48 protein-coding genes and 1 tRNA gene (1 of these 49 running past the window's edge) are annotated in these 57671 nt (G+C 62.9%); 33 read left to right on the forward strand and 16 right to left on the reverse strand.

Going from position 1 to position 57671, the window contains the following annotated elements; all coding sequences use genetic code 11:
- Positions 1 to 125 precede the first annotated feature (125 nt).
- The gene (locus PQQ51_RS00005; RefSeq protein ID WP_408493794.1) at positions 126 to 1322 is read right to left on the reverse strand and encodes a M20 aminoacylase family protein; all 1197 of its coding nucleotides are present in this window, start codon (positions 1320 to 1322) and stop codon (positions 126 to 128) included.
- Between the two features lie 180 nt (positions 1323 to 1502).
- On the opposite strand from PQQ51_RS00005, the gene PQQ51_RS00010 reads away from it, so the two are divergent.
- On the forward strand, positions 1503 to 3581 hold the full coding sequence (locus tag PQQ51_RS00010) for a molybdopterin-containing oxidoreductase family protein (protein ID WP_408493795.1): 2079 nt from the start codon (positions 1503 to 1505) through the stop codon (positions 3579 to 3581).
- Between the two features lie 147 nt (positions 3582 to 3728).
- Positions 3729 to 5402 (forward strand): long-chain fatty acid--CoA ligase, encoded by a 1674-nt coding sequence (locus PQQ51_RS00015; RefSeq protein ID WP_408493796.1) that lies wholly within the window; start codon positions 3729 to 3731, stop codon positions 5400 to 5402.
- A 232-nt stretch (positions 5403 to 5634) separates the two neighbouring features.
- On the opposite strand, the gene PQQ51_RS00020 is transcribed toward PQQ51_RS00015, so the two are convergent.
- On the reverse strand, positions 5635 to 6819 hold the full coding sequence (locus tag PQQ51_RS00020) for a porin (RefSeq protein WP_408493797.1): 1185 nt from the start codon (positions 6817 to 6819) through the stop codon (positions 5635 to 5637).
- Between the two features lie 302 nt (positions 6820 to 7121).
- On the opposite strand from PQQ51_RS00020, the gene coq7 reads away from it, so the two are divergent.
- From coq7 to lpxC, 18 genes are all read left to right on the forward strand, one after another.
- Complete coding sequence (coq7, locus tag PQQ51_RS00025) at positions 7122 to 7754, forward strand: 2-polyprenyl-3-methyl-6-methoxy-1,4-benzoquinone monooxygenase (protein ID WP_408493798.1); 633 nt, start codon at positions 7122 to 7124, stop codon at positions 7752 to 7754.
- A 440-nt stretch (positions 7755 to 8194) separates the two neighbouring features.
- Complete coding sequence (mraZ, locus tag PQQ51_RS00030; protein WP_025647927.1) at positions 8195 to 8623, forward strand: division/cell wall cluster transcriptional repressor MraZ; 429 nt, start codon at positions 8195 to 8197, stop codon at positions 8621 to 8623.
- A 15-nt stretch (positions 8624 to 8638) separates the two neighbouring features.
- Positions 8639 to 9592, forward strand: coding sequence for a 16S rRNA (cytosine(1402)-N(4))-methyltransferase RsmH (gene rsmH, locus PQQ51_RS00035; protein ID WP_408493799.1), 954 nt, complete (start codon positions 8639 to 8641; stop codon positions 9590 to 9592).
- Positions 9589 to 9939, forward strand: coding sequence for a cell division protein FtsL (ftsL, locus tag PQQ51_RS00040; RefSeq protein ID WP_408493800.1), 351 nt, complete (start codon positions 9589 to 9591; stop codon positions 9937 to 9939). Before rsmH ends, ftsL begins: the two co-directional genes overlap by 4 nt.
- Positions 9936 to 11801, forward strand: coding sequence for a peptidoglycan D,D-transpeptidase FtsI family protein (locus PQQ51_RS00045; RefSeq protein ID WP_408493801.1), 1866 nt, complete (start codon positions 9936 to 9938; stop codon positions 11799 to 11801). The genes ftsL and PQQ51_RS00045 overlap by 4 nt, the downstream gene beginning before the upstream one ends.
- Positions 11798 to 13345 carry a UDP-N-acetylmuramoyl-L-alanyl-D-glutamate--2,6-diaminopimelate ligase gene (locus tag PQQ51_RS00050; protein WP_408493803.1) on the forward strand — a complete coding sequence of 516 codons (1548 nt, stop codon included), beginning with the start codon at positions 11798 to 11800 and terminating at the stop codon, positions 13343 to 13345. The genes PQQ51_RS00045 and PQQ51_RS00050 overlap by 4 nt, the downstream gene beginning before the upstream one ends.
- Positions 13342 to 14754, forward strand: coding sequence for a UDP-N-acetylmuramoyl-tripeptide--D-alanyl-D-alanine ligase (locus tag PQQ51_RS00055; RefSeq protein WP_408493804.1), 1413 nt, complete (start codon positions 13342 to 13344; stop codon positions 14752 to 14754). Before PQQ51_RS00050 ends, PQQ51_RS00055 begins: the two co-directional genes overlap by 4 nt.
- Before the next feature lie 17 nt (positions 14755 to 14771).
- Positions 14772 to 15941, forward strand: a complete 1170-nt coding sequence (mraY, locus tag PQQ51_RS00060; protein ID WP_120289387.1) for a phospho-N-acetylmuramoyl-pentapeptide-transferase — start codon at positions 14772 to 14774, stop codon at positions 15939 to 15941.
- A gap of 23 nt (positions 15942 to 15964) precedes the next feature.
- A complete protein-coding gene (gene murD / locus PQQ51_RS00065) occupies positions 15965 to 17479 on the forward strand; it encodes a UDP-N-acetylmuramoyl-L-alanine--D-glutamate ligase (protein ID WP_408493806.1) in 1515 nt (504 codons plus the stop codon).
- Positions 17476 to 18756 (forward strand): putative lipid II flippase FtsW, encoded by a 1281-nt coding sequence (ftsW, locus tag PQQ51_RS00070; protein WP_408493807.1) that lies wholly within the window; start codon positions 17476 to 17478, stop codon positions 18754 to 18756. Before murD ends, ftsW begins: the two co-directional genes overlap by 4 nt.
- On the forward strand, positions 18753 to 19871 hold the full coding sequence (murG, locus tag PQQ51_RS00075; protein WP_408493809.1) for an undecaprenyldiphospho-muramoylpentapeptide beta-N-acetylglucosaminyltransferase: 1119 nt from the start codon (positions 18753 to 18755) through the stop codon (positions 19869 to 19871). Before ftsW ends, murG begins: the two co-directional genes overlap by 4 nt.
- Entirely contained in the window at positions 19868 to 21271 is a 1404-nt protein-coding gene (gene murC / locus PQQ51_RS00080) for a UDP-N-acetylmuramate--L-alanine ligase (protein ID WP_408493810.1), read from the forward strand. Before murG ends, murC begins: the two co-directional genes overlap by 4 nt.
- 1 nt (position 21272) lies before the next feature.
- Positions 21273 to 22214 carry a D-alanine--D-alanine ligase gene (locus PQQ51_RS00085; RefSeq protein ID WP_408493811.1) on the forward strand — a complete coding sequence of 314 codons (942 nt, stop codon included), beginning with the start codon at positions 21273 to 21275 and terminating at the stop codon, positions 22212 to 22214.
- A gap of 36 nt (positions 22215 to 22250) precedes the next feature.
- On the forward strand, positions 22251 to 23003 hold the full coding sequence (locus tag PQQ51_RS00090; protein ID WP_408493812.1) for a cell division protein FtsQ/DivIB: 753 nt from the start codon (positions 22251 to 22253) through the stop codon (positions 23001 to 23003).
- 27 nt (positions 23004 to 23030) lie between these two features.
- A complete protein-coding gene (ftsA, locus tag PQQ51_RS00095) occupies positions 23031 to 24263 on the forward strand; it encodes a cell division protein FtsA (RefSeq protein ID WP_012434417.1) in 1233 nt (410 codons plus the stop codon).
- 134 nt (positions 24264 to 24397) lie between these two features.
- Positions 24398 to 25594, forward strand: coding sequence for a cell division protein FtsZ (gene ftsZ / locus PQQ51_RS00100; protein ID WP_408493813.1), 1197 nt, complete (start codon positions 24398 to 24400; stop codon positions 25592 to 25594).
- 259 nt (positions 25595 to 25853) lie between these two features.
- Positions 25854 to 26357, forward strand: a complete 504-nt coding sequence (locus tag PQQ51_RS00105; RefSeq protein ID WP_408493814.1) for a peroxiredoxin — start codon at positions 25854 to 25856, stop codon at positions 26355 to 26357.
- A gap of 277 nt (positions 26358 to 26634) precedes the next feature.
- On the forward strand, positions 26635 to 27552 hold the full coding sequence (gene lpxC / locus PQQ51_RS00110) for a UDP-3-O-acyl-N-acetylglucosamine deacetylase (RefSeq protein ID WP_408493815.1): 918 nt from the start codon (positions 26635 to 26637) through the stop codon (positions 27550 to 27552).
- 110 nt (positions 27553 to 27662) lie between these two features.
- Here the strand turns inward: lpxC and PQQ51_RS00115 are convergent, their stop codons facing one another.
- Positions 27663 to 28148, reverse strand: coding sequence for a DciA family protein (locus tag PQQ51_RS00115; RefSeq protein ID WP_408493816.1), 486 nt, complete (start codon positions 28146 to 28148; stop codon positions 27663 to 27665).
- A 291-nt stretch (positions 28149 to 28439) separates the two neighbouring features.
- Between PQQ51_RS00115 and secA the strand changes: the two genes are divergently transcribed.
- The 4 genes from secA (at position 28440) to PQQ51_RS00135 (ending at position 33974) form a co-directional block, all read left to right on the forward strand.
- On the forward strand, positions 28440 to 31253 hold the full coding sequence (gene secA / locus PQQ51_RS00120) for a preprotein translocase subunit SecA (protein ID WP_408493817.1): 2814 nt from the start codon (positions 28440 to 28442) through the stop codon (positions 31251 to 31253).
- 147 nt (positions 31254 to 31400) lie between these two features.
- Positions 31401 to 32642 (forward strand): bifunctional glutamate N-acetyltransferase/amino-acid acetyltransferase ArgJ, encoded by a 1242-nt coding sequence (argJ, locus tag PQQ51_RS00125; RefSeq protein ID WP_408493819.1) that lies wholly within the window; start codon positions 31401 to 31403, stop codon positions 32640 to 32642.
- 43 nt (positions 32643 to 32685) lie between these two features.
- Positions 32686 to 33555 carry an ATP-binding protein gene (locus PQQ51_RS00130; protein WP_408493820.1) on the forward strand — a complete coding sequence of 290 codons (870 nt, stop codon included), beginning with the start codon at positions 32686 to 32688 and terminating at the stop codon, positions 33553 to 33555.
- Complete coding sequence (locus PQQ51_RS00135) at positions 33552 to 33974, forward strand: NUDIX domain-containing protein (RefSeq protein WP_408493821.1); 423 nt, start codon at positions 33552 to 33554, stop codon at positions 33972 to 33974. Before PQQ51_RS00130 ends, PQQ51_RS00135 begins: the two co-directional genes overlap by 4 nt.
- Before the next feature lie 58 nt (positions 33975 to 34032).
- On the opposite strand, the gene PQQ51_RS00140 is transcribed toward PQQ51_RS00135, so the two are convergent.
- From PQQ51_RS00140 to PQQ51_RS00170, 7 genes are all read right to left on the reverse strand, one after another.
- The gene (locus PQQ51_RS00140; protein ID WP_408493822.1) at positions 34033 to 34230 is read right to left on the reverse strand and encodes a DNA gyrase inhibitor YacG; all 198 of its coding nucleotides are present in this window, start codon (positions 34228 to 34230) and stop codon (positions 34033 to 34035) included.
- Positions 34231 to 34344: 114 nt separating this feature from the next.
- Positions 34345 to 35100: a cell division protein ZapD gene (gene zapD / locus PQQ51_RS00145; RefSeq protein WP_030100922.1), complete on the reverse strand. Its 756-nt coding sequence runs from the start codon at positions 35098 to 35100 to the stop codon at positions 34345 to 34347.
- Positions 35101 to 35349: 249 nt separating this feature from the next.
- Positions 35350 to 35952 carry a dephospho-CoA kinase gene (gene coaE / locus PQQ51_RS00150; RefSeq protein WP_408493824.1) on the reverse strand — a complete coding sequence of 201 codons (603 nt, stop codon included), beginning with the start codon at positions 35950 to 35952 and terminating at the stop codon, positions 35350 to 35352.
- 3 nt (positions 35953 to 35955) lie between these two features.
- A complete protein-coding gene (locus PQQ51_RS00155; RefSeq protein WP_408493825.1) occupies positions 35956 to 36909 on the reverse strand; it encodes a prepilin peptidase in 954 nt (317 codons plus the stop codon).
- A gap of 28 nt (positions 36910 to 36937) precedes the next feature.
- Entirely contained in the window at positions 36938 to 38167 is a 1230-nt protein-coding gene (locus PQQ51_RS00160) for a type II secretion system F family protein (RefSeq protein WP_408493827.1), read from the reverse strand.
- Positions 38164 to 39465 carry a GspE/PulE family protein gene (locus PQQ51_RS00165; RefSeq protein ID WP_408493828.1) on the reverse strand — a complete coding sequence of 434 codons (1302 nt, stop codon included), beginning with the start codon at positions 39463 to 39465 and terminating at the stop codon, positions 38164 to 38166. The genes PQQ51_RS00160 and PQQ51_RS00165 overlap by 4 nt, the downstream gene beginning before the upstream one ends.
- A gap of 129 nt (positions 39466 to 39594) precedes the next feature.
- Entirely contained in the window at positions 39595 to 40899 is a 1305-nt protein-coding gene (locus PQQ51_RS00170) for an HlyC/CorC family transporter (protein WP_408493830.1), read from the reverse strand.
- A 181-nt stretch (positions 40900 to 41080) separates the two neighbouring features.
- Between PQQ51_RS00170 and PQQ51_RS00175 the strand changes: the two genes are divergently transcribed.
- The 3 genes from PQQ51_RS00175 to PQQ51_RS00185 all read left to right on the forward strand — a co-directional run bounded on the left by PQQ51_RS00175 (position 41081) and on the right by PQQ51_RS00185 (position 47186).
- Positions 41081 to 42412 (forward strand): TolC family protein, encoded by a 1332-nt coding sequence (locus PQQ51_RS00175; protein WP_408494278.1) that lies wholly within the window; start codon positions 41081 to 41083, stop codon positions 42410 to 42412.
- A gap of 10 nt (positions 42413 to 42422) precedes the next feature.
- Positions 42423 to 43901 (forward strand): efflux RND transporter periplasmic adaptor subunit, encoded by a 1479-nt coding sequence (locus PQQ51_RS00180; RefSeq protein WP_408493831.1) that lies wholly within the window; start codon positions 42423 to 42425, stop codon positions 43899 to 43901.
- Positions 43902 to 43979: 78 nt separating this feature from the next.
- Entirely contained in the window at positions 43980 to 47186 is a 3207-nt protein-coding gene (locus PQQ51_RS00185) for an efflux RND transporter permease subunit (protein WP_408493833.1), read from the forward strand.
- 738 nt (positions 47187 to 47924) lie between these two features.
- On the opposite strand, the gene PQQ51_RS00190 is transcribed toward PQQ51_RS00185, so the two are convergent.
- Both PQQ51_RS00190 and PQQ51_RS00195 read right to left on the reverse strand, forming a co-directional pair.
- Positions 47925 to 48001: transfer RNA gene (locus tag PQQ51_RS00190), tRNA-Pro, on the reverse strand.
- Positions 48002 to 48051: 50 nt separating this feature from the next.
- Positions 48052 to 49044, reverse strand: coding sequence for a polyprenyl synthetase family protein (locus tag PQQ51_RS00195; protein ID WP_408493834.1), 993 nt, complete (start codon positions 49042 to 49044; stop codon positions 48052 to 48054).
- A 238-nt stretch (positions 49045 to 49282) separates the two neighbouring features.
- Here PQQ51_RS00195 and rplU point away from each other — a divergent pair, with 238 nt between their 5' ends.
- From rplU to proB, 4 genes are all read left to right on the forward strand, one after another.
- Complete coding sequence (rplU, locus tag PQQ51_RS00200; RefSeq protein WP_006051835.1) at positions 49283 to 49594, forward strand: 50S ribosomal protein L21; 312 nt, start codon at positions 49283 to 49285, stop codon at positions 49592 to 49594.
- Between the two features lie 25 nt (positions 49595 to 49619).
- Positions 49620 to 49883, forward strand: coding sequence for a 50S ribosomal protein L27 (gene rpmA / locus PQQ51_RS00205; RefSeq protein WP_408493835.1), 264 nt, complete (start codon positions 49620 to 49622; stop codon positions 49881 to 49883).
- A gap of 228 nt (positions 49884 to 50111) precedes the next feature.
- Positions 50112 to 51230 (forward strand): Obg family GTPase CgtA, encoded by a 1119-nt coding sequence (gene cgtA / locus PQQ51_RS00210; RefSeq protein ID WP_408493837.1) that lies wholly within the window; start codon positions 50112 to 50114, stop codon positions 51228 to 51230.
- Positions 51231 to 51304: 74 nt separating this feature from the next.
- Positions 51305 to 52423, forward strand: a complete 1119-nt coding sequence (gene proB / locus PQQ51_RS00215; protein WP_408493839.1) for a glutamate 5-kinase — start codon at positions 51305 to 51307, stop codon at positions 52421 to 52423.
- A gap of 108 nt (positions 52424 to 52531) precedes the next feature.
- Here proB and PQQ51_RS00220 read toward each other — a convergent pair whose 3' ends face one another.
- Both PQQ51_RS00220 and PQQ51_RS00225 read right to left on the reverse strand, forming a co-directional pair.
- The gene (locus PQQ51_RS00220; RefSeq protein ID WP_408493840.1) at positions 52532 to 53089 is read right to left on the reverse strand and encodes a CNP1-like family protein; all 558 of its coding nucleotides are present in this window, start codon (positions 53087 to 53089) and stop codon (positions 52532 to 52534) included.
- 75 nt (positions 53090 to 53164) lie between these two features.
- The gene (locus PQQ51_RS00225) at positions 53165 to 53905 is read right to left on the reverse strand and encodes an RNA pyrophosphohydrolase (protein ID WP_408493841.1); all 741 of its coding nucleotides are present in this window, start codon (positions 53903 to 53905) and stop codon (positions 53165 to 53167) included.
- A gap of 363 nt (positions 53906 to 54268) precedes the next feature.
- Here PQQ51_RS00225 and PQQ51_RS00230 point away from each other — a divergent pair, with 363 nt between their 5' ends.
- Positions 54269 to 56005: a proline--tRNA ligase gene (locus PQQ51_RS00230; protein WP_408493842.1), complete on the forward strand. Its 1737-nt coding sequence runs from the start codon at positions 54269 to 54271 to the stop codon at positions 56003 to 56005.
- 11 nt (positions 56006 to 56016) lie between these two features.
- Entirely contained in the window at positions 56017 to 56616 is a 600-nt protein-coding gene (locus PQQ51_RS00235; protein ID WP_408493844.1) for a MarC family protein, read from the forward strand.
- A gap of 141 nt (positions 56617 to 56757) precedes the next feature.
- Here the strand turns inward: PQQ51_RS00235 and PQQ51_RS00240 are convergent, their stop codons facing one another.
- The gene (locus PQQ51_RS00240; protein ID WP_007180337.1) at positions 56758 to 57309 is read right to left on the reverse strand and encodes a hypoxanthine-guanine phosphoribosyltransferase; all 552 of its coding nucleotides are present in this window, start codon (positions 57307 to 57309) and stop codon (positions 56758 to 56760) included.
- A 73-nt stretch (positions 57310 to 57382) separates the two neighbouring features.
- Positions 57383 to 57671, reverse strand: the 3' end of a protein-coding gene (gene ffh / locus PQQ51_RS00245) for a signal recognition particle protein (protein ID WP_408493845.1). 1079 nt of this gene lie beyond the right edge of the window; the window shows 289 of its 1368 coding nt (coding positions 1080-1368); its start codon lies beyond the right edge, outside the window — the gene reads right to left on this strand; its stop codon occupies positions 57383 to 57385.

Below are 57671 nucleotides of genomic sequence, written 5' to 3' on the forward strand. Positions count from 1 at the left end.
GGGCGCCTTCCCAAAAAGCGACACGAAACCCGCCAGCTCACGAAAGCGGGATTCTGCGTATTGGCGTCCTGATGCGCGGAAGACGCCAGTCTGAAAAAGCAGCAAAAAAACCGCCGCTTCCCCTATCAATTCCCCTTCGACTGCCCGTCCGCCAAAAACCGCTGCGCCAGCCGTACCCAGTAAGTCGAACCAATCGGCAATAGCTCGTCGTTGAAGTCATAGCTTGCGTTATGCAGCATGCAAGGGCCTGCACCGTGGCCGGCATCGCGATGGCCGCCGTCGCCATTACCCAGAAACGCATAGCAACCGGGCTTCGCGAGCAGCATGAACGAAAAGTCCTCCGCGCCCATCGTCGGTTCAACTGCATCGTCGACGTTTTCAGTCCCCACAATCTCCTTCATAACCGACGCGGCAAAACGCGCCTCCTCAGCGCTGTTAACGGTCGGCGGATAGTTGCGATGAAAATGGATATCGACGGAGCAATCGTAAGCCTCGGCAGTGTTTTCGGCGATCTTGCGCAAACGCGCTTCAATCAGATCGAGCGTCTCGGTAGTAAAAGTGCGAACGGTGCCGGCGATCCATGCGTTATTCGGGACGACATTGACTGCATCGCCGGCGTGAATCAACACCGCCGTATCGAGCGGCTTCTTGTTCCGGGTGATGATGCTTTGCAGTCCATTGGCAATCTGCACCGCAGTAAACACGGGATCGCGGCCGTTGTGCGGCAATGCCGCGTGTGATCCTACTCCTTTGATTTCAATGCGGAATTCATTGCTGGAGGCCATGATCGGCCCTTCGGTGACGCCGAAGTGTCCCGCCGGCATTCCCGGCCAGTTGTGAATTCCGAACACCGCGTCGACGGGAAACCGTGTGAACAGGCCGTCGTCGATCATCGCCTGTGCGCCCGCGCCACCTTCTTCAGCCGGCTGAAAAATGAACACGATCGTGCCGTCGAACTCGCCGTGCCTCGCCAGATGTCTGGCTGCGCCAAGCAACATCGCGGTGTGTCCGTCATGGCCGCAGGCGTGCATTTTTCCATCGTTCTGCGAGCGATGGTCGAAGCTATTCAGCTCCTGAATGGGCAGCGCATCCATATCGGCGCGAAGACCGATCGAGCGCGAGCCTTTGCCCCGTTTCAATATGCCAACCACGCCAGTCTTGCCGAGCCCCCGGTGAGTCTCGATACCCCAGGATTCGAGGCTTTGGACAACCAGATCCGCGGTAGCCGTTTCCTCGTAACGCAGTTCTGGGTGTGCATGAATCGTTCGTCGAAGAGTCTGGATTTCTCCGTGTGCAGCCTGAATTTCGGGAATAAGTTTCATGATGGGATGTTTGAGCGCTTGTGTTCTGCTTCGCGTGGGATTGCTCGGGGCAATAACACCGGGCACGGTGACAACCAATTCTACGCCGAAGCCATTTTTGAAGGCACCAAGGGCCGGGTCCCCGCCACCGTATAAAATTCGAAGTTGCCCCGCCCACCGATCCCGCCAGACGGCTCACTAATGAATGCTCCGACAGAATTCGCCCGCGCGGTCTGCCCGCACGACTGCCCCGACACCTGCGCAATGCGCGTCACGGTGCAGGATGGGCGAGCGATCAAGGTAACAGGGGACCCCGATCATCCATCGACACAAGGCGCGCTTTGCGCCAAAGTCAGCCGCTATGCCGACCGCGTGCATCATCCGCGTCGACTGACCACGCCGATGAAGCGCGTCGGCCGCAAAGGCGAGGGTCGTTTCGAACCGATTGGTTGGGACGAGGCGCTCGAATTGGCCGCCGCGCGTTTGTCGGACATTGCCAGCCGCGCGCCGGAAGCCATCGTTCCATACAGCTACGCGGGGACGATGGGCCTCGTCCAGGGCGACAGCATTGCGCAGCGATTCTTCCACAAGATTGGCGCGTCGCAGTTGGACCGCACGATTTGCGCGGCCGCCGGCGCGGCGGGTTTGAAGTACACCTACGGCGCGAGCATCGGCATGCACACGGAGTTTTTTGCCGAGAGCGAGCTCATTCTGATCTGGGGCGCGAATCCTATCGCGTCGAACCTGCATTTCTGGACCCGCGCGCAGGAGGCCAAGCGTCGCGGCGCGCGCTTGATCGCGATCGATCCCTATCGCTCGCTGACGGCGGAGAAGTGTCATCAGCACATCGCGCCGAAGCCGGGCACCGACGGCGCGTTGGCGCTCGGCATGATCAACGTGCTGATCACGGAGAATCTGCTCGATCACGCTTACATCGCGGCTCACACGCTCGGCTTCGACGAACTCAAAGCGCGCGCACTCTGTTATCCGCCGTCTCGCGTGGCTGGAATTTGCGATGTCGACGAGCAGGTCATCGTCGATCTCGCACGGCTTTACGGCACCACGAAGAGAGCCGCGATCCGCCTGAACTACGGTTTGCAGCGAGTGCGCGGCGGCGGCAATGCCGTGCGCGCGATTGCGTGCCTGCCGTCGCTGACTGGCGCGTGGCGCGAGCGTGCGGGCGGCGTTTTGTTGTCGTCGGGCGGATGGGCTCCGGTTAACTCGCACGCGTTGCAGCGGCCGGATCTGATGCCGGGCTGGCCGGCAAAAGCGTCGCGCGTGATCAATATGAATGCGATCGGCGACGCGCTGCTGCATCCAGGCGATCCCACGTTCGGCCCGAAAGTGGAAGCAATCGTTGTCTACAACTCCAACCCCGTGGCCGTCGCGCCGGATTCCGAAAAAGTCGCTGCCGGTTTCGCGCGCGAGGATCTATTCACGATCGTGCTCGAGCATTTTCAAACGGACACCGCGGACTACGCCGACCTGCTGTTGCCCGCAACAACGCAACTCGAACATCTCGACGTCCACAAATCCTACGGTCATACCGACGTGATGGTGAATCTGCCCGCGATCAAACCCGTCGGTGACGCTCGCCCGAACACGGAGATTTTTCGCGGCATCGCGCGGCAGATGGGACTCGATGAGCCGGCACTCTACGACAGCGACGAAGCGGTCGCGCGGGCCGCATTCCGCTGGGAAGACAAGACGCTGGAAGGCACTGACTGGGACACGTTGAAAAACATCGGCTGGGCGAAGCTCAAGTTGCCCGACGCCCCATTCGCGGAAGGCGGCTTTCGAACGCCGTCCGGCAAGTGCGAGTTTTTTAGCGCACGCCTCGAACAGATGGGACTCGACCCGCTGCCCGACTACCTACCGCCGTACGAATCTGCCGAAGGCGCACCCGAACTCGCGGCCCGCTATCCGCTCGCAATGATTTCGCCGCCTGCCCGCAACTTCCTGAACAGTACGTTCGTGAACATCGAGAGCCTGCGCGCGACCGAAGGCGAGCCGCATCTCGACATCCATCCGGCCGACGCGTCGAGGCGAAACATCGTCGACGGCAAGCTGGTTCGCATCTATAACGATCGCGGCTCGATGCAGGCGCGCGCACGTGTCAGCGACAAGGCCCGCAAGGGGCTCGTCGTCGGCCTCTCGATCTGGTGGAAGAAGCTCGCTCCCGACGGTCGCAACGCCAACCAGGTCACCAGCCAGGCGCTCACCGATCTGGGCGGATCGGCTACGTTTTACGACTGTCTCGTTGAAGTCGAAGCCGTTTGACGCCGACCCCGAAAACCTCGCAACCCTCGGCCACTCAAGGTTGGAGGCTGCAGTCTAACCCAGCCGCTTTTAGCGAATAGTCACCAGGTCCGCATGCTACGATGCGTTTTTAGCACGACCATTCGAAAATAAAGGAGGAGACGCTGCATGGACAAAATCTGGCTGAAATCCTATCCGCCCGGCGTTCCCGCTGAGATTGACCCGAGCCGTTACTCGTCAGTCGCCGAACTGCTTGAAGAGGCGTTCCAGGAGCACCGTACGAAGCCCGCTTTTGTCTGCATGGGCAAGCAGATCAGCTACGGCGAACTCGATACACTGTCGCGCAAGCTGGCCGCCTGGTTGCAGTCGAAGGGACTCGCCCGCGGTGCGCGTGTCGCGATCATGATGCCGAACGTGCTGCAGTATCCGGTCGCGATCGCCGCGATTCTGCGCGCGGGTTACGTGGTCGTGAACGTGAATCCGCTCTACACGCCGCGCGAGCTCGAGCATCAACTCAAGGACAGCGGCGCGGAAGCGATCATCCTGCTGGAGAATTTTGCCGTCACGTTGCAGGCAATTGTGCGCAATACGGCGGTGAAGCATGTCGTCGTCGCGGCGATGGGCGATCTGATGGGCGTGAAAGGCGCGCTCGTGAACTTCGTCGTACGGCGCGTGAAGAAGATGGTGCCTGCGTGGAATCTACCAGGGCACGTCAAGTTCAATAGCGCGGTCGCTGAAGGCGGACGGCAGGTTTTCAAGCCCGTCAAGCAGGGCCCGGATGACGTCGCGTTTCTTCAGTACACCGGCGGCACGACCGGTGTGGCCAAGGGCGCCACGCTGTTGCATCGGAACCTGATCGCCAACGTGTTGCAATCGGAGATCTGGCTCGACCCCGTGCGTGCAAACCGCAGCGATATCGACCAATTCATTACCGTTGTCGCGTTGCCGCTGTATCACGTGTTTGCGCTGACTGTTTGCGGTCTGTTGACGATCCGCACCGGTGGTCTCGGCATCCTGATTCCGAACCCGCGCGACATCCCCGGGATGATCAAGGCGCTGGAGGGCTACGCAATCAATACGATTCCGGCCGTCAACACGTTATACAACGCGCTTCTGAATAGCCCAGATTTCCACAAGCTGGATTTTTCGAAGCTGCTCACCGCGAACGCCGGCGGCATGGCGGTGCAGGAGGCCGTAGCCAAACGTTGGTACGAGCTGACTCATACGCCGATTGTTGAAGGGTACGGCTTGTCGGAAACGTCGCCGAGCGCCACATGCAATCCGGTCACGATCACCGAATACAACGGAACGATCGGCTTGCCGTTGCCGTCGACGGAAATCTCGATTCGCGACGACGAAAACAACGAGGTTCCGCTCGGCCAGCCGGGCGAGATCTGCATTCGCGGTCCGCAGGTGATGGCCGGCTACTGGAATCGTCCTGACGAAACCGTGAAGGTCATGACGGCGGACGGTTTCTTCAAATCCGGCGACATCGGGCTGATGAACGAACGGGGCTTCGTCAAGATCGTCGACCGCAAGAAGGACATGATTCTGGTGTCGGGCTTCAACGTCTACCCGAACGAGATCGAGGACGTGGTCGCGAAACTGCCGGGCGTGTTCGAAGTCGCGGCGGTCGGCGTGCCGGATCAGCATTCGGGTGAAGCGGTCAAACTTTTCGTCGTAAAAAAAGACCAGGCACTGACGGACGCGGACATCTTTGCATATTGCAAACAGCAATTGACCGGCTACAAGCGGCCGAAGATCGTCGAGTTCCGCACCGAATTGCCGAAGAGCAACGTCGGCAAGATCTTGCGGCGAGAGCTACGCGACGGCCGCGCCTAAGTGCGGTAAAGAACGCGTGGCAACGGAGCGAATACTTTTCGATCCGATCCACACGGAGCATGCAGAAAGGGCGTAACTCATCAAAGGAAGCAGGAAAGGCCCGTCAGACGAAAGTCTGCCGGGCCTTTCTGTTGGGGCATGAAGTGCAATGCCGATCAGCCACGATACGCGCCAAGCCATAAAAAAAGGCGCCCGAAAGCGCCTTTAAAGCAAACTGCTTTTTTACGACTTATTAGAACTTGTGGCGGATGCCGACGCGAGCCGTGAACTGGTTCTGGTTCGACGAACCCGTCAGGCCGTTGATGCCTGCCGTTGCATCGACAACACCCGTGCCCGCCGTATTCAGCACTTCACCCAGAGCGTGTTGGTACACACCCGTCACGTACACGTCGGTACGCTTGGACAGGAAGTAGTCCACGCCAACTGCGCCTTGGTGGTACTGAGCGCGCGATGCGCCCTGGATGTCCGCGCCGCGCGTGTAGTCATACGCTGCGCCGACCAGCAATGCCGGGGTCAACTGATACTTGAAGTTCAGTTCGGCGTTGTTGAACGTAGCCGATTGGCCGCGGACTGCCGGCTGTGCGAATGCCACGCCGAGGTTGCCGAACTTGATGTTCGAGTACGTCAAGCCGATCGTTGCCGCGCCGAACGTGTACGCACCACCCGCACCGATCACCTGGTACGTGTTAGCCGACGTGTAAGCGCCATAGACCGGCGACGTCACTGCAGCGTTTGCTGCCGGCAGCGGCGACTGGCCACCGTTGTTGAACAGACCGCCCGAAGCTGCCGGCGTACGTGCGTTCAAGTAACCAACGCCCACGACCAACGGACCGTTGTTGTAGCCAGCGCCCAACGACCAGATCTGGTTGCCGGTGATGTTGCCTGACTGGCCGCCGAAGCTGTACGTGCCGCCGAACGTCAGGCCGCCGTAGTTTGCGCTCGTGAACTTGACCGTGTTGTTGGTGCGGTATGCATTGTTGAAGTTGTCGATGTCGCCCGGGTGAGCAGCGATGTAGCCGCCCCACTGGTCGCCGGCTTCCAGCGGACCGACGTAGTCGACGACGGAGTCGTACTGACGACCCAACGTGACCGTACCGAACTGGGCGGTCGACAGACCGACGTAAGCTTGACGACCGAACATCAGGCCGCCTTGACCCAGCTTGCCGTTGTTCACGTCAAAGCCGTTTTCCAACACGAAGATTGCCTTCAGACCGCCGCCCAGATCTTCCGTGCCGCGCAGGCCGAAACGCGAGCCTTGCAGAACACCGCTGGACAGGTTGTACAGGTGCTTGCCACCCGAGTTGGTGTTGATGTTGAAGCCTTCATCAATAATACCGTACAGGGTCACGCTGCTCTGAGCATGCGCGACGCCTGCAAATGCGCCCAGTGCTGCGAGAGCGAGAAGCGACTTTTTCATCGAATGATCTCCAAGGATTACGAATCTTTTGTACAAGGCGAATATTTATCTAGCGTTGAGGCCTTGCTTGTCCAACTTCGCGAGAAGTTGCACGTAATGTAACAAAAGGCATACATGGCACAAAGAAAAAGGAGATGGCCTGGAAGGCTCCTGTTTCGTTTACGCAACATGGTCTAGAATCCAGAATTGGCCGCCAAATTTATGCGAATCAGCGGTGCCCGCGAAGCCGGTTTTGCCCCGCAAAGCCTTGTCGCGCGGACCGGTTGGCGTGGCGCCGCAGAAGTCGAATCAGGGAGTGCTGAATGTTTCTGGACGAGTTGATTAGCGAGTTTGATCGGGGTTTACGCTCAATGACGGGCGTGTCGCGGATGAGTCGTCCGTTACCAGTTCCGCAAGAATCGTCAGCCGAGGCCGTCGAACTTTCGCCGGAGGAGCGCGCTCATTCCGCAGGCTTGATGCGTGTGAATCATGTCGGCGAGGTGTGCGCGCAAGCGCTGTATCAGGCGCAGAAACTCGCGACCCGCTCGTCGTCGTTGCGAGCCGTTTTTGATCACGCCGCAATCGAAGAGGAAGACCATCTCGCGTGGACTGCGAAGCGCCTCGAAGCGCTCGATTCGCGTCCGAGTCTGTTGAATCCGTTGTGGTACACCGGCGCGCTCGCGATCGGTCTTGCCGCAGGCCGACTCGGCGATCGCGTGAGCCTCGGCTTCATGGCGGAAACCGAGCGCCAGGTCGAGCAGCATCTCGACAGTCATCTGGACCAGTTGCCGACGGCCGATCGCGAATCGCGCGCCATCGTCGAACAGATGCGTGTGGATGAAGCAGAGCACGGCAAATCCGCAATGGATGCCGGCGGCGTCGAGTTGCCGCTTCCCGCGCGCGCGCTGATGCGCGCAGTGTCGAAGGTCATGACGCGCACCGCCTATTACATATGAGGCATATATGAGCGGCGGCATTCATTTGCCGTCCGCCTGAAGTGGGACGGCGCAGCGCGCGCCGTCCGTCTAAAATCCCCGCAACACTCGCGATACGCTCCTTATCCCGCTTCACGATCTCTTTCATTCCGCGCGTTTCCCCCACACTTTTCACGTATCACCTTCACAAGTTGCACTAGTTCATTCATTTATAACGGTTTTCCGTTTTATGTCTGACGTGAAGGAGTCGCGCTAAGTCCTTGTTCTAACAAACAAAATTCACTCGAAAAGCGTGTATCTCCCTTGACCCCTGTTTAGCGTTCCTCTAAAGTGGGAGACAGTGTGAGAAAGTGTATTTTTGTGTGATCTCACGGGCGGTTTCGGGTAGATTTTCACGAATCGGGCATGAGACCGGAGTAACGCGCTAAAGCGCCAACTCCGGTCGGCACAGGGAGATCGAAGTGTTCCAAGGGGCGTCGGCGCTGACGCTCGATGCGAAAGGGCGGATGTCGATTCCCTCTCGCTATCGGGATGCGCTGCAAACACAGGCAGAGGGCCGGGTGACGATCACCAAGCACCCGGACGGCTGCCTGTTGCTCTTTCCGCGCCCGGAATGGGAAATCTTCCGCGACAAGGTCGACAAGCTGCCCATGAACGCAGCCTGGTGGAAGCGCATTTTTCTCGGCAACGCGATGGACGTCGATATGGACGGCGCGGGCCGCGTGCTCGTGTCGCCGGAATTGCGCGCGGCCGGCTCGCTGGAAAAAGAAGTGAACCTGCTCGGCATGGGCCGTCACTTCGAGTTGTGGGACGCACAAATTTACGCAGCAAAGGAACAGGCAGCGATCGCCGAGGGCATGCCCGAAGCGTTAAAGAATTTCACGTTCTGATCGCGGACTACAGATATGGCACCTGCGATGAGAAACGAATTGCAGCATCGCACGGTGCTGCTGGAAGAGGCGGTCGAGGCGTTGATTACACGCGCGGACGGCGTTTATGTGGACGGTACGTTCGGGCGCGGCGGTCACAGCCGTCTGGTGTTGGAGAAGCTGGCAGAGTCGGGGCGCCTGATCGCGTTCGACAAAGACCCGCTTGCCATCGCCACGGCTCAGCAGATTGCCGATCCGCGCTTCGGCATCGTGCACGAGAGTTTTGCTTCACTGCGTGACGCGATCGCGGAGCGCGGGGTAGGGCGGGTGTCGGGTGTTTTGCTGGATCTGGGCGTGTCGTCGCCGCAAATCGACGACCCGGAACGGGGCTTCAGTTTCCGTGCCGACGGCCCACTCGACATGCGGATGGACCCGACGCGCGGCGAGTCCGCGGCTGACTGGCTGGCGCGGGCCACGGTGCAGGAACTGACGGAGGTCATACGAGATTATGGGGAAGAACGGTTTGCTTTTCAGATTGCAAAGGCGCTTGTTGCTCGCCGGGCAGAGTCCGACCGTCTTGGGCCTCTCGTCAGCACGGGCGAGCTTGCCCAAATCGTGGCTAACGTCGTCAAGACCCGTGAGAAGGGCAAGGATCCGGCAACCCGCACCTTTCAAGCTATACGGATTCACGTCAATCAAGAGCTTGCGGAGCTGCAAGTCGTTTTAGAAGCAGCGTTGTCGCTGCTGGAGCAAGGGGGGCGGCTGGTGGTCATCAGCTTTCATTCGCTCGAGGACCGGATCGTCAAACGATTCATGCAGGCGCACGCGAGTACGCCGGCGGTGGATCGCCGTCTGCCGATTCGTGCCGTCGATCTGCCGAGTCCCCCGCTCAAAATCATCGGCCGTGTGTTCGCAGGCGACGCCGAAGTCGCTGCCAACCCGCGCGCCCGTTCTGCCGTGATGCGTGTGGCGGAGCGGATCGCGCCATGAATCGCCTCAATATCTTCCTGCTGATTATCGTGATGGGCTGCGCTTTGTCTGTCGTCAATGCAACCAATCAGCAGCGTCAGATCTTCATTCAGTTGCAGCGCGCTCAATCGCAGGAGCGCCAGCTGCAGCAGGATTATTCGCAGCTTCAATATCAGCAGAGCGCGCTGTCGAAAACGTCGCGCATCGAGCAACTCGCGACTGACTCACTGAAAATGCAATCGGTCACCACCGGCCGCACCCAGTATCTGACGCTCGATCCGGGCGCGGTCAAGGCCGAGGATGCGCCGATTCCGACGTCCGGTCCGGCGTCGGCGCCGGCGGCAAGCCGTCGCGGAGGTGTGCGATGAAAAAATCGTCTACCCGCAAGAGCGTGGCGTTTTCGGCGAACCCGATTCTGTCGGTGCGCCTGCCGATGTGGCGCTCGAAACTCGTCGTGTTCATGCTGTTCATGGCGTTCGTCGCGCTGACCGCGCGCGCGTTCTGGATTCAGGGGCCGGGCAACGCGTTCTATCAGAAGCAGGGCGAAATCCGTTATCAGCGCCGGCTCGAACTGCCGGCCACGCGCGGCAAGATTCTCGACCGCAACGGTCTCGTGCTGGCCACGAGTCTGCCGGTGCGCGCGATCTGGGCGATTCCCGATTCCGTACCGGACGACCTCGGCGCCGACAAGCTGAACCAGCTCGGCAAGCTGCTCGACATGACGAACAAGGAGCTGCGCGCGAAGCTGTCGGAGGACAAGAACTTCGTCTACGTGAAACGCCAGGTGCCGGTCGACATCGCGGACAAAGTAGCCGCGCTGGATATCCCGGGCATTTACGCGCGCGACGAGTACAAGCGCTTCTATCCGGAAGGCGAGATCACGGCTCACCTGATCGGCTTCACCAATGTGGAAGACGAAGGCCAGGAGGGCGTCGAACTCGGCGACCAGAAGCTGCTCGCCGGCATGTCGGGCAGCCGTCGCGTGATTAAAGACCGCATGGGCCACATCATCGAGGACGTGGACGAGCAGGTTGTGCCGCACAACGGCCAGGACGTGGATCTGTCGATCGACAGCAAGATCCAGTACATCGCCTATACGAACCTGAAGGCGGCCGTCGAGAAGTTCAAGGCGAAAGCCGGCGCGGCGATGGTGGTCGACGTGCGCACCGGTGAAGTGCTCGCGCTGGTCAACTATCCGACGTACAACCCGAACGACCGTTCGCACCTCACCGGCGATCAACTGCGCAATCGCATCCTGACGGACACGTTCGAGCCGGGCTCGATCATGAAACCGTTCACGATATCGCTCGCGCTGGATTTGCATCGCGTCACGCCGACTACACTGGTTGATACGGGCAATGGCCGTTTCGTGCTCGACGGCGCGCCGATTACCGACGACAGCGGCTTCGGCGTGCTGACTGTGGGCGGCGTGATCCAGAAGTCGAGCAACATCGGCGCGACGAAGATCGCGATGCAGCTCAAGCCGGAAGAGATGTGGAACATGTACACCAGCATCGGTCTCGGCCAGGCGCCGAAGGTCGGTTTCCCGGGCGCGGCGGCGGGCCGTCTGCGTCCGTGGAAGAGCTGGCGCCGCATCGAGCAGGCCACCATGTCGTATGGCTACGGTCTGTCGGTGTCGCTGTTCCAGTTGGGCCGCGCATATACCGCGATCGCGCACGACGGCGAAATCATGCCGGTGTCGATTTTCCGTTCGCCGGGCGACCAGCCCGCGGTAGGGCCGCAGATTTTCGCGCCGACTACCGCCCGTGAAGTGCGCGCAATGCTCGAAACCGTGACGGCGCCGGGCGGCACGTCGCCGGATGCGGCCGTGCCGGGCTATCGCGTCGGCGGCAAGAGCGGTACCGCGTACAAGCACGGGCCGCATGGCTACGATCATTCGAAATACCGCGCGTCGTTTGTCGGCATGGCGCCGATGCCGAATCCGCGCATCGTGGTGGCCGTGTCGGTCGACGAACCGACGGCCGGCAGCCACTTTGGCGGTCAGGTATCGGGGCCGGTGTTTTCGGCCATCGTCGGCGATACGTTGCGTTCGCTGAATGTGCCGCCGGATATGCCGGTCAAGCAGATGGTGGTGTCGGACGATTCAGCGCCGGCTGCGCCAGGCGCACCGCCCACCGTGGCGACGGCGAAGAAGCTGTCCACCAGCGCCGGCGCGAAGAAAATGACGATCGCGGCTAACGCGAAAAGCCATCCCGGAGTGGTGCGATGAGCGCGCTGCGTAACCAGCATCCGGCGCAACGGCAAATTGCCGACGCACTCAACTGGCTGCACGCTCACGTGCAGCCAGGCGCGCATCTGCATGCGGATACGCGCTCGCTCGCGGCCGGCGACGTGTTCTTCGCGTACGCGGTCGACGGTGCGGACAACCGTGCGCACATCGCGGGCGCGCTCGAGCGTGGCGCTGCCGCCGTGCTGGTTCAAACGGAAGGCTTCAGCGGGGTGATCGATCCCGCCACGACGCTGGCTGTGCCGGCGCTGAACGAGCTTGCCGGTGCGATCGCGAGTGCCTGGTACAAGGATCCGAGCGACGGCATGCTGACGATCGGTGTGACCGGCACGAACGGCAAGACCTCGTGCAGCCAATGGATTTCGGCAGCGCTGACGGCGCTCGGCACGCGCTGCGCAATCATCGGCACGCTCGGCACAGGACTGCCGGGACAACTCGTCCAAACGGGATTCACGACGCCCGACGCGCCGCAATTGCAACGCAGTCTCGCGCAACTGCGCGACGCGGGTGCGCAGGCGGTCGCCATGGAAGTGTCGTCGCACGCGCTGCATCAGGGCCGCGTGAACGGCACCGCGTTCGACATCGCCGTGTTCACGAATCTCACGCAAGACCACCTCGACTATCACGGCACGTTTGAAGCATACGAGGCCGCGAAGGCGCGTCTGTTCGCGTGGCCGGACCTGCGCGCCGCCGTGATCAATCGCGACGATGCGGCCGGCCGCCGTTTGCTGGAAAGCACGCAAGGCCACGCGCGCACGATCGCGTATGGGATCGGCGGCACGTTGCAGGACGCACCGCAAGCCGACGCATTGCTGCTCGCGTCGAATGTGCGCGCGACCGCCGCCGGCACCGCGTTTCATCTGACTACGTCCGAATGGGGCGACGCCGAAGTCGAAGTGCAGACGCTCGGCGCGTTCAATGTCAGCAATCTGCTCGGCGTGCTCGGCGCATTGCTGGCCGCGGGCGTGCCGTTCTTCGTCGCGCTTGCCGAACTGGCGAAGCTCGAATCGGTGAACGGCCGCATGCAGCGCCTCGGCGGCCGTTTGCAGAACGACGAACCGCTCGTCGTGATCGATTACGCCCACACGCCGGACGCGCTGGAAAAAACCCTCGAGGCGTTGCGCCCGATTGCCACCGCGCGCGGAGGCGAACTGATTTGCATGTTCGGCTGCGGCGGCGATCGGGACGCGACCAAGCGTCCGTTGATGGGCGCTATCGCTGAAAAATTCGCCGACGGCGTCGTCGTCACGAGCGACAACCCGCGTGGCGAAGATCCGCTGTCGATCATCGAGCAGGCCGCAGCAGGTATGAAAGACGCGTCCAAGGCACGCCGCATCGAAGACCGCGCGAGCGCGATCCTGCAAGCGATCCGCGGCGCCGCGCGTGAAGACGTCGTCTTGCTGGCCGGCAAAGGCCACGAAGCAACACAGGAAATCATGGGCAAGAAACGCGCTTTCTCCGATCAGGATCACGCTCGCCTCGCGCTGGCCGCACGCGCGACGCAGGCACGCGGAGGTGGCGAATGAGCATGTTCTCGCTGCGTGAAGCCGCCGCGCTGATTTCCGGCGCCACCGTGTTGGGCGATGGCGACGTCACGTTCGAACGCGTGTCGACCGACAGCCGCAGCGCGGGTCCGGGCGATCTGTTCGTCGCGATCAAGGGCGACCGTTTCGACGCGCACGACTTTCTGCCCGACGTTGCCGCGCGTAACGTCACGGCCGTGCTGGTGTCGCGTACGCCGGAAAACTGGAACGTGCCGAGCTTGCGCGTGACCGATACGCGCGTCGGCCTCGGCGCGCTCGCGCGGGGCTGGCGTCGCAAGTTCACGTTGCCGCTCGTCGCCGTGACGGGCAGCAATGGCAAGACCACGGTCAAGGAAATGATCGCGTCGATTTTCGCCGCTGCGGTCGGCGAGCCGGCGCGTCTCGCGACTGCCGGCAACTTCAACAACGACATCGGGTTGCCGCTCACGCTGTTCCGTCTGCACGCCGCGCATCAACTGGGCGTCGTCGAACTCGGGATGAACCATCCGGGTGAAACCTCGTTGCTCGCGAAGATCGCCGAGCCGACCGTTGCCGTGGTGAACAACGCGCAGCGCGAGCATCAGGAATTCATGGCGACCGTCGAAGCAGTCGCGCTCGAACACGCAAGCGTGATTCACGCGTTGTCGCCGGAAGGCGTCGCCGTGTTCCCGGCCAACGACGCGTACGCGAGCATCTGGCGCGTCGCCGCGACCGGCAACCGGATCATGGATTTCGCGCTGAACACGCCGGAAAAGTCCGTTGAAGCGGCCGTCACCGGTACGTTCACCGGCAACGTTTTGAGCATCGACACACCGCAAGGTCACGTCGACGTGAAGCTGCAAGTGCTCGGCGACCACAACGCGCACAACGCGTTGGCCGCGACCGCAGCCGCATTGGCCGCCGGCGTGTCGCTCGACGCGATCAAGCGTGGTCTCGAATCGTTCGGCGCGGTGAAAGGCCGCCTGCAGGTGAAGAAAGCGGCGCTCGGCTCGCTTGCCGGCGCCGTCGTGATCGACGACACGTACAACGCGAACCCCGATTCCATGCGCGCCGCGATCGACGTGCTCGCTGCGCAAGCGTCGCCGCGCGTGCTGGTGATGGGCGACATGGGCGAAGTCGGCGACAACGGTCCGGCGTTCCACCGAGAAATCGGTGCGTACGCGAAAGAGCGCGGCGTCGACGCGCTGTACGCAATGGGCGACGCGTCGCGTGACGCCTGCACCGCGTATGGCGCCGGCGCACACCACGTCGCCGACGTCGGCGCGCTCGTCGCTCAATTGCAGCAGGCCGGTTTCGGCGCCGCTGCAACGTTTCTCGTGAAAGGCTCGCGCTTCATGCAAATGGAGCGCGTGGTGGACGCCGTAACGAGTCCACAACCCAACGCAGCGGGCCATGCGCCCGCTGCACATTGAAATAGAAGGACCGAAGCATGCTACTGGCGCTGGCGCAATGGCTGCAGAATGACGCAAGCTTCTTGCGCGTGTTCAGTTATCTGACTTTCCGCGCGGTGATGGCCACCATCACCGCGTTGCTGATCGGGCTCGTCTGCGGCCCGGCGGTGATCCGCAAGCTGACCGCGATGAAGGTCGGTCAGGCCGTTCGTAAAGACGGCCCGCAATCGCACCTCGTCAAGTCGGGTACGCCGACGATGGGCGGCGTGCTGATTCTGCTCGGCATCGCGGTGGCGACGCTGCTGTGGGCCGATCTGACCAACCGTTTCATCTGGATCGTGATGCTCGTCACGTTCGGTTTCGGCGTGATCGGCTGGGTCGACGATTACCGCAAGGTGGTCTACAAGGACCCGCGCGGTATGTCGTCGCGCGAGAAGTATTTCTGGCAATCGGTGATCGGTCTGTTCGCCGCGGTGTATCTCGCGTTCAGCGTGTCCGAAGCGAGCAATGTGCGCGTGTTCGATCTGTTTATGGCGTGGGTGCGGAGCGGGTTGTCGATGGGCTTGCCCGCGCGCGCCGACCTGATGCTGCCGTTCGTCAAATCGATCAGCTATCCGCTCGGCGTGTGGGGCTTCATCGTGCTCACGTATCTGGTGATCGTCGGCGCGAGTAACGCGGTCAATCTCACCGACGGCCTCGACGGCCTCGTGATCATGCCGGTCGTGCTGGTCGGCGCGTCGCTCGGCGTGTTTGCGTACGTGATGGGCAGCTCGGTCTATTCAAAGTACCTGCTGTTTCCGCATATCGCCGGCGCGGGCGAACTGCTGATTTTCTGTTCGGCGATGGGCGGGGCAGGGCTCGCATTCCTGTGGTTCAACACGCACCCGGCGCAGATGTTCATGGGCGACGTCGGCGCGCTCGCGCTCGGCGGCGCGCTCGGCACGGTCGCGGTGATCGTGCGTCAGGAAATCGTGCTGTTCATCATGGGCGGCATTTTCGTCGCGGAAACGCTTTCCGTGATGTTGCAGGTCACGTGGTTCAAATTCACCAAGCGCCGTTTCGGCGAAGGGCGGCGTCTCTTCAAGATGGCGCCGCTGCATCACCATTTCGAATTGTCGGGATGGAAGGAAACCCAGGTCGTGGTGCGCTTCTGGATCATCACGTTGATGCTGTGTCTGTTCGGTTTGTCCACGCTCAAGTTGCGTTAAGCAGGTTCTAAGGGAAGCAGGCGATGTTCGGCGAGAAGTTTCGGGATCGGCAAAAGCCGATGGTGCTCGTGCTGGGACTGGGTGAATCCGGTCTCGCGATGGCGCGCTGGTGCGCGCGGCACGGCTGTCGGCTGCGTGTGGCCGATACGCGCGAGGTGCCGCCGAACCTGTCCGCGCTGGAAGCGCACAGCATCGACGCCGATTTCGTCGGCGGTCCGTTTGCGCCGGTGCTGCTCGAAGGCGTTGAACTCGTGGCGATCAGCCCGGGTTTGTCGCCGCTTGCCGCCGACCTGCTGCCGCTGATCACGGCGGCGCGCGAGCAGGGCATCCCCGTGTGGGGCGAACTCGAATTCTTCGCGCAAGCGTTGAAGACGCTCGGCGAAAGCGGCTATGCGCCGAAAGTGATCGCGATCACCGGCACCAACGGCAAGACCACGACCACGAGCCTCACCGGCCTGCTGTGCGAACGCGCGGGCAAGAAGGTCGCGGTGGCGGGCAACATCAGCCCGGCGCTGCTCGACAAGCTCACGGAATCGATCGACGACACCGCATTGCCCGACGTGTGGGTGCTGGAGTTGTCGAGCTTCCAGCTGGAGACCGCGCATACGTTTACGCCGGATGCGGCGGCCGTGTTGAACATCACGCAAGATCACCTCGACTGGCACGGTGGACTCGATGCGTACGCTGCTGCGAAGGGCCGCATCTTCGGTACACAAACCGTGCGTGTGCTGAACCGCGACGACTCGCGCGTGATGGCGCTGACGCCTGCGGCGGACAGCGAAGCCGCGCTGATCACGTTCGGCGTGACTGAACCGAAGAGCGTCGGCGATTACGGATTGCTGCGCGATAACGGCATGGTGTGGCTCGTCGAAGCGCACGACCGTGACGCGAGCGACGAACCCGCGCCCACGCGGCGTCGCAAGAATGAAGTCGCCGCGGTGCCGAGCATCGCGTACAAGCGCCTGATGCCGGCGGACGCTTTGCGTATCCGCGGTCTGCACAACGCGGCCAACGCGTTGGCGGCTTACGCATTGACGCGCGCTGTCGGCCTGCCCGGCGCGCCGTTGTTGCATGGCTTGCGCGAATACCGTGGCGAGCCGCATCGGGTGGAGTTGATCGCGTCGATCGAAGGCGTCGATTATGTAGACGACAGCAAGGGCACGAATGTCGGCGCAACGGTCGCCGCGCTCGACGGCCTCGCGCAGCGCGCGGTGCTGATCGCCGGCGGCGACGGCAAGGGCCAGGATTTCGATCCGCTCGCCGAACCCGTTACGCGCTGGTGCCGCGCGGTGATGCTGATCGGCCGCGACGCGCCGCGGATTCGCGAAGCGCTCCAGGACACGGGCATCGCGATGACCGATCACGCGACGCTCGAAGAAGCGACGCGCGCCGCAACCGCGCTCGCGCAACCGGGCGACGCTGTGTTGCTGTCGCCGGCCTGCGCGAGCTTCGACATGTTCAAGAACTATGCGCATCGCGCGGCGGTGTTTCGCAGCACGGTGGAAGACATCGCAGCCGAACGGGGGACGTTGATATGAGCTGGTCGGAACGATTCGGTTCGCGCCTCGCCGGTTCGCGCGCGGGCAGCGGCGATAGCGGCGGCGCGACGCGTGCCACGGGCCGCAGCGGCGGCAGCGGTCTCGCGAGCGCCGTCAACGGCGTGCGCCCGCTGCGCTCGCGGATGCTCGACTACGATCACTCGCTGCTGTGGGTGGTGGTCGCGTTGCTGGGGCTCGGCGTCGTGATGGTGTATTCGGCGTCGATCGCGATGCCCGATTCGCCGAAGTACGCGTCGTACCGCGATTACGCGTTCCTCGTGCGCCAGCTCATTTTCGTGGTGATGGGCTCCGTGGTCGGCATCCTGTCGTTCCGCATTCCGATCTCGACTTGGGACAAGTACGCGCCGAAGCTCTTTCTGATCTCGCTGGCCGCGCTGGTGATCGTGCTGATTCCGCACGTCGGCAAGGGCGTGAACGGCGCGCGCCGCTGGATTCCGCTCGGCATCACGAACATGCAGCCGTCGGAAATCATGAAGCTCGCCGTGACGATCTACGCGGCGAACTATACGGTGCGCAAGCAGGAATACATGCATAGCTTCGCCAAGGGTTTTCTGCCGATGGCGGTTGCCGTAGGTCTCGTCGGCGCGCTGCTGCTGCTCGAGCCGGACATGGGCGCGTTCATGGTGATCGCCGCGATCGCGATGGGCGTACTGTTCCTCGGCGGCGTGAACGGCAAGCTGTTCGGCGGCCTCGTGGCTACCGCGGTGGGGACGTTCAGCTTGCTGGTGTGGGCGTCGCCGTGGCGTCGCGAGCGGATCTTCGCTTACCTCGATCCGTGGGACGACCGTTACGCGCAGGGCAAGGCCTATCAATTGACGCACTCGCTGATCGCGTTCGGCCGCGGCGAGTGGTTCGGCGTGGGCCTCGGCGGCAGCGTCGAGAAGCTCAACTATCTGCCGGAAGCGCATACCGACTTCATCCTCGCGGTGATCGGCGAGGAACTTGGTTTTGTCGGCGTGCTGGTCGTGATCCTGATGTTCTACTGGATCGTGCGCCGCTCGTTCGAGATCGGCCGCCAGGCGCTCGCGCTCGACCGCACGTTCGCGGGTCTGGTTGCGAAGGGCGTCGGCATCTGGTTCGGCGCACAGACCTTCATCAACATGGGCGTGAACCTCGGCTTGCTGCCGACCAAAGGTCTGACGCTGCCGCTGGTGAGCTACGGCGGTTCGGGCATCTTGCTGAACTGCGTGGCGGTGGCCGTGCTGATGCGGGTGGATTACGAGAACCGGGTGTTGATGCGCGGAGGAAAAGTATGACCGCTGCGGCACAACGCACGCTGATGGTGATGGCCGGCGGCACCGGGGGACACGTGTTCCCGGGGCTCGCGGTCGCACACCTGATGCAGGCGTGGGGCTGGAAAGTGGTCTGGCTCGGCAACCCCGCAGGAATGGAAGCGACGCTGGTGCCGAAGCACGGCATCGCGATGGAATACGTGCGTTTTGGCGGCGTGCGCGGCAAGGGCATGAAGACCAAGCTGATGCTGCCGCTGAATCTGCTGCGCGCGTGTTCGCAGAGCCTCGGCGTGCTGCGGCGCGTGAAGCCGGATGTCGTGCTCGGCATGGGCGGCTACATCACGTTTCCGGCTGGCCTGATGACCGCGTTGAGCGGTCGCCCGCTGGTGTTGCACGAACAGAATTCGATCGCGGGTCTCGCGAACAAGGTGCTCGCGAAACTCGCCAAACGCGTACTGGTTGCGTTCCCGAACGCGTTGCCGCACGGCGAATGGACCGGAAATCCGATTCGCGCGGAACTTGCTCGGGCAATTGCACCCAAAGCACGCTACGCGCAACGCAGCGGTCCGTTGAATGTACTGGTGGTCGGCGGCAGTCTCGGTGCTGCGGCCTTGAATGAAGTGGTGCCGCGCGCGGTTGCGCTGCTGGCGCCGAACGAGCGTCCGCGCATCGTGCATCAGGCGGGCGCAAAGCATATCGATGCGCTGCGCGAGAACTACGCGGCAGCCGGTTTGCAAGCCGGCGCCGACGTCGAACTCGTCGCGTTCATCGACGATATGACGAGCGCGTACGAACAGGCCGATCTGGTGATCTGCCGTTCGGGCGCGATGACGGTGTCGGAGATTTCTGCGGTGGGCGTGGCGGCGTTGTTCGTGCCGTTCCCGTATGCGGTAGACGATCACCAGACCACCAACGCAGCGTTCCTCGCCGACAACGGCGCGGCGCTGCTCGTGCAGCAACGCGATCTGTCGGCGGAAAAACTCGCCGACTGGTTGCGCAGCCAGACGCGCGAGACGCTCGCGGATATGGCAGAGCGTTCGCGCTCGCTCGCGAAACCCGACGCCACGGAGCAGGTCGCGCAGATTTGCGCGAGCGTGGCGGGTTCGATTTCGGGCGCGAGCCCAGAAGGAAAGCAATGAAACACATCGTCAAACATATTCACTTTGTCGGCATCGGCGGTGTCGGCATGAGCGGCATCGCGGAGGTGCTGGTCAATCTCGGCTATCAGGTGAGCGGCTCGGATCTGTCGAGCAACGCGGTCACCGATCGCCTCGCCGCGCTCGGCGCGCGGATCGCGATCGGCCACGCGGCGGAGAACATCGATGGCGCGAATGCCGTGGTGGTGTCGACGGCCGTGCGCAGCGACAACCCGGAAGTGCTGGCCGCGCGTCATCGGCGCATTCCGATCGTGCCGCGCGCGGTGATGCTCGCGGAGTTGATGCGCCTGAAGCAGGGCATCGCGATTGCCGGCACGCACGGCAAGACCACGACCACGTCGCTGGTGGCGAGCGTGCTGGCCGCGGGCGGGCTCGATCCGACCTTCGTGATCGGCGGGCGTCTGATCAGCGCGGGCGCGAATGCGCGGCTCGGCACGGGCGATTTCATCGTTGCCGAAGCGGACGAGTCGGACGCATCGTTCCTGAATCTGTTCCCGGTGATCGAAGTCATCACGAACATCGACGCCGATCACATGGACACCTACGGCCACGACTTCGCGCGGCTCAAGCAGGCGTTCATCGAGTTCACGCACCGGCTGCCGTTTTACGGGATCGCGGTGTTGTGCGTCGACGATCCGAACGTGAAGGAAATTCTGCCGTTCGTGTCGAAGCCGATCATCCGCTACGGTCTCGCGCCGGATGCGCAGGTGCGTGCGGTCAACGTCGAAGCGCGCAACGGCCGCATGCATTTCACCGCGATGCGCGAAGACGCGGCGCCGCTCGACATCGTGCTGAACCTGCCGGGCGAGCACAACGTGCAGAACGCTTTGGCTGCGATTGCGATCGCGACCGAACTCGAAGTGAAAGACGCCGACATCCAGCGGGCGCTGGCGGATTTCAACGGCGTGGGCCGGCGCTTCCAGCGCTACGGTGAAGTGCCGGTGGTGACTGAAGGCAAAGCCGCGGGCGCGTACACGCTGGTCGACGACTACGGTCATCACCCGGTCGAGATGGCGGCGACGGTGGCGGCGGCGCGCGGCGCGTTTCCCGGCCGGCGTCTGGTGCTGGCGTTCCAGCCGCACCGCTTCACGCGCACGCGCGACTGTTTCGAAGACTTCGTGAAAGTGCTGTCGACGGTCGACGCCCTCGTGCTAACCGAAGTCTATTCGGCCGGCGAAGCGCCGATCGTTGCGGCGGACGGCCGTGCGCTCGCGCGCGCGCTGCGCGTGGCGGGCAAGGTCGAACCGGTGTTCGTGGATACGGTGGATGAAGTGCCGGACGCGCTCTCAGCAGTGGTGCGCGACGGCGATGTGGTGATCACGATGGGCGCGGGTTCGATCGGCGGTGTGCCGGGTCGCCTCGCGCAAGAAACGAAGGCATGAGATGAGCAGCATCGATCCCAAACAATTCGGCAAGGTAGCCGTCCTGCTCGGCGGTGTGTCCGCTGAGCGCGAAGTGTCGCTCACGTCCGGGCGACTCGTGCTGCAAGCGCTGCGCGACGCCGGCGTCGACGCGCATCCGTTCGACCCGTCCGAGCGTCCGCTCGCCGAGTTGAAGGAAGAAGGTTTCGACCGCGCGTTCATCGCGCTGCACGGCGGCTATGGCGAGAACGGCCAGATCCAGGGCGCGCTCGATTTCTACGGCATCAAGTACAACGGCAGCGGCGTGCTGGGTTCGGCGCTCGGCCTGGACAAATTCCGCACCAAGCTCGTGTGGCAGCAACTCGGCATTCCGACGCCGCCGTTCGAAACCGTGCTGCGCGGCGACGATTACGCGGCACGCGCGCCGGAGATCGTCGCGAAACTCGGGCTTCCGCTATTCGTGAAGCCGGCGAGCGAAGGGTCGAGCGTCGCGGTGATCAAGGTGAAAAGCGCGGACGCGTTGCCGGCGGCGCTGGCCGAAGCGGTGAAGTACGACAGGATCGTCGTGGTGGAAAAGAGCATCGAAGGCGGCGGCGAGTACACCGCGTGCATCGCCGGCGATCTGGACCTGCCGGTGATCCGCATCGTGCCGGCCGGCGAGTTCTACGACTACCACGCGAAGTACATCGCTAACGACACGCAGTACCTGATTCCGTGCGGTATCGCGCCGGAGGAGGAAAAGCGCCTAAAGGTGCTGGCGCGCCGTGCGTTCGACGTGCTCGGCTGCACCGATTGGGGCCGCGCCGATTTCATGCTGGACGCAGACGGCAACCCGTATTTCCTCGAAGTGAATACGGCGCCTGGCATGACCGATCACTCGCTGCCGCCGAAAGCGGCGCGGGCGGTGGGCATCAGCTATCAGGAACTGGTTGTCGGCGTGTTGGCGCTGACGCTCGAGGACTAACGAAAGACTTAAGCGGGGCAACCCGAAAGCAACACCATGTGGAACAACGTTCGCCAGCTCAATTTCGCCGCCAACGCATTGCATGCGTTGCTGGTGCTCGTGCTGCTGGCGGCAGGCGCTTACTGGCTGATCCAGCGGCCGAATTTCGCGCTGCGCGAAATCCAGATCGACGGCGACACCGAGCACATCAATTCGCCGACGGTGCGCGCGGGCGTAGTCGGGCGCCTGAAGGGCAACTTTTTCACGGTGGATCTCGACGTCGCGCGGCAGGCGTTCGAGCAGATGCCGTGGGTGCGTCACGCGAGTGTGCGGCGCGTCTGGCCGAACGCGCTGGCTGTCACGCTGGAAGAGTACAAACCGCTGGGAACGTGGGGCAGCGATCAGCTGGTGAGCACCGACGGCGAGCTGTTCACCGCGAACCAGGGCGAGCTCGAAGCCGAGTTGCCCGCGTTCGACGGGCCGGACGGTACGGCGAAAGAGGTGGTCGCGCGTTATCACGACTTCCAGAAATGGTTTGCGCCTTTGGGCGCGACGCCTGACGAAGTGACGCTGTCGCCGCGTTACGCGTGGACGGTGAAGTTGTCGAACGGCACGCAGGTGGAACTTGGGCGCGAGCGCAATCAGGACACGCTGCTGGATCGCAGCCGGCGCCTGACTGCGGCGTGGAACGCGGTGACGCAACGGTGGGGAAAGGATATCGAGTATGCGGACTTGCGCTATCCGAACGGTTTCGCGATTCGTGCCGCTGGCATGCGCTTCATCAGCGAACCCGACAAGGGCAAGAAGTAAACGGACATCACACGCAATGAGCACGCTATGAGTAAAGACTATAAAGATCTGCTGGTCGCCCTCGACATCGGGACGTCGAAGGTGGTGGCCATCGTCGCCGAGTTGAAGGGCGAGGGTCACTACGAGGTGATCGGCCTCGGCCAGAGCGAATCGAAGGGGCTCAAGAAAGGCGTGGTGGTGAACATCGAAGCCACCGTGCAGTCCATTCAGCGCGCGCTCGAGGAAGCCGAGCTGATGGCCGATTGCAAGATCACGAACGTGTTCACCGGGATCGCCGGCAGCCATATCCGCAGCTTCAATTCGAGCGGCATGGTGGCGATCAAGGAGAAGGAAGTCACGCAGGCCGATGTGGCGCGCGTGATCGAGACCGCCAAGGCGATCAACATCCCGACCGATCAGCAGGTGCTTCATATCCTGACGCAGGAATTCATCATCGACGGTCAGGAAGACGTGCGCGAGCCGATCGGCATGAGCGGCATTCGCCTCGAAGTGAAGGTGCATATCGTGACCGGCGCGGTGAGCGCGGCGCAGAACATCGTCAAGTGCGTGCGCCGTTGCGGGCTCGAAGTGAACGATCTGATTCTGCAGCCGCTCGCGTCGTCGCTCGCGGTGCTGACCGAAGACGAGAAGGAACTCGGCGTGGTGCTGGTCGATATCGGCGGCGGCACGACAGATATTGCGATCTTCAGCGAAGGCGCGATCCGTCACACCGCGGTGATTCCGATCGCCGGCGACCAGATCACCAGCGACATCGCGATGGCGCTGCGCACGCCGACGCCGGACGCGGAAGACATCAAGGTCGATTACGGCATCGCGAAGCAGGCGTTGGCCGATCCGGATGAAATGATCGAAGTGCCGGGTCTCGGCGAACGCGGTCCGCGCACGCTGTCGCGCCAGGCGCTGGCGGCGGTGGTCGAACCGCGCGTCGAAGAACTGTTTTCGCTCGTGCAGCAGGTGGTGCGCGAGTCGGGTTACGAGGAACTGCTGAGCTCCGGCGTGGTGCTGACCGGCGGCGCGTCGATGATGCTCGGCATGGTCGAACTCGGCGAGGACATTTTCCTGAAGCCGGTGCGCATCGGCGTGCCGGAATACGCGGGCGGTCTGGCTGACGTGGTGCGTAACCCGCGTTATTCGACGGCGATGGGTCTGCTCGTCGAAGGGCGCTCGCAACGGATGCGCGGCCGCAAGGTCGCGGTGCAGTCGGGGTCGATGGGCCAGGTCTTCACGCGGATGAAAGACTGGTTCCTCGGCAACTTCTGACGAATTGGCGGGACACGAAGCATTTTTAGAAAACACGCGCTGGTGCCGGCGGCCGGCGCGCGACAGGAGGTTGCCCGATCTCCTGCCGAATAACGGCCGAAGTGGCTGTAATTTTTTATCTTGACGGAGGCATCATGGATTTCCAAATGCTGGAAACCGAAACGAACGGCACCATCATCAAGGTGGTCGGAGTAGGTGGCGCTGGCGGCAATGCCGTTCAGCACATGATCAACAAAGGCGTGCAAGGCGTCGACTTCATCGTGATGAACACGGACGCGCAGGCGCTGTCGCGTTCGCGCGCCACCGCGGTGATCCAGCTCGGCAACACGGGTCTGGGCGCCGGCGCGAAGCCGGAAATGGGCCGCGCGGCAGCCGAAGAAGCACGTGAGCGCATTGCCGACGCACTGCGCGGCGCGCACATGGTGTTCATCACCGCCGGCATGGGCGGCGGCACGGGCACGGGCGCAGCACCGGTGGTCGCGCAGATCGCCAAGGAAATGGGTATTTTGACTGTTGGCGTGGTCAGCAAGCCGTTCGAATTCGAAGGCGGCAAGCGCATGCGTGTGGCAGAAGCCGGTTCGCAGCAACTGGAGGATCACGTCGACTCGCTGATCGTCGTTCTGAACGACAAGCTGTTCGAGGTGATGGGCGATGACGCCGAGATGGACAAGTGCTTCCAGTGCGCAGACGACGTTCTGAACAACGCAGTTGCCGGCATCGCGGAAATCATCAACGTCGACGGTCTGGTGAACGTCGACTTCGAAGACGTGAAGACGGTAATGGGCGAGCAGGGCAAGGCGATGATGGGCACGGCGACGGTTGCCGGCGTCGATCGCGCGCGTCTGGCCGCCGAGCAGGCTGTCGCCAGCCCGCTGCTGGAAGGCGTGGATCTGTCGGGCGCGCGTGGCGTGCTGGTCAACATCACGTCGAGCCGTTCGCTGCGTCTGTCGGAAACGCGCGAAGTGATGAACACGATCAAGAGCTACGCGGCGGAAGACGCCACGGTGATCTTCGGCGCGGTGTACGACGATGCGATGGGCGACGCGTTGCGCGTGACGGTCGTGGCAACGGGTCTGGGCCGTGCGGCGAAGAAGCAGCAATCGGCACCGATGACGCTGCTGCGCACCGGCACCGACAACCAGCCGATCAGCACGCACGCGGCTTACGCACCGCAAACGTCGCACGCCAGCACGGCCGATTACGGCGCGCTGGATACGCCGGCTGTGTGGCGCACCTCGCGCGATACGGCGGCTTCGCACGTGCAGGCGCTGCAGGAAAAGGGCGTCGATACGTACGACATTCCGGCGTTCCTGCGTAAGCAGGCGGACTGAGCGCGAGCAGGCTTTCGTTGCCGCGCTGCGGTTGTCGAGCAGTGCAGCGCTGGCGGACGAATGCACGAGCGTGGCGGGTGAACGGCGAACAAGCCGCGTATCGTCAGATTCGCGGCAAGGACAACTGCCCTCTTCGGATTCGCGAAGCGGATTGGGCGACTGTCGCCGAACGGCGGACCCTTTAAGTGGGCGAACGCTGAAATTCACTGCGGCACGACAACGTGCGAGCGATGCTTCACATCGATGCAAAGGACTGAGCATGATTCAGACAGGTGAAAAGCTGCCCGACGCGACGCTCTTCGAATTCGTCGAAGACGCGCGGGCGGGCTGCACGCTGGGGCCGAACAGCTTCAACGTGCGCGAGCAGACGGCGGGCAAACGCGTGGTGATCTTCGGATTGCCGGGCGCGTTCACGCCGACCTGCTCGGCCAAACATGTGCCGGGTTACGTCGAGCACGCCGAGCCGTTGCGCGCGGCGGGCGTCGACGAAATCTGGTGCGTGTCCGTCAACGACGCGTTCGTGATGGGCGCGTGGGGACGTGATCAGCACACCTCGGGCAAGGTGCGCATGATGGCGGACGGTAGTGCGGCTTTCACGCGGGCGCTCGGACTGGAGCAGGATTTGTCGGCGCGCGGCATGGGAATCCGTTCCCAGCGCTACGCGATGGTTGTCGACGACGGCGTGGTCAAGACGTTGAACGTCGAGGCTGCCGGCAAATTCGAAGTCAGCGATGCAGCGAGTATTCTCGCCACGTTGAGCTAGTTACTTGCGTTGAAAACCTTGCCCGGCTGCTTCGTTGTATCAGGGCAACGGTAGATGCGACGCTTTTGTGACAGGCCGTTACGCGGGCCGATGACCGGAAACGCCTCCGTTCCGGGCATCGGCCCGTCACGCTTTCCCTGACGGACGCCCATTTGGGTAATGCAGCGAAACAGACTGATACTTTGTACACGAAGGCGTTTCTTAGGGTATTGGAGTATAATTCGCGCTATGGAATAAAAAGTCCCGATTGGGATTTTCAATCGAATAGAAGATCACCATGTTGAAGCAGCGCACTATCAAATCGATCGTCAAGACAGTCGGCATCGGCCTGCACTCCGGCCGCAAAGTCGATCTGACGCTCCGCCCTGCGGCGCCGGACACCGGCATCGTGTTTTCGCGCGTGGATCTGGCCACGCCGGTGGACATTCCCGCGTCAGCCATGTCGATTGGCGATACGCGTCTCGCTTCCGTGTTGCAGAAAGACGGCGCGCGGGTTTCGACGATCGAGCACTTGATGTCCGCGTGCGCCGGTCTCGGTATCGACAATCTTTATGTCGACGTCACCGCTGAAGAAATTCCGATCATGGACGGCAGCGCCGGCTCGTTCGTGTTTCTGATCCAGTCGGCCGGCATTGAAGAACAGAACGCGGCCAAGAAATTCATCAAGGTCACGAAGCCTGTCGAAATTCGCGACGGCGACAAGTTCGCGCGTCTCGATCCGTATTTCGGTTTCAAGCTCAAATTCACGATCGATTTTCGTCACCCGGCTGTGGATAAAACCGGCCAGGCGCTGGAGGTGGATTTCGCCAATACGTCGTATGTGCGCGAAATCGCGCGTGCCCGCACGTTCGGCTTCGCGCATGAAGTGGAAATGATGCGTGAGCTCGGTCTGGCTCGCGGCGGCAGCATGGATAACGCGATCGTGCTGGACGAATACCGCATTCTGAACAACGACGGCCTGCGTTATGACGACGAATTCGTGAAGCACAAGATGCTCGACGCGATCGGCGATCTGTATGTGGTCGGCCATCCGTTGCTGGCGTCGTACGATGCATACAAGTCGGGTCACGGTCTGAACAATGCGTTGCTGCGCGAATTGCTGGCGCACGAAGATTCGTATGAAATCGTCACGTTCGACGATACGCAGAAGGCGCCGCGAGGCTTCGCGTATGAAACGCAAACGGCGTTTGCGTGAGGCTGGAACCGGGCGCGGCGTTTGACAACAACGCGTAGCGACAAATAAAAAGCGGCCATGATGGGCCGCTTTTTATTTGCGCGAAAGCTTTTGCGCAGCTATTCAATCGCTCAACGATTCTTCCGATGCCGCGCGGCCATTTTCGCCAGCGCTTCCTGCAACGGCGACGGCGCAAGCGTCTGGCTCAACGCATGCAGCGCGTCGGCGCCGGTCGGCGTCATGCGCGCCTGTTTGACCGGCGGCGGCTCCTTCACAGCTTGCGGTCGCACGCGAATCCTCAGCGAATTCACCGGCCAGCCGCGCTGCTGTAAATCCGCCAGCAGCCGCGGCTCCAGATGCCGCAGCCGCGCCGCGAGCGCGTTGTGCGCGGCAAACAGTGCCAGCACACCCTCCTTGATGAAGCTCGGCTCGACGCTGGTCGCCAGGTAATCGGGCAGCAACTCACGCAGATCCTTTTCGAGCGCCGCGATCTGTTCGACGCCCGCGCGCAGGGCCGCGAACGCGTCGGTGCGCTTGAGCACCTCGGCGAGCGGCTGCGGACGGCGCGCGTTGAACTGCTTGGGCGGCGGCCTTGAAAAGGACGGAATACGGCTCATGTTCTATCGTGACGGCGCGTTCGCACCCCATGTGCGTTCACGTCGCGATTGTACCGTGCGGGATGCATGCGGACCCGCCTCATTGTCTGGCGTCAAAGGTCGCTGCGACGGGCTCGGGACCCCTTGCCGCCGTCGCACCGCTGACACAGGCGTGGCCGGGGGCGCGTGCTAAAATGCCCGATTCGAATTCACTCTTGGACTAAGCCGCCGAGGCCCTTCCGACCCCGGAGCGCACGTGCAATCACTGCACGCCGCGAACCCAGCCGAAGCCGCGACGCAGACACCGATCCGATGACCACCGGTTTTCTACAGAAGATTTTTGGCAGCCGCAACCAGCGGCTAGTCAAGCAATATCAAAAGACCGTCGCGGCGATCAATGCGCTCGAGCCGCAGATCGAGCAATTGACGGACGATCAACTGCGCGCCAAAACGGGTGAATTCCGCCAGCGCGTCGCGAGCGGCGAATCGCTCGACAAACTGCTGCCGGAAGCCTTCGCGGTGTGCCGCGAAGCGAGCAAGCGGGTGCTGAAAATGCGCCACTTCGACGTGCAGTTGATCGGCGGCATGGTTCTGCACTACGGCAAGATCGGCGAAATGCGCACCGGCGAAGGCAAGACGCTCGTCGCCACGCTGCCGGTATACCTGAATGCGCTGTCCGGGCGCGGCGTGCACGTCGTCACGGTCAACGATTACCTCGCACAGCGCGACGCGGAATGGATGGCGCGCCTGTACAACTTCCTCGGTCTGTCGGTCGGTATCAATCTCTCGCAGATGGATCACGCCGCCAAGCAGGAAGCGTACGCCGCGGACATCACGTACGGCACCAACAACGAATTCGGCTTCGACTACCTGCGCGACAACATGGTCTACGAGACCGATGCGCGCGTGCAGCGAGCGCTGAATTTTGCGGTGGTCGACGAGGTCGACTCGATCCTGATCGACGAAGCCCGCACCCCGCTGATCATCTCCGGTCAGGCCGAAGACCACACCGAACTCTACGTGCGCATGAACGCGTTGCCGCCGCTGCTCGAACGCCAGATCGGCGAAGAGAAGGCCGACGGCACGGGCGTCGAAAAAGCGGGCGACTACACGCTGGACGAAAAAGGCCGCCAGGTGTTCCTGACGGAATCGGGCCACGAAAAGGCCGAGCGTCTGCTCGCCGAGTGGGGCCTGATCGGCGAGGGCGAAAGCCTGTACGCGCCGCAAAACATCACGCTGATGCACCACGTGTACGCGGCGCTGCGCGCGCACACGCTGTTCTTCAAAGACCAGCACTACGTGGTGCAGAACGGCGAAGTCGTGATCGTCGACGAATTCACCGGTCGTCTGATGGCAGGGCGCCGCTGGTCGGACGGCTTGCACCAGGCGGTCGAAGCGAAGGAACACGTGAAGATCCAGAGCGAGAACCAGACGCTCGCTTCGATCACGTTCCAGAACTACTTCCGCATGTACGCGAAGCTGGCCGGTATGACCGGTACGGCGGACACCGAAGCGTACGAATTCAACGAGATCTACGGTCTCGAAACGGTCGTGATCCCGACCAACCGTCCGCCGAAGCGGATCGACAAGCAGGATCAGATCTACAAGACCGCGAAGGAACGCTACGACGCCGTCATTCGCGACATCCGCGAATGCTACGAGCGCGGTCAGCCGGTGCTGGTCGGCACCACGTCGATCGAAAACTCGGAATTGCTGTCGCATCTGCTGAAGCAGGCCGGCTTGCCGCACGAGGTGCTGAACGCGAAGCAGCACGCGCGTGAAGCGGAGATCGTCGCCGAAGCCGGGCGTCCGCAGCGCGTCACGATCGCGACCAACATGGCCGGTCGCGGCACCGACATCGTGCTGGGCGGCAACGCCGAAAAGCAGGCGTCGTTCATCGAACAGGACGAAACGCTGTCCGACGACGAAAAACAACGTCGTATCCAGAAGCTGCACGACGAATGGCAAGCGCTGCACGATCAGGTGAAGACTGCGGGCGGTCTGCACATCATCGGCACCGAGCGTCACGAATCGCGCCGGATCGACAACCAGTTGCGCGGCCGTGCTGGCCGTCAGGGCGATCCGGGTTCGTCGCGCTTCTATCTGTCGCTGGAAGATCCGCTGCTGCGCATTTTCGCCGGCGACCGCGTGCGCGCGATCATGGACCGCCTGAAGATGCCGGAAGGCGAGGCGATCGAAGCGGGCATCGTGTCGCGCTCGATCGAATCGGCGCAGCGCAAGGTCGAAGCGCGTAACTTCGACGTTCGCAAGCAATTGCTCGAATACGACGATGTGTCGAACGATCAGCGCAAGGTGATCTATCAGCAGCGCAACGAATTGCTCGAAGCGAACGACATCACCGAAACCATCGGCGCGATGCGCGGTGGCGTGATTGCCGATATCGTTCATCAGTTCGTGCCGGCCGGCAGCATCGAAGAGCAATGGGACGTGCCCGAGCTCGAAGAAGTGCTGCGCAACGAATGGCAGCTCGACCTCGCGATCCAGGAAATGATCAACGAGTCGAACTCGATCAGCGCGGACGAAATTCTCGAAGCCGTCGAAGCCGCCGCCAACGAAGCGTACGAATCGAAGGTCGAGCAGGTCGGTCGCGAATCGTTCAGCGCGTTCGAGCGTTCGATCATGCTGCAAACGTTGGACCGTAGCTGGCGCGAACATCTGGCCGCGCTGGATCACTTGCGGCAGGGCATCCATCTGCGTGGTTATGCGCAGAAGAACCCGAAGCAGGAATACAAACGCGAGGCGTTCGAACTGTTCGCCGCGATGCTCGACGCCGTGAAGCTCGAAGTCACCCGCGTGGTGATGAACGTGCAGATCCAGTCGCCGGAACAGCTGGAACAGGCGGCCGAGCAACTGGAAGAGCAGGGCGGCCACCTCGAGAACGTCGAGTTCCGGCACGCCGAATTCGCCGAAGCCGCGGCAGCAGCGCCCGCAGCCGCCGAAGCGGCCACCGCCGCAATGATCGGCGAAGCGATGAGCCACGGCTCGTCGTCGCAAGGCGTGGCTGCGAACGTCAGCGCGGACAACGTGCCGAAGGTCGGCCGTAACGATCCGTGCCCGTGCGGTAGCGGCAAGAAGTACAAGCAGTGTCACGGAAAGATCGTTTAATGCCGAAGGCGGCGCGCGTTAAGCGCGCCGCGTCGTTTTGAACGATGTTTGCCCGTTGATTTCGCGGTGGTGCGGCTTGCCGGGCCACCAGTTCCCGTTTCCCCCGATGCCGGCACCTTGCCGGCATTTCTTCGACAGGTCGCGACCATGGCTGTCAATTTCCCTTCGATCGATCCCGCTCAACTCCATCCCGTCGCCGGCGTCTCGCTCGGCTGGGCAGAGGCGAATATCCGCAAGCCGAACCGCAAGGACGTGCTGGTCATTTCCGTTAGCGAAGGCGCGACGGTAGGCGGCGTGTTCACGCAGAACCGTTTTTGCGCCGCGCCGGTTACCGTGTGCCGCGAGAATCTGGAGCGCGTGCGTCAAGGCGGCAAGCCGATTCGTGCGCTGGTGATCAACACCGGTAACGCGAACGCCGGCACCGGCGAGCCCGGCCTCGTGGCCGCGCGTGAAACCTGCGTCGAACTCGCGCGTCTCGCGGAGATCGCACCGGAGCAGGTGCTGCCGTTTTCGACGGGGGTGATTCTGGAGCCGCTGCCGGTGGATCGTCTGAAGGCGGGTTTGCCGGCCGCGCTGGCGAATCGCAAGGAAGCGAACTGGTACGACGCGGCCCACGCGATCATGACCACGGACACATTGCCGAAGGCCACGTCGCGCCAGGTCACGATCGACGGCCATACGGTCACGCTCACGGGCATCAGCAAGGGCGCCGGCATGATCAAGCCGAACATGGCGACCATGCTCGGCTTCCTCGCGTTCGACGCCACCGTCGCGCAACCGGTGCTCGACGCGCTGGTCAAGCATGTGGCAGACCGCTCGTTCAACTGCATCACGATCGACGGCGACACGTCGACCAACGATTCCTTCATCCTGATCGCGTCGGGCAAATCGAGCCTGCCGGCGATCACCTCCACCGATTCGCCCGCTTACGCAGTGCTGCGCGACGCGGTGACCGAAGTCGCCCAGACCCTCGCGCAACTGATCGTGCGTGACGGCGAAGGCGCGACCAAGTTCATGACCGTGCATGTCGAAGGCGGCTCGAGCGTCGGCGAATGCCGCCAGATCGCGTATGCGATCGGCCACTCGCCGCTCGTGAAGACGGCCTTCTATGCATCGGACCCGAACCTCGGCCGCATTCTCGCGGCCATCGGTTATGCCGGCGTGGACGATCTCGACGTCGGCAAGATCGATCTGTATCTGGACGACGTGCTGGTTGCGACTGCCGGCGGCCGCAATCCGGCCTACCGTGAAGAAGACGGCCAGCGCGTCATGAAAAAGAGCGAGATCGGCATTCGCGTGGTGCTCGGCCGCGGCGATGCGCAAGCCACGATCTGGACTTGCGATCTGTCGCACGACTACGTGAGCATCAACGCCGACTATCGTTCGTAACCAGGTTCATTACGCGGCTGTTTCGGCCGCATACCTCATAGCCATGGACAAACTCGAACAGTTTTTGACCCGCGCCGAAGCGGTGCTCGTGCGCCTCGAAGCAATGCTGCCGCCGGCCGCGCCGGATATCGACTGGTCTGCCGCCGTCGCGTTTCGCTGGCGCAAGCGCCAGGGGCGCGGCTACCTGCAACCGGTGCCGGCCATTTCGTCGATCACGCTCGACGACCTGCAGAACATCGATCGCCAGAAAGGGTTGATCGAGCGCAACACGCGTCAATTCGTCCACAAGCAGCCGGCCAACAACGTGCTGCTGACGGGCGCGCGCGGCACCGGCAAGTCGTCGCTGATCAAGGCCTGCCTGAACGCGTACGCGAAAGACGGGCTGCGTCTGATCGAAGTGGACAAGGACGACCTGCACGATCTCGGCGACATCGTCGACCTGATCGCGCAACGGCCGGAGCGCTTCGTCGTGTTCTGCGACGACCTGTCGTTCGAAGACGGCGAATCGGGCTACAAGGCGCTGAAAGTCGCGCTGGACGGCTCGATCGCCGCGCAATCCGACAACGTGCTGATCTACGCGACGTCCAACCGGCGCCATCTGCTGCCGGAGTACATGAGCGACAACGAGACGTACAAGCACACGTCCGACGGTGAAATTCATCCGGGCGAACTGGTCGAAGAAAAGATTTCGCTGTCCGAGCGTTTCGGGCTGTGGGTCAGCTTCTATCCGTTCAAACAGGACGACTACCTGTCGATCATCGGCCACTGGCTGCGTCACTTCGGCTGCGATGAGGCCGAAGTCGAAGCGGCGCGCGGCGATGCGCTGGTGTGGGCGCTGGAGCGCGGCTCGCGCTCGGGGCGTGTTGCGTGGCAGTTCGCACGCGACTGGTCCGGCCGGAAGACCGAGGAATGAGCGACGCGCAGAAAAACGCCGCCGGCCGCCCGGTGACGGAAGTCGCCGTGGGCGTGCTGATTCAGCCGGACGGGCGCTACCTGTTGGCGCAGCGCCCGGCGGGCAAACCGTACGAGGGTTACTGGGAGTTTCCGGGCGGCAAGCTGGAAGCCGGGGAATCGGTCGAGGCTGCGCTCGCACGGGAACTGCACGAAGAACTGGGTATCGACGTGAAGGCGAGCCATCTGTGGCATACGCTGGAGCACGACTACCCGCATGCGTACGTCCGGCTGTTTTTCTGCAAGGTAACGGAATGGACCGGTGAGCCGCATGGCCGCGAAGGCCAGGCCTTTGTCTGGCAGACGCTGCCTGCCGACGTCGCACCGCTGTTGCCGGCGACCATTCCCGTGCTGGAATGGCTCGCGGCCGAGAAAGACTGAGGATTGCCGGCGCTGCTTTCCCCAGCGCCGGTCCCCGCATTTGTCAGGCTAAGCGAGCCTAGTGTGGGTTGTAATCGCTACCGGGTGATTCATCCGACGGCGCTTCCTGATCGGTGCCGCCGATCCGATACTTCTCAGCGGCCCAGGCACCGAGATCGGTCTGTTTGCAGCGTTCCGAGCAGAACGGGCGGAAGCGGTTTTCAGGTGTCCAGCGGACATCCTTTCCGCAAGTGGGGCATTTGACGACGGTAGGCATACGGTCAGGCAATCAATCGCGAAACGGAACAAGTAACGAATATAGGGGCATTTTCCGCCGCTTCAAAGGCGTGCCCCACGATCCGGTTCAAACAGGCGAACGTGACAAGCGGTTTTACAGGCTGCACAGCGTGAGCTGGAACGGTACGTCGACATCCACCGCGCGCGGGCGCAAATCGCCGTCCTGCACCGTGAACCGTACCCACAGCATGTACTTGTTGGCGCTCGCCTCCGGGATTACGCGCAATTCAGGTGCCACGCGGACCTGCATCAGTTGATACGAGCGGCCTGACAGCATCTGCTGATAGCTGCCTTGCATGGCCATTACCTTCGACGCCTGACCCGATTCGCGTGCAAGACGCAGCACGATCGTGGCGGCGTCGCGCAACGGCAGCAACGGTGTGACCCACTTCGCGATGTCTTGCCGGCGCTGATCCGGATGAATCTGCTGCCATGCGTAGTACGAGGGTAAATCGAACTTGCAGGTGCCGCCGGGAATGATCGCGCGGCTGCGAATGCTGGCGAGCCACTCGTTGTCCGCGAGATGCTGGCCGGTCTTGCCTTGCATTTGCGAGAGCCCCGAGAGGGTTTGCTCGATCTCGCCGAGCACGGCTTCCAGCGCGTTCTGCTCGATGCCCGGATTGCCGCGAAACGGCGCCAGCGTTTGCCGTTGACGCTCGAGCTCCTTCATCAGATCGGACTTCAGATCCGCGCGACCCGCAACCTCGGAGATTTCGAACAACGTTGTCAGTGCGACGTGATGTTCCCTGGCGTCTTCCTGAGTCAGAAAGAACGTGAAGCGCTCGAACAGATCTTCGAGGCGCAATAGCGTCCGGATTCGCTCGTTGAAGGGATACTCGTAAAGGATCAAGCGGGCTCGCCTCGGACGTGGTCGGTGAACGGAATGCAGAACATTCTAATGCCGTGAGACTACCCTAGCAATCACGCACTTTTTCAGCGTGCTTTCGCAACTTTTTTCGCGTGTATCGAGCGATTTTGTGCGGCCTTCGGCCTGTTTGCTGCGGCAAAGTTCAATGGGGGCGGGTGGCTCCTGGGTCGCCTTGTGTCACCGGTTTTCGCCTGTTGCTTGCGTGAGCGGCTTGCATGGGCCGTGCTGCGTTCAAACGACTGCGAGCGACAGATACATGCGATGCAGTACGCCGACTTGCGACGTCAGTGCATCGAGCGACGTGTTGTCGTTGTCGACAACGTCGTCGGCAGCGGCAAGCCGCGCTTCGCGCGTGGCTTGCCGCGCGATGATCGCCAGCACCTGTTCGCGGCTGAACGCATTGCGGCGCATCACACGCGAGATTTGCGTCTCCACGCTGCAATCGACGGTGAGCACGCGATTCACGCGTGTTTTCCACGTGCCCGACTCGACGAGTAACGGCACGACGACAATCACATAAGGCCCTCGCGCCTCGCGCTGCTCGCGCTCGGTCTCCGCGCGGATCAACGGATGGGTGATGTTTTCGAGGCGTTTGCGCGCGCCTTCGTCGCTGAACACGAGCGTGCGCATCCGGGCGCGATCGAGCGAGCTGTCTGCTGCGACGAACGCTTCGCCGAACTCCGCGGCGATCAGCGGCATCGCGATGCCGTGCGGTGCGGTAATACGATGCGCGATCAGATCCGTGTCGACGAGCGGTACGCCCTCTGCGGCGAACAGGTCGGCGACGGTCGATTTGCCGCTGCCGATGCCGCCGGTCAATCCCACGACGAACATGCTTCAGCCTCCCAGAGCCAGGTAAAGCGGTGTGCCGACAAACAGCGTAACAGCGCCGCCGGCGGCGAGAAACGGTCCGAACGGCAGCGGCTCCTCGAAGCGCATGCGGCCGCGCCAGGTGGCCGCGAGACCGACCGCCGCGCCGGCCACCGCCGCGATCAGCACGATCTGCGGCAGCGCGGCCCAACCGAGCCACGCGCCGAGCGCCGCCAGCAGTTTGAAATCGCCGTAACCCATACCGTCGATGCCGCGCACCAGCCTGAACACCCAGTGCACGACCCACAGCACCAGATAGCCGAAGATCGCGCCGAGCACCGCATCGTGCAGACTCGCGAACATCCCGTTGAAATTGACGATGAGGCCGGCCCACAGCAGCGGCAGCGTCATATTGTCGGGCAGCAGATGGGTGTCGATGTCGATCGCGCTCATCGCGAGCAGCGCGGCGCACAGTCCGAATGCGGCGAGCGCCGTGCCGCTCGGACCATATAGTGCGAGCGAGCTTGCCGCGAGTGCGGCGCTGGCGATTTCCAGCAACGGATAACGCCAGCTTATGTGCGTCTTGCACGCGCTGCAGCGGCCGCGCAGCAGCAGATAGCTGAATACGGGCAGGTTCTCCGCGGCGCTCAGCACGTGTCCGCAATGGGGGCAGGCGCTACGCGGCACCCACAGGTTGTAGCGAGCGGGCAGACCGTCTTCTTCGAGCGGTTCGTCGGCGGCTTCGCTCACTTCCTCACGCCATGCGCGCTCGAGCATGATCGGCACGCGATGCACGACCACGTTCAGGAAGCTGCCGATCACCAGCCCGAACACGATCGCGAAAGCGAACTGCGCACTGGTGGGCAAGCTGCCGAACGCGAGGCTCAGGGCCGCGGTGAAGTTGCCTGGAAGCAGGCCGGGCAGCAGCCCCGACAGCACGCTGGAGGAAGTTTCTGACACGAGTGGGAGGGTAGCCTGCATGGCGAAAGAGTTGGATTCGGCTGCGATGCTACACCACGTTGCCGAGTTGAATAATGGGAAGATACATTGCGATCACAAGGCCGCCGACCAGCGTGCCCAGCACGATGATGACGAGCGGTTCGCACAGGCTCGACAGCGTGCCGATCTTCTCGTCGACCTGACGATCGGCGAGCGACGCCACGTCGATCAGCATCGTGTCGAGCGCTCCGGATTCCTCGGCAACCGCCACCGGCTGCACGACCTCGGGCGGAAAGCAGTGCGCGGCGCGCATCGCCGCCGCGAGCCGCTCGCCGCGCCGCAAACGTGCCGCGATTTCGACGGTGGCGCGGTCGAAGAAAGCATTGCCGGTAGCGTGTGTGAGTGAATCGAACGCGTCGGCGAGCGGCGTGCCGGCCGATAGCAACGTGCCTAGCGCCCGGCTCCAGCGCGCCGCGCAGAGCGTGCGCAGCAGCGGACCAGCGACCGGCATTCTCAGCGACGCGCGCGCAAAACGGATGCGCGCCGGTTCTGAACGCCGGAGTAGAAACGTCACAACCGAACTCGCCGCGCAGACCATCACGAGCGCAGGCACACTCCATCGCGCGGCACCCGCCGACAAAGCCAGCACGAACTGCGTGGGCGCCGGTAGTTGGGCGCCGAAGCCGTCGAAGATCTGTTTGAAAGTCGGCACCACCCAGATCAGCAATGCCGCGGTGATCGCGATCGCGAGCAGCAGGATCGCCACCGGATAGGTCAGCGCGCCGCGTACCTTCGCGCGCTGCGCGGCGGCGCGTTCGCGGTCTTCTGCGATTCGCGCGAGTACGGTGGCGAGCGCGCCGGCCGCTTCGCCGACCTCGACGAGCTGGCAATACAGCGCGTTGAATTGCGCGGGGTGCCGTTGCAATGCCGCTGAGAAACGCAGGCCGCCGGTGATGTCGCGCGCCAGTGCACCGACGATGCGCGGCATGCCCGACTGCGTCGCGCTCTGGTTTTGCGCCAGCAGATCCAGCGCCGGAGCGAGCGGCAAACCGGCGCGCAACAGGCTGGCGAGCTGGCGGGTGAATAGCGTGACGTCGGCGGCACGTGCTTTCGGACGCGGCGCCGCTCCCCGAGCGCTGAGTTCGACGATGAACAGTTTGTCGCGCTTGAGCATCGCGCGTGCGGTGCTCGCATCGGGCGCGATGAGGGCGCCGCTCTTGCGCGTGCCGTCGGTGTCGACGCCGCGCCATGTGAAACGCAACTCGCCGGTTGCCGCTCGCCCGGTTGTCACGGTGCTCATGCGACCTCGGTGGCGGCGAGCGCTTCGGCAAGACTCGTCGTGCCGTCGCGGACGCGGGCGAGCACCGCATCGCGCAACGTGGCGACGTGTTCGTTCTGCGCGAGCCGGGCAAGCGCGTGCGTGCCTGCGCTCGCCACGATCAGCTCACGCATGGCATCGGACACGGCCATCACCTGATGCACGCCGACGCGCCCCCGATAGCCGATACCGTGGCAGGCCGCGCAGCCGGTTGCGTCGTAGGGTTGCCAGCCGTCGAGCTGGTTGTCGGCGAAACCGGCCGCGCGCAGTGCCGCCGACGTTTGCGGCGCCGGTTTGCGGCACACGACGCAGAGCCGCCGCACCAGCCGCTGTGCGGTCACCATCCGCAACGCTGCGGCCAGGTTGTACGGTTCGACGCCGATGTCGATCAGGCGCGCGATCGCCGCGGGGGCGTCGTTCGTGTGCAAGGTGGACAGCACGAGGTGACCGGTTTGCGCGGCTTTGACGGCGACGTCGGCGGTCTCGTCGTCGCGGATCTCGCCCACCATGATTACATCGGGATCCTGACGAAGAAACGCGCGCAACGCTACTGCGAAAGTCAGCCCGGCTTTCTCGCGGACGCTGACCTGATTGATCCCGGCCAGTTGGATCTCGGCCGGATCTTCGACCGAACACAGATTGCGCGTCTCGCCATTGAGCAGTTGCAGGAAGCAGTACAGCGACAATGTTTTGCCGCTGCCGGTCGGCCCCGTCACGAGCACGAGGCCATGCGGCGCGTGTATCGCGGCGTCCACCGCAGCGCGTTGCCGCGGATCGAGCCCGAGCGAGTCGAGCGAAAGATCGGTAGGCAATGCGTCGAGCCTGCGCAGCACCAGCTTTTCGCCGAACAGCGTGGGCAGCGAGTTGACGCGATAGTCTTCCACCCGGCCGGGCGACGTCGCGATGCGCAACCGGCCATCTTGCGGCACGCGCCGCTCGGCGATGTCCATGCGCGCCAGCACCTTGACCCGTGTAATGAATGCGTCGCGCAGATGCGCGGGCGGTGCGGGGATTGCGTGCAGCACGCCGTCGATCCGCAGCCGCACGCGCCAGCCATGTTCCGCCGGCTCGATGTGCAGGTCCGATGCGTTGCGGCGAGTCGCTTCCTGCAACGTGTCAGTGAGAAGGCGAACTGCCGGGGCGTTGTCCGGATCGGTGACGTTTGAACTTGCCGCGGTGTCTGCCGCGAACGCCTGCGCTTTGGCCGCGTTGTCGCCGTCGAAGCTGATCGGTCGCAATGTCGGAGCCGATGTTGCCGCGGGTCGAAAAGAAGCTTGCATGAAAGACCGGTGATGAGCCGCCTGTAGGACACGACGGGCTCATCATCACGCAACGCGGTGCGGCGCGCCATTCGGCCATTCGGCTAATGGCGCGCGCGGCGGCGCCATGCGATGCTGCGGTTGAAGAACTTAACCGCGCGCCGCTTTCGCGACTTTGAGGCCCGCGCGAGTCGGCGGCTGGAACAGCTTGACGGTGCGGATCGCCTGATCGTCGCTACGCATCACTTCGAGCTTCACCTCGCCGATCTGCACGCATACGTCGCCGTCCGGAATGTCTTCGAGAATTTCGAGGATCAGGCCGTTGAGCGTTTTGGGCCCGTCGGTGGGCAGCGTGAGATGCAGCCAGCGGTTCAGTTCGCGCAACGGCATGCTGCCCGCGACGATGCACTCGCCGTCTTCATTCCAGCCGCCGCGCGAATTGGCGCTACGCGGAATCGACGTGGTGAATTCGCCGATGAGTTCTTCGATGATGTCTTCCGGCGTGACCAGACCTTGCAGTTCGCCGTATTCGTTCACGACCAGCGCGGTACGGTGGCGGCTCTCCTGGAAGTACTGCAACTGCTGGAACACCGGCGTGCCCGTCGGCACGAAATACGGCTCGGCGAGCAACTCGCGCAGCGTCTCGCGCTCGAGTTCCTGGTTGTGCAAAGCCGCGAGCGTCTTGCGAACGTGCAGCACGCCGAGAACCCGGTCGATGTCGCCCTGATAGACGATCAGCTTGTTGTGATAGCAGGTCTCGAGTTGATGGAGGATCTGCTCGAACGGCGCGTCGAAGTCGAGCGCCTCGATGCGGCGGCGCGGGATCATCACGTCGTCGACGGAAATGTTTTCGAGGTCGAACAGGTTCAGCAGAATGCTGCGGTGTTTGGTGGGCATGAAGCTGCCCGATTCGAGCACGATGGTGCGCAGTTCCTCCGTGGAAAGCCGCTGATTGTGCGCGCCCTGGGTGTTGATACGCAGCATCCGCAGGATGCTGTTCGCGAGCAGATTGACGAACCACACGAGCGGCTTCGCGATCCGCATCAGCGGCGCGATCAGCAGGCTGGCCGGCAGCGCGATTTTTTCGGGGAACGTCGCGCCGACGATTTTCGGCGTGATTTCCGCGAACACGATGATCAGGAACGCGACGATACCGGTTGCGATCGACAGCACCAGGTTGTTACGGCCGAACGTGTGCAGCGCGATCGAGGTGGTGAGCACCGGAATGATCGTATTGAACAGGTTGTTGCCGATCAGCACGACGCTCAGCAGCTGATCGGTGTGCGCCAGCAGGCCCAGGGTGGTCTTCGCGCCGAGCGCGTTCTGGTTGGCAAGGTGTTTCAGGCGATGGCGGTTGAGCGCCATCATCGCCGTTTCAGAAATCGAAAAGAAGCTGGAGCAGACGAGCAGCAGAAAGACGGCGCCGATCTGCGCCCATAAGGGAAGTTGTTCCACGCGCGGTGAGAGGTAGGGTACGGGATGGAGAGAATATAGCAGAGGGGCCGGGCGTGCCGCTCCAGGGGGGGGGCGTCCGCCGTCCGCATGGCCCCACATGACCGAAATGTCGTCTTCGCGTCATGTTCGCACCTCGGCCACGCGGCAGCATGGATTGACCGTCACGCTCGCCCATCTTTCCATGCTCATCCGCCACCTTGCCGCCGCATTGGCGATTATCGCGGCAATCCCCGTTTGCGCCCAGTCGATGCCGGGATCGACGCCTGCGGGTAGCGACTATCCACCGTCGTCGCCCGTTGCTTCCGGTACCGGCGGCGAACTCGCACCGGCGCCGTTGTCGCTCGACGACGCGCTCGGAATCGCGGCGCAGAACAACCCTTTGCTTCGTGGTGCGCGCGCCGATGTGGACGCGTCCGCGGGCGCGTTCATGCAAGCCGGGGCCCGGCCGAATCCACAGCTATCGCTCCTGCAGGAGGGCCTCGGGGGACGCGAACGGACCTCGACTGCGCAGCTGAACCAGACCATCGAGCTGGGCGGCAAGCGTCAGGCGCGGCTCGATGTCGCCTCGTATGGGCGTGAAGCTGCACTTGCCGCACTCGACGGGCGCGGCGCGACGTTGCGCGCGGACGTCGTGTCGGCGTTTTACGGATTGCTCGCGGCTCAACGTCAGTTATGGGTCGCGCAGGAATCCGCGGATATCGCCAATCGTTCCGCGGACCTTGCCGACAGGCGTGCGCGTGCCGGCAAGGTGTCGCCCGTCGAGGCAACGAAAGCGCGGGTTGCCGCAACAGGCGTTCAGATCGAACTCGCCAACGCCAGAACGCGTGTTGCGACGGCGGCGGAAAAGCTCGCCAACGTCACGGGCAGTCCGCTCGTGCTGGAGCGGCGCGCGGTGGGCGACATCGAGACCGTGCCCTCCGTCGAACCGTTGTCCGGGCTTCTCGCACGCCTGCCCGACTCGCCCGTCTCGCGGGGCGCGCGGGCAGAAATGCTGCGCTCCGACGCCCGTATCTCGGTGGAGCGTGCGAAGCGGATTCCCGATGTCACATTGAGCGCAGGAATGAAGCGCGTCACGAGCGCCGGCGTTCGCTACAACCAGGCGGTCGTCGGCATTTCGATACCGCTGCCCCTATTCGACACGAATAAGGGCGCGCTTGTAGAGGCCGTTCACCAAGCCGAGAAGGCGAGTGCCGACTTCGACAGCGAGAACGCCCGTTTGCGCCTGGAACTGACCCAGGCCTACGCGAGCTACGAGCGCTCCACGCAGGCGGCGAAGCAACTGAAGACCGCTGTTTTGCCGGGCGCACGCGAAGCACTCAACGCGGTGTCGCGAGGCTTCGAGCTGGGCAAGTTCAGCTTTCTCGACGTGCTGGACGCCCAGCGCACTTTTTTCCAGAGCCAGTCGCAATACGTGCAGGCATTGAGCGACGCCTATCTGGCCTATGCCGACATCGGACGCCTTGTCGGCATGCCTTTGCGCACCGACGCCGGCCAACCGGCCAACCCACGTTGAAGGACTCGTTATGCTGCGCAGAAAACGCCTGATTGCCACTGCGGCCACTGTCGGCGGCGTAGGTATTGCGCTCGCCGCGCTCGCATGGACACGTACGTCGACGACGGCGGAGCCGGTTCTGGGCACGCCTGGAATTTCGCAATCGACTGGAGCCGGCGTGGGCCGATATGGCGGTACCGTGCTGAAAAATGGCGCGCTGGCCGTCGAAATCCTGCTGTCGGAGAAGTCCGGCGATGCCCGCCTCGTCGTTTATCCGACGATCGATGGCAAGCCGTCCGCCGATCAGGAGACGACCGTATCGGGCATCCTCACGCGCTACGACGGTTCGAAGGAACCCCTGCAGTTCGCGCGCGCAGGTCAAAGGTTCACGTCCACGCAACCGCTCGCCAAACCTCATGTCTTCGATGTGTCCATCGATCTTAAGCGGCGAGGGCAATCCGCATCGTTTGCCTTCTCTCGCGCCGACGACATGGTCGCGCTCAGCACCGAGCAGATAAAAGCCGCCCGGATTGGGCTTGCTCAGGCCGGACCCGCGCAGGTCGTCACGTCGTTCCAGCTTCCCGGCGAAATCAAGTTCAACGAGGACCGCACCGCTCACGTCGTGCCGCGTGTGGCCGGAATCGCCGAGCGGGTTCCGGTATCGATCGGCGAAAAAGTCGCGAAAGGACAGTTGCTGGCGGTCATCGCGAGTACGGACCTGGCCGACCGCAGAAGCGAGCTTCTCACTGCAGAGCGCCGGCTCTCGGCCGCCCGCGTCGCGTATGAACGGGAGAGAACGCTCTGGCGGGAGCGGATTTCTGCGGAGCAGGACTATCTGCAGGCTCAGGTGCAGTTGCGCGAAGCGGAGATTGCCACGCAGAACGCTCGCCAGAAATTATCCGCTCTGGACGCACCGGTTTCCGGCGGCCCGCTGAACCGCTACGAACTGCGGGCGCCGTTCACCGGAACGATCGTTGAAAAGCATGTGACCCCTGGTGAAGCCGTTGCGGCGGATGCGAACGTTTTCGTCCTCTCGGATCTGTCGTCCGTGTGGGCGGAGATGGCGGTGCCCGCCCAGCGGTTGAACGAGGTTCGCGTCGGACGTGACGCAACCGTCAGCGCCGCGGCATTCGAGTCGAAGTCGAGCGGCCCCATCGCCTACGTAGGCACGTTGCTCGGAGAACAGACGCGCACGGCGCCGGCCCGTGTCGTATTGCCGAATCCTGACGGCGTGTGGCGGCCGGGCATGTTCGTCAATGTGTCGGTGGATGCGGGCCAACAACGTGTGCCCGTTGCCATAGCGAGCGACGCGTTGCAGGACATCGACGGTGTGCCGGCGATCTTCGTGCAGTCACCCAAGGGGTTCGTCGCTCAAGCCGTCGAGATCGGGCGCCGCGACGCCCGCATGGTCGAGGTGGTCAAAGGGCTCAAGCCGGGTCAGCGGTATGTGGATTCCAACAGCTTCGTACTCAAGGCGGAACTCGGGAAAGGCAGCGTGAAGGACGAATAACGCTTCCTGCCCCGCCGCTTCGTCAGCCAACCACGGGCGCGCTGCGCATTCTTCATCCGGTTTCATAGGACCATCTCAATGTTTGAGAAACTGATTCGCTTCGCGATCGCACATCGCTGGCTCGTCATGCTGGCGGTCGTCGCTGTCGCAGGGTTCGGTATTTACAGTTACCAGCGGCTTCCGATCGACGCGGTTCCTGACATCACGAACGTGCAGGTTCAAATCAACACGTCGGCATCCGGCTATTCGCCGCTCGAGGTCGAGCAGCGCATTACCTATCCGGTCGAGACCGCGATGGCGGGGCTGCCCGGTCTGGAACAGACGCGTTCCATCTCGCGCTACGGCTTATCGCAGGTCACCGTCATCTTCAAGGATGGGACCGATATCTACTTCGCGCGCCAACTGGTCAACGAGCGCGTTCAGGAGGCAAAAGACAAGTTGCCGCCGGGCGCCACGCCGACGATGGGGCCGACCTCGACCGGGCTCGGAGAAATTTACCTGTGGACAGTCGAAGCCGACGCCGCCGCGCGCAAGCCGGATGGAACACGCTACACCCCGATGGACCTGCGCGAGCTTCAGGATTGGGTCATCAGACCGCTGCTTCGCAACGTACCGGGTGTCACCGAGGTGAATACCATCGGCGGCTACGTCAAGGAGTTCCGCGTCGCGCCCAACCCGACCCGGCTGATGTCATACGGTCTGACACTGGCCGACGTGGTTCGCGCGCTCGAGCGCAACAACGACAACGTCGGCGCCGGATACATCGAAAAGCGCGGTGAGCAATATCTGGTGCGGGTGCCGGGGCAGGCCGGTTCAGTCGACGATATCGCCAACATCGTGCTGACGAATGCAGGCGGCGTACCGGTTCGGATGAAGGATGTCGGGCAGGTCGATGTCGGTCGCGAACTGCGAACGGGCGCGGCGACCGTGAACGGGGAGGAGGTCGTGCTCGGCACGGTGTTCATGCTGATCGGGGAAAACAGTCGCGCTGTCGCCACGGCTGTCTCCGCCAGGATAAATGACGTCAATCGGACGCTGCCCTCGGGGGTGCGCGCGATTCCTGTCTATGACCGCACCGTGCTGGTCGAAAAAGCCGTATGGACAGTGAAGAAGAACCTCCTCGAAGGCGCGGTTCTCGTGATCGTCATTCTGTTTCTGTTTCTCGGCAACATCCGGGCAGCGCTGATTACGGCGCTCGTTATTCCGCTCGCGATGCTGATGACGTTTACCGGCATGGTCAACGCGAAAGTGAGCGCCAATCTGATGAGCCTCGGCGCGCTCGATTTCGGGATCATCGTGGACGGCGCGGTCGTGATTGTGGAGAACTGCGTGAGACGGCTCGCGCACGCGCAGGCGCTCGCGGGCCGGCCGCTGACGCGCGAGGAGCGCTTCGGCGAAGTGTTCGGCGCATCTCAGGAAGCGAGGCGCGCGCTCGTTTTCGGGCAGCTGATCATCATGGTGGTTTATCTGCCCATCTTTGCGCTGACTGGCGTCGAGGGCAAGATGTTCCACCCGATGGCGACGACTGTCGTGATGGCGCTCGCGGCAGCCATGCTGCTGACGGTCACCTTCATTCCCGCGGGCGTTGCGCTGTTCATCGGTCAGCGCGTCGAAGAGAAGGAAAACTGGCTGATGGGCTGCGCGCGAAGGCTTTACGAGCCCGCGCTCGCGGCCTTCATGGCGCGCCCGAAGCCGGTGCTGATCGGTGCAGTCGTGATCGTCGCGTTGACGATGGGGCTGGCGACGCGCCTCGGCAGCGAATTCGTTCCCGGCCTGAACGAGGGCGACCTCGCCGTTTCCGCGTTGCGCATTCCGGGCACGAGTCTCTCGCAATCGATCGACATGCAGAAGTCCATTGAAAAAGCGCTCAAGCAGCGCTTCCCGGAGATCGACAGGGTTTTCGCGCGCACGGGCACGGCGGAAATCGCCGCCGATCCGATGCCGCCGAATCTGTCGGACGGTTACGTGATGCTCAAGCCGACCGACACGTGGCCTGACCCGAACAAATCTCGCGACACGCTGATACAGGAAATCAAAGTGGCGCTCGCGCAATTCCCAGGCAACGCGTACGAGTTCTCGCAGCCCATTCAACTGCGCTTTAACGAGTTGATTTCCGGGGTGCGTAGCGACGTCGCGGTCAAAATTTTCGGCGACGACATGGCCGTACTCAACCGGACTGGCGAGAAGATTGCGGCCGCGCTTCAGAACGTGCCCGGCGCGTCGGAAGTGAAGGTCGAGCAGACTACCGGCTTGCCCGTTCTCGCCATCAACCTGCAGCGCGACAAACTTGCCCGATACGGCGTGAGCATCGGAGATGTTCAGGACACGGTGGCCGCGGCCGTCGGCGGTCAGAAGGCGGGCACGCTGTTTCAGGGTGACAGGCGCTTCGACATCGTGGTCCGGTTACCCGAGGAGCTCCGCTCGGATATCGAAGCCATCAGGCGTTTGCCGATTGCGTTGCCTTTTTCGTCGCGTGGAGCCGCGAGCGCTGCGGCGGGGCCGGCGCCGTATGTGCCGCTGGCGGAGCTTGCAACGGTCGACGTGACGCCAGGCCCCAATCAGATCAGCCGGGAAGATGGCAAGCGGCGTGTCGTCGTGAGCGCGAATGTGCGGGGGCGTGACGTGGGCACGTTCGTCGCGGATGCACGCGAGCGGATTCAGCAAGATGTTCAGGTGCCGTCGGGTTACTGGTTGTCGTGGGGCGGCCAGTTCGAGCAGTTGCAGAGCGCGAGCGAGAGATTGAAGATCGTCGTTCCGCTCGCGCTCTTCATGGTGTTCGTTCTCCTGTTCATCATGTTCAATAACGTGAAGGACGGTTTGCTGGTATTCACCGGGATTCCTTTCGCACTGAGCGGCGGCGTGGTGTCGTTATGGATGCGAGGGATTCCGTTGTCCATCACAGCCGCCGTCGGGTTCATCGCGCTGTCGGGCGTCGCGGTGCTGAATGGGCTCGTGATGATTTCCTTCATCCGGAACCTGCGCGACGAAGGCATGGAGTTCGACGCGGCTGTTCGCGACGGTGCGTTGACGCGGCTCAGGCCGGTGCTGATGACAGCGCTGGTCGCGTCGCTCGGCTTTCTGCCGATGGCATTCGCGACGGGCACCGGCGCCGAAGTGCAGCGTCCGCTTGCAACCGTGGTGATCGGCGGCATCCTGTCGTCGACGGTGCTGACACTGCTGGTTCTTCCCGTGCTGTATCGGGTCGCGCATTCGACGTCGTTACGTGTGCTCGTCAAGGCCGCGTGGGTGAAACGCGTGCGTCGCTCAACGACGCCACTCCAGTAATCCGTGCTGCGTTTTCCCGTGTGTCTTGCTGCGTGCTGCCGTCACGATCGTTGACGATGCGGCTCGGTGCTCACGTTCGACTTCGCGTCGCGACCCATTCCCATTGAGGCACTTGCGGCGCTACCGCATAAGAATTTCGTCACGTTCGCGTCACCTCGGCGCAGGGGCCGCGGCGCAGGATGCTTTCAGGGTGTCGTTACGGTCGCCTGATCGCCGACGCGTCTTCCCTCCGACAGCCCATCGCTTCGAAACATGCTCGTGCAGTTCGTTTCGCCGCCGGTTCGACAGACGCGGCCGGCAGCGAGGGCGCCTCCCTATTGTGGTGAACTATGCGCGCACTGTTATTGACGTCCCTTTTCGCGATTCTGATTGGCGCAAACCTCGCGGGATGCGCGACGGCCGCTCACCAATCGCCGGTAGCCGGCACGACTTCGCTTCCGGCGCAAAAGCAAAAGACGCCGACCGACCTGGCGCCTGGAGAAAAGGTGGACTATGCGGGGCATCGCTGTGGAAATCCGAATCTCCACGTCAAGACTCATCTGTGTCTTTTTCCGCGCTGACGCTGATAGGCGCGCGGCTTCTTCATAACGATGGAGGCGGTGCGGGTGCTTCTGGAAGCGTCGCGGAGGCCGAAAGGGCAATCGGTTAGTCGCCGTATCTTTCGCGCAGATTCGGACCGTAAACAAAAAAAGCCCAGCTAGTGCTGGGCTTCATGTCCTTGCTTGACAAGGAGAAATCTGGTCGGGGTGAGAGGATTCGAACCTCCGGCCTCTACGTCCCGAACGTAGCGCTCTACCAGGCTAAGCTACACCCCGATTTGGTACTGCAGAACTCGATTCAGACTAACTCGGCTTTTCAGTCCCGTTCAGGACTGTCTTGCCGTCGAGTAAGAACATAATTCTAGCAGGCTCTCTTTAAAAATGGAATCGGGAAATGAAGAAATTGCTGCTGCGGCAGCCTGCGCTTCCTGCTTTGCGCATTCCAATGTGTGGTCCAGTGCGCCGGAGCGCGTGATCGCTTCGAAAATCGTGTCGAACCGGTCCGTGCCGCCTTGCTCGATCGCTTCGCGCGCGAGTGCGGATTGTTCCGGCGTGCCGCGTTCGATCAGATAGATCAGCGGCAGCGTGGGTTTGCCTTCGCGCAAATCGTCGCCGGCATTCTTGCCCATCGATTCGGCCGTGCCCGTGTAGTCGAGCCAGTCGTCCATGATCTGGAAGGCCGTGCCGATGCGTCGGCCGAACTCCGCCGCCGCCGCTTCGGTCTTCGCGTCCGAGCCGGCCAGCACCGCGCCGAGCTGGGCCGCAGCTTCGAAGAGCTTCGCTGTCTTGTAGCGGATCACCTGCATGTAGCGCGCTTCGTCCACGTCGGCGTCGTGCATGTTCAGCAGTTGCAGCACTTCGCCTTCGGAGATGATGTTGGTCGCCTCCGACAGGATTTCCATGACGCGCATCTTGCCCACGCCCACCATCATCTGGAACGAGCGGGAATAGAGAAAATCGCCGACCAGCACGCTCGCGGCGTTGCCGAACAGCGCGTTGGCGGTTTGCCGGCCGCGCCGCAGATCGGATTCGTCGACCACGTCGTCGTGCAGCAGCGTGGCTGTGTGAATGAATTCGACGACCGCCGCCAGTTCATGCCGATGCCCGGTGGTCTCGCCCAGCGCGCCTGCCACCAGCAGGAGCAGCGCGGGCCGCAGCCGCTTGCCGCCCGCGCTGATGATGTACTCGGAGATCTGATTGATCAGCATCACGTCGGACGCCAGACGGTGCCGTATGACGCGATTGACCTGCTGCATGTCTTCGGCGATCGGAGCAAGCAGGCTGGCGGCGTTGGAGGAGGGGGTGGCGGTCGACGACATGATGGCTGAGTTGGGTAGTGCCGCGAATTATAAGGCGAATCGGGGCAGATCCGGGTCGCGGGCTGCGGCGCGACGCATGAGAATCCACGGCGGCCCCCACGGGGCGAGGCGCCAGGCGGTGCGCGCGCTACACTTCAATGAGCGCTGAATGAGTTTTGACCGGGTAGCTAACTCTATGTATAATCACGGGTTTCCGCGCGCGGTGCGTGGGAAAAATGAACACAGAGTGAGGTTCTCAATGTACGCGGTCATAAAAACCGGTGGCAAGCAGTATAAAGTTGCTGTCGGCGAAAAACTTAAAGTAGAACAGATACCGGCAGACATTGACGCTGAAATCACGCTCGACCAGGTTCTCGCAGTGGGCGAAGGCGAATCGATTAAGTTCGGTGCGCCGCTGGTCAGTGGGGCTTCCGTCAAGGCTACCGTCGTGTCGCAAGGTCGTCACAAGAAAGTGACCATCTTCAAGATGCGTCGCCGGAAGCACTACCAGAAGCATGGCGGCCACCGCCAGAACTATACCGAACTGCGCATCGACGCGATCAACGCGTAAGCGCAACGGTTAAGGAGCAAATCAAATGGCACACAAAAAGGCAGGCGGATCGTCCCGGAACGGCCGCGACTCTGAATCGAAGCGCCTCGGCGTGAAGGTTTACGGCGGTCAGGCCATCAACGCTGGCGGCATCATCGTTCGCCAACGCGGCACGCGCATGCACCCGGGCGAAAACGTCGGCATCGGCAAGGATCACACCTTGTTCGCGCTGACGGACGGCCACGTCAATTTCTCGACGAAGGGCGCAGCGAAGAAGCACACGGTCAACGTCGTCCCGGCAGCAGTCTGAGTTAAATCAGGCACGGGCTTCAGGACCGGAAGAAGGCCCCGCGAAGTTAGCGGGGCTTTTTTTATTGCCGCGCTTTGGACCCGGCGCATGACGGATCGCGTCACCCTGCACGGCGGCTAGCCGTTCGGCTGATTGCTCACGTTGCGGCGAGCGCGGCAAAATAGCAGTACCCGACAGCATCAAATCTGGCAGCACCATCTGGCAGTACACCACGGAACGGAGTTACGCATGAAGTTCATTGACGAAGCGAGGATTGAAGTCATCGCCGGCGACGGAGGGGATGGCAGCGCGTCGATGCGCCGCGAGAAATTCGTTCCGTTCGGCGGCCCGGATGGCGGCGACGGCGGACGGGGCGGCAGCGTGATCGCGGTCGCGGACCGCAACATCAACACGCTGATCGACTACCGCTACGCGAAGAAACACTTGGCGCGCAACGGCGAAAACGGCCGCGGCGCGGACTGCTACGGCAAAGGCGGTGACGACATCACGCTGCGCATGCCGGTCGGCACGACCATCACCGATATGGAAACCGGCGAGCTGATCGCCGATCTGACCGAACACAACCAGAGCGTGCAGATCGCGCAGGGCGGTGCGGGCGGTCTCGGTAACCTGCATTTCAAATCCAGTACGAACCGCGCGCCGCGCCAGAAAACCGACGGCAAACCGGGCGAGCGCCGTATGGTGCGTCTCGAGTTGAAGGTGTTGGCCGACGTCGGTCTGCTCGGCATGCCGAACGCCGGCAAGTCGACGTTCATCGCGTCGGTGTCGAACGCCAAACCGAAGATCGCCGACTACCCGTTCACGACGCTCGCGCCGAATCTCGGCGTGGTGCGCGTCGGGCCGAGCCGCAGCTTCGTGATCGCCGATATCCCCGGCCTGATCGAAGGCGCGGCGGAAGGCGCGGGCCTCGGTCACCAGTTTTTGCGTCACTTGCAGCGCACGGGTTTGCTGCTGCATATCGTCGATCTCGCACCGTTCGACGAAGCCGTCGACCCGGTCGCCGAGGCCAAGGCAATCGTCAACGAGCTGCGCAAGTACGACGAACTGCTGTATGAAAAGTCGCGCTGGCTCGTGTTGAACAAGCTCGACATGGTCCCCGAAGACGAGCGCGAAGCGCGCGTGTCGGCGTTCCTCGAAGGATTCGGTTGGGACGGCCCGGTGTTCGAGATTTCGGCACTCACCGGTCAGGGTTGCGAGAACCTTTGCTACGCGGTGTTCGATCACATTGCCGCGCATTCGGACGCGCAGCGCGCGGCCGAAGCAGAAGACCTCGCCGCCGACGTGCGCTTCCGCGAAAAGCCGGAAGCACCGGCTGCCGCATCGGATAGCGCCGAACCGCAGGAATAACAACCAGCCTGAGCGTCGTCGGCCCGAACGGGCTGACGGCAAGCACCACGCGTCATCTTGGGAGACCGCGCACAATGCGTTCCGTCATCGCAGATTCACGGCGATTGGTAGTCAAAGTCGGCTCGAGCCTCGTCACCAATGACGGGCGCGGCCTCGACCACGCGGCGATCGGCCGCTGGGCCGCGCAAATTGCGGCGCTGCGCGCGCAAGGCAAGGAAGTGGTGCTGGTCAGTTCGGGCGCGATCGCGGAAGGCATGCAGCGGCTCGGCTGGACCAAACGTCCACGTGAAATCGACGAGTTGCAGGCGGCCGCGGCGGTGGGACAGATGGGGCTCGCGCAGGTCTATGAAAGCCGCTTCGCCGAGCATTCGATCCAGACCGCGCAGATTCTCCTCACGCACGCCGACCTCGCCGATCGCGAGCGCTATCTGAATGCGCGCTCCACGTTGCTCACGCTGCTGCGCTTGGGCGTCGTGCCGATCATCAACGAGAACGACACGGTCGTCACCGACGAAATCAAGTTCGGCGACAACGATACGCTGGGCGCGCTGGTCGCGAACCTGATCGAAGGCGACGCGCTGGTGATCCTCACCGACCAGCAAGGTCTCTTCACCGCCGATCCGCGCAAGGACCCGAACGCCACGCTCGTGCAACAGGCCGACGCGGGCGCGCCGGAACTCGAGGCGATGGCGGGCGGCGCGGGTTCGAGCCTCGGTCGCGGCGGCATGCTCACCAAGATTCTCGCCGCCAAGCGCGCGGCGCACAGCGGCGCGAACACGGTGATCGCAAGCGGCCGGGAGGCGGACGTTTTGTCGCGTCTGGCTTCGGGCGAGGCGATCGGTACGCAGTTGATCGCGCGCACTGCGCGTATGGCGGCGCGCAAACAATGGATGGCCGATCACCTGCAGGTGCGCGGCCATGTCGTGATCGACGACGGCGCGGTCGAAAAACTGACGTCAGGCGGCAAGAGTTTGCTGCCGATCGGTATCGTCGGCGTGCAGGGTGCGTTTGCGCGCGGCGAAGTGATCGCCTGTCTGAGCGCGGCCGGACTCGAAGTGGCGCGCGGTCTGACGAACTACAGCAGCGCGGAAACCAAGCTGATTCAGCGGCGTCCGAGTGGCGAGATCGAGTCGGTGCTCGGCTATATGCTGGAGCCGGAGCTGATCCATCGCGACAACCTCGTGCTGGTCTGAGCGGGTCGACGTTCTTCGCGGCATACAAAAAAGCCGTTCCAGCGAGAGCTGGAACGGCTTTTTTACGTCCAGGAGGGTTCGCCCCATGCTCAGGCGGCCCACCTTCCCTCAATGAATCAGCGAAGCCGCCGTCCGCTTGAACCGGATGTTGTCGACGATCTTCTGTGCGTTACCTGTCGGCATCTTGTTCGCACACATGTAGTCCTGATACAGCGCGGCCTGATAAGCGTTCAGCGTGCCGTTCTCGATGCGCGTGAAACCGTTCGCGACTGTCTGATCCCAGCCATCGTGATCCGCATTCAGGCCCGCATACTGACGCCATTCATACGTATCGCAGCGAATCCCTTCGTAGTTCACATTGCGCGCGCCGCTCGGACTCGTGACCACCACCACGTAGCGCACCACGCCGTCATTGCCGACAGTGAGCGATTTACTGTCGACCGCGAAGTGCAGCGGCGTATTGCCGGACACTTCGAACGGCAGCAGATTCGCATCTTGCGGCAGCGGCGGCAACGAGTCCACCTTGTTTTCCACCCAGTTGCTCTGCCGGTCCAGCAGGTAGGTGAACGCGCTGTCGTCTTTATTGGTAGGTTTGCCGGCGCTCGAACAGCCAGCCAGCAGGGCGCCGGTGGCGACGCACGCCACGACGAGAGCAAGTGCTTTCAATATGAAGTCCTCGAAACACTGACGCGACTCGAAAGTCGCGCCAGTTGCGGCGGCGTGAATAGCCGCACAGAGTTGTTAATTGCGCATGCCCGGGCGGAACAGCGAGCCGGCGGTTGCGCGTTCCGGTTCGTCTTCACGTTCGGAGCCGGCACCCACCTCGGCCGCCGATTCCGAACGCTGGCCGCAATCGGACGCGACCGTTGTATGAACCGATGTTTCGATGGTGACGGTCGTGACAGAGGTGACCGTCATCACCGTGGAATCCGGCGGACTTTCCATCGACGACGCTATCCGGGGATAACGCGGCCCATGGTGCCCGCCAGGTTTTTCCGCACGCGGCGCATCCCGGCGCATGAAGCGGGATAGCTCCGTCAGCGCCAACTGATACACATCCCGCTTGAACTCGATCACACAGTCGAGTGGCACCCAGTACTCGTTCCAGCGCCATGCATCGAACTCCGGGTGGTCGGTGGCGCGCAAGCAGATGTCGCAATCGCGTCCAACCATCCGTAGCAAAAACCAGATTTGTTTCTGGCCGCGGTAATGACCGCGTACTTCGCGCTTGATGAACTTGTCAGGCACCTCGTAACGCAACCAGTCGCGCGTGCGACCAATCACCTTGACGTGCTCAGGAAGCAGACCGGTTTCTTCGTGTAACTCCCGATACATCGCTTGCACGGGGGTCTCTCCGTACTTGATGCCCCCTTGCGGAAACTGCCAGGAATGTTCACGGAGCCGTTTGCCCCAAAACACCTCGTTGTGCGCGTTCAAGAGGATGATGCCGACGTTCGGGCGAAAGCCTTCACGATCCAGCATACAACCACCTTCGAATCCTTTAAAATTGCTTTGATTATAAACAGATAACGGACCCGACGCACCGATTCGCACCAGAATGGAACGATTCGCCGCAAAAGGCCTGTGTTTGCGGTAGCCTGTCAGTCTTTCCGTGCCTTATCCCTTGCTGCAAAGGCTTGTGCGCCGGCTTCAGCGGCGCGCGTGGGGCGTCGGTTTGCCTGGATTTGCGCGGCGTGTTTGCGTGGCTTTGTCAGCGCTGCGAAAGCGCGCTTCGGGCGAGCGTTCGGTACGCTCGCGGCGGCCGCATCGCCGGGTCTGTTTGATTTCCCTACCGTTTCACCTTTCGGGCGGTCCCTCCGGCGCCGCCGCTTTTGGATAATCTGAATGAAAGCTTCCCGTTTCTTTATCGGCACCCTGAAAGAAGCTCCGGCCGACGCCGAGATCGTCAGCCACAAGCTCATGGTGCGCGCCGGCATGATCCGGCGCGTGGCCGGCGGTATCTATAACTACCTGCCGGTCGGCCTGCGTTCGATCCGCAAGGTGGAAGCGATCGTGCGCGAAGAAATGAACCGGGCAGGCGCGATCGAACTGCTGATGCCGGCCGTGCAGCCGGCCGAGCTGTGGCAGGAATCGGGCCGCTGGGAAAAGTACGGCCCCGAGCTGCTGCGTTTCAAGGACCGCAAGCAATCCGATTTCGTGATCGGCCCGACGCACGAGGAAGTGGTCACGGACATCGCGCGCAATCAGATCAAGAGCTATCGCCAGTTGCCGGTGAACTTCTACCAGGTTCAAACGAAGTTCCGCGACGAGATCCGTCCGCGTTTCGGTGTGATGCGTGGCCGCGAGTTCATCATGAAAGACGCGTACTCGTTCGACAAAGATGTCGACGGCCTGCGCGAGTCGTATCGCAAGATGTACGACGCGTACGTGCGCATCTTCACGCGTCTTGGGCTGGACTTCCGCGCGGTGGCGGCGGACAACGGCTCGATCGGCGGCAGCGGCTCGCATGAGTTCCACGTGATCGCCGACACCGGCGAAGACGCGATCGCCTATTGCCCGACCTCGGATTTCGCGGCGAACGTCGAAGCGGCCGAAGCATTGCCGCTGCACGCCGAGCGCGCGGCGCCCGCCGAGGAAATGAAAAAGACGGCCACGCCCGGCAAGGCCAAATGCGAAGCGGTCGCCGAGCTACTGAACATTCCGCTCGAACGCACGATCAAGTCGATCATTCTCGCCACGGAAAACGAAGGCGCCGAGCCGACCATCTGGTTGCTGATGCTGCGCGGCGATCACGATCTGAACGAGATCAAGGCAAGCAAGCTGCCGGGTCTCGCCGAGTTCCGTATGGCGACCGAAGCTGAAATTATCGAGACCTTCGGCACGCCGCCGGGTTACCTCGGCCCGATCAACACGAAGAAGCCGGTCAAGGTCGTCGCGGATCGCACGGTCGCGAACATGAGCGACTTCGTGGTGGGCGCGAACGAGGTGGATTACCACATCGCCGGCGTGAACTGGGGCCGCGATCTGCCGGAACCGGTCGTCGCGGATATTCGCAACGTGAAGAAGGGCGATCCGTCGCCGGACGGCAAGGGCGTGCTCGACATCTGCCGCGGTATCGAAGTCGGCCACGTGTTCCAGCTCGGCATCAAGTATTCGGAAGCAATGAACGCCACGTGCCTCGACGAAACCGGCAAGCCGCGTCCGATGGAAATGGGCTGCTACGGGATCGGCGTCACGCGTATTCTGGGCGCGGCGATCGAACAGAATTTCGACGACAAGGGCATCATCTGGCCGGAATCGATTGCGCCGTTCGAAGTCGTGCTGTGCCCGATGGGCTATGACCGCAGCGAAGCCGTGCGCGAGCAGGCCGACAAGCTGTACGCGCAGTTGGTCGAAGCGGGTGTCGACGTGATTCTGGACGACCGCGGCGAGCGCCCGGGCGTGATGTTCGCCGACTGGGAACTGATCGGCGTGCCGCATCGCCTCGTGATCGGCGATCGTGGTCTGAAGGACGGCAAGCTGGAGTATCAAGGCCGCCGCGATGCGGAAGCTACGCTGCTGCCGGTCGATGACGCCGCTCAAACGGTGATCGGCAAGGTTCGCGCTGCGCTGGCAGGCTAAACGGAGCGCATGTGCAGTACACCTTCGCGTCTGCAACGGTTCTGCTGATTCTGATCACCGATCCGCTCGGCAACATTCCGCTCTTCATCAGTTGTCTGCGCGCGGTGTCGCCGCAGCGTCGCACGATCGTCATTCTCCGTGAGGTGGCGATCGCTTTCGCGATCCTGCTGGTGTTCATGCTGGTCGGCGACCGCTTCCTGCGCATGATGAACCTGACGGACCAGTCGCTGCGGATCGGCGGCGGGATCGTGCTGTTCCTGATTGCGCTGCGGATGGTGTTTCCGCATCCGGACGGACCGCTCGGTGGCGATACGCGCGGCGGCGAGCCGTTGATCGTGCCGCTTGCCATTCCCGCGCTGGCGGGTCCGTCGGCGTTGGCCACGGTGATGCTGCTGACGTCGCAGGCGCCGGGCAAGACGCTCGAATGGATCGGCGCGCTGACCGTCACGATGATCGTCTGCGCGATCGTGCTGATGCTGGCGGAGCGGATTCAGGCGTGGCTCGGCGAGCGCGCGATGATGGCCTTCGAGCGCCTGATGGGTCTCGTGCTGGTGGCGATCTCGGTGGAGATGATGTTGGGCGGCATCCGCTCGTTCGTGCATCAGTTGTGACCTTTGCACGTGCCGGGCGCCGCTCGGCGCTCGGCCAGCGCTCGACCGGCGCGAGGCAAACAAAAAGCGGCCCGTGTTTGGGCCGCTTTTTTACATTGAGCCGCGTCTAATCGCGCAGAACACGCAACGCTGAAATGCCGCTCACGCGCCTTCGGTCAACGCGCGGATCGTCGGCAGGTTGCGCCAGTATCCCTTCGCGTCCATTCCGCAGCCGAACACATAACGGTCCGGCACTTCGAAGCCGCAGTAATCGGGGCGCAGCGGCTTGGCTTTCGGAATGATCTTTTCGCACAGCACTGCGCTCAGGAAGCGCTTCGCGCCCATCGCGAGAATGCGGTCGCGGATCGCGGCCATCGTTTCGCCTTCGTCGAGAATATCGTCGAGCACCAGCACGACGCGATCCTTCACCGATTCCGCCGGCGCCACGCGCCACTGCATCTCGTTGCCGCCCTTGGTGGTGTTGCGATAGCGGGTCAGGTGGATGTAGTCGAACTCGAGCGGGAAATCGAGGTGCGGCAACAGCATGCCGGTGAACACCGCCGCACCGCCCATTACCGACAGCACGAGCGGGAAGTCCTCGCTCATCTCGTCGCGGATGGCGGCCGCCATGCCGCTGATCGACGCGTTGACGTCGTCGGCCGAAACGATTTCTTCGGAGTGGCTAAAAATGTGGAGAGCTTCTTCGCGGTTCATGACGTCTGACGGGCGGTAACTGTATACATAGTGTGGGTGAGAACGCCACGACGGACGTTCCCGTGCTTCTAGCTTAGCGCATGCCGGGCAACATGCCCTTCATGCCGCGCATCATCTTTTGCAGATTGCCGCCCTTCAGCTTTTTCATCATCGTGCGCATCTGGTCGTACTGATTCAGCATGCGGTTGACTTCCTGCACCTGGACGCCCGCGCCCGCAGCGATGCGGCGCTTGCGGGTGGCCTTGATCAGGTCGGGCTTCGCGCGTTCGAGCGGCGTCATCGAGTTGATGATGCCTTCCATGCGGCGCATCTGCTTTTCTGCCTGACCCATGTCGGCGCCGGCGGCGGCTTGCTGGAATTGT

Origin of the sequence: Paraburkholderia xenovorans, assembly GCF_046030735.1 — a bacterium.
GTDB lineage: Bacteria > Pseudomonadota > Gammaproteobacteria > Burkholderiales > Burkholderiaceae > Paraburkholderia > Paraburkholderia xenovorans_A.

What these genes read in the sequence shown, in the direction of transcription:
- ftsZ (WP_408493813.1), top strand. Translation starts at nt 24,398, where the DNA reads ATGGATTTCCAAATGCTGGAAACCGAAACGAACGGCACCATCATCAAG.
- PQQ51_RS00185 (WP_408493833.1), top strand. Translation starts at nt 43,980, where the DNA reads ATGTTTGAGAAACTGATTCGCTTCGCGATCGCACATCGCTGGCTCGTC.
- PQQ51_RS00015 (WP_408493796.1), top strand. Translation starts at nt 3,729, where the DNA reads ATGGACAAAATCTGGCTGAAATCCTATCCGCCCGGCGTTCCCGCTGAG.
- mraY (WP_120289387.1), top strand. Translation starts at nt 14,772, where the DNA reads ATGCTACTGGCGCTGGCGCAATGGCTGCAGAATGACGCAAGCTTCTTG.
- PQQ51_RS00010 (WP_408493795.1), top strand. Translation starts at nt 1,503, where the DNA reads ATGAATGCTCCGACAGAATTCGCCCGCGCGGTCTGCCCGCACGACTGC.
- murD (WP_408493806.1), top strand. Translation starts at nt 15,965, where the DNA reads ATGTTCGGCGAGAAGTTTCGGGATCGGCAAAAGCCGATGGTGCTCGTG.
- rsmH (WP_408493799.1), top strand. Translation starts at nt 8,639, where the DNA reads ATGGCACCTGCGATGAGAAACGAATTGCAGCATCGCACGGTGCTGCTG.
- murG (WP_408493809.1), top strand. Translation starts at nt 18,753, where the DNA reads ATGACCGCTGCGGCACAACGCACGCTGATGGTGATGGCCGGCGGCACC.
- PQQ51_RS00230 (WP_408493842.1), top strand. Translation starts at nt 54,269, where the DNA reads ATGAAAGCTTCCCGTTTCTTTATCGGCACCCTGAAAGAAGCTCCGGCC.
- PQQ51_RS00130 (WP_408493820.1), top strand. Translation starts at nt 32,686, where the DNA reads ATGGACAAACTCGAACAGTTTTTGACCCGCGCCGAAGCGGTGCTCGTG.
- PQQ51_RS00195 (WP_408493834.1), bottom strand. Translation starts at nt 49,044, where the DNA reads ATGTCGTCGACCGCCACCCCCTCCTCCAACGCCGCCAGCCTGCTTGCT.
- proB (WP_408493839.1), top strand. Translation starts at nt 51,305, where the DNA reads ATGCGTTCCGTCATCGCAGATTCACGGCGATTGGTAGTCAAAGTCGGC.
- PQQ51_RS00045 (WP_408493801.1), top strand. Translation starts at nt 9,936, where the DNA reads ATGAAAAAATCGTCTACCCGCAAGAGCGTGGCGTTTTCGGCGAACCCG.
- ftsA (WP_012434417.1), top strand. Translation starts at nt 23,031, where the DNA reads ATGAGTAAAGACTATAAAGATCTGCTGGTCGCCCTCGACATCGGGACG.
- argJ (WP_408493819.1), top strand. Translation starts at nt 31,401, where the DNA reads ATGGCTGTCAATTTCCCTTCGATCGATCCCGCTCAACTCCATCCCGTC.
- ftsL (WP_408493800.1), top strand. Translation starts at nt 9,589, where the DNA reads ATGAATCGCCTCAATATCTTCCTGCTGATTATCGTGATGGGCTGCGCT.
- PQQ51_RS00240 (WP_007180337.1), bottom strand. Translation starts at nt 57,309, where the DNA reads ATGAACCGCGAAGAAGCTCTCCACATTTTTAGCCACTCCGAAGAAATC.
- PQQ51_RS00020 (WP_408493797.1), bottom strand. Translation starts at nt 6,819, where the DNA reads ATGAAAAAGTCGCTTCTCGCTCTCGCAGCACTGGGCGCATTTGCAGGC.
- PQQ51_RS00090 (WP_408493812.1), top strand. Translation starts at nt 22,251, where the DNA reads ATGTGGAACAACGTTCGCCAGCTCAATTTCGCCGCCAACGCATTGCAT.
- PQQ51_RS00050 (WP_408493803.1), top strand. Translation starts at nt 11,798, where the DNA reads ATGAGCGCGCTGCGTAACCAGCATCCGGCGCAACGGCAAATTGCCGAC.
- PQQ51_RS00155 (WP_408493825.1), bottom strand. Translation starts at nt 36,909, where the DNA reads ATGCAGGCTACCCTCCCACTCGTGTCAGAAACTTCCTCCAGCGTGCTG.
- coq7 (WP_408493798.1), top strand. Translation starts at nt 7,122, where the DNA reads ATGTTTCTGGACGAGTTGATTAGCGAGTTTGATCGGGGTTTACGCTCA.
- PQQ51_RS00005 (WP_408493794.1), bottom strand. Translation starts at nt 1,322, where the DNA reads ATGAAACTTATTCCCGAAATTCAGGCTGCACACGGAGAAATCCAGACT.
- murC (WP_408493810.1), top strand. Translation starts at nt 19,868, where the DNA reads ATGAAACACATCGTCAAACATATTCACTTTGTCGGCATCGGCGGTGTC.
- PQQ51_RS00180 (WP_408493831.1), top strand. Translation starts at nt 42,423, where the DNA reads ATGCTGCGCAGAAAACGCCTGATTGCCACTGCGGCCACTGTCGGCGGC.
- rpmA (WP_408493835.1), top strand. Translation starts at nt 49,620, where the DNA reads ATGGCACACAAAAAGGCAGGCGGATCGTCCCGGAACGGCCGCGACTCT.
- PQQ51_RS00055 (WP_408493804.1), top strand. Translation starts at nt 13,342, where the DNA reads ATGAGCATGTTCTCGCTGCGTGAAGCCGCCGCGCTGATTTCCGGCGCC.
- PQQ51_RS00085 (WP_408493811.1), top strand. Translation starts at nt 21,273, where the DNA reads ATGAGCAGCATCGATCCCAAACAATTCGGCAAGGTAGCCGTCCTGCTC.
- ftsW (WP_408493807.1), top strand. Translation starts at nt 17,476, where the DNA reads ATGAGCTGGTCGGAACGATTCGGTTCGCGCCTCGCCGGTTCGCGCGCG.
- PQQ51_RS00140 (WP_408493822.1), bottom strand. Translation starts at nt 34,230, where the DNA reads ATGCCTACCGTCGTCAAATGCCCCACTTGCGGAAAGGATGTCCGCTGG.
- PQQ51_RS00135 (WP_408493821.1), top strand. Translation starts at nt 33,552, where the DNA reads ATGAGCGACGCGCAGAAAAACGCCGCCGGCCGCCCGGTGACGGAAGTC.
- PQQ51_RS00160 (WP_408493827.1), bottom strand. Translation starts at nt 38,167, where the DNA reads ATGAGCACCGTGACAACCGGGCGAGCGGCAACCGGCGAGTTGCGTTTC.
- PQQ51_RS00175 (WP_408494278.1), top strand. Translation starts at nt 41,081, where the DNA reads ATGCTCATCCGCCACCTTGCCGCCGCATTGGCGATTATCGCGGCAATC.
- cgtA (WP_408493837.1), top strand. Translation starts at nt 50,112, where the DNA reads ATGAAGTTCATTGACGAAGCGAGGATTGAAGTCATCGCCGGCGACGGA.
- PQQ51_RS00105 (WP_408493814.1), top strand. Translation starts at nt 25,854, where the DNA reads ATGATTCAGACAGGTGAAAAGCTGCCCGACGCGACGCTCTTCGAATTC.
- secA (WP_408493817.1), top strand. Translation starts at nt 28,440, where the DNA reads ATGACCACCGGTTTTCTACAGAAGATTTTTGGCAGCCGCAACCAGCGG.
- coaE (WP_408493824.1), bottom strand. Translation starts at nt 35,952, where the DNA reads ATGTTCGTCGTGGGATTGACCGGCGGCATCGGCAGCGGCAAATCGACC.
- lpxC (WP_408493815.1), top strand. Translation starts at nt 26,635, where the DNA reads ATGTTGAAGCAGCGCACTATCAAATCGATCGTCAAGACAGTCGGCATC.
- PQQ51_RS00165 (WP_408493828.1), bottom strand. Translation starts at nt 39,465, where the DNA reads ATGCAAGCTTCTTTTCGACCCGCGGCAACATCGGCTCCGACATTGCGA.
- PQQ51_RS00115 (WP_408493816.1), bottom strand. Translation starts at nt 28,148, where the DNA reads ATGAGCCGTATTCCGTCCTTTTCAAGGCCGCCGCCCAAGCAGTTCAAC.
- rplU (WP_006051835.1), top strand. Translation starts at nt 49,283, where the DNA reads ATGTACGCGGTCATAAAAACCGGTGGCAAGCAGTATAAAGTTGCTGTC.
- PQQ51_RS00225 (WP_408493841.1), bottom strand. Translation starts at nt 53,905, where the DNA reads ATGCTGGATCGTGAAGGCTTTCGCCCGAACGTCGGCATCATCCTCTTG.